The sequence below is a fragment of the Brachybacterium sp. GCM10030268 genome (assembly GCF_042666305.1).
Taxonomy (GTDB): domain Bacteria; phylum Actinomycetota; class Actinomycetes; order Actinomycetales; family Dermabacteraceae; genus Brachybacterium.
In genome coordinates this window covers 226511-283067 of record NZ_JBHTCW010000004.1, presented here as the reverse complement: position 1 = coordinate 283067, position 56557 = coordinate 226511, and the positions used below count along the sequence as shown (strand labels likewise).

At 71.8% G+C, this 56557-nt stretch carries 51 protein-coding genes and 2 tRNA genes (2 of these 53 cut by a window edge); 34 read left to right on the top strand and 19 right to left on the bottom strand.

What is annotated here, in order from left to right:
• From ACFQRD_RS08815 to ACFQRD_RS08775, 9 genes are all read left to right on the top strand, one after another.
• Window positions 1-821 carry the 3' portion of a VanZ family protein gene (locus ACFQRD_RS08815; RefSeq protein WP_377803779.1) on the top strand. The gene continues 316 nt to the left of window position 1, outside the view, so the window shows 821 of its 1137 coding nt (coding positions 317-1137); its start codon lies beyond the left edge, outside the window; it ends in the stop codon at window positions 819-821.
• 336 nt (window positions 822-1157) lie between these two features.
• Window positions 1158-2144 (top strand): beta-ketoacyl-ACP synthase III, encoded by a 987-nt coding sequence (locus tag ACFQRD_RS08810; protein ID WP_377018415.1) that lies wholly within the window; start codon window positions 1158-1160, stop codon window positions 2142-2144.
• 115 nt (window positions 2145-2259) lie between these two features.
• Window positions 2260-2772 (top strand): DUF456 domain-containing protein, encoded by a 513-nt coding sequence (locus ACFQRD_RS08805; protein WP_377018414.1) that lies wholly within the window; start codon window positions 2260-2262, stop codon window positions 2770-2772.
• Window positions 2769-5069: an ABC transporter ATP-binding protein gene (locus ACFQRD_RS08800; protein WP_377803778.1), complete on the top strand. Its 2301-nt coding sequence runs from the start codon at window positions 2769-2771 to the stop codon at window positions 5067-5069. The genes ACFQRD_RS08805 and ACFQRD_RS08800 overlap by 4 nt, the downstream gene beginning before the upstream one ends.
• A complete protein-coding gene (locus tag ACFQRD_RS08795; protein WP_377803777.1) occupies window positions 5066-6958 on the top strand; it encodes an ABC transporter ATP-binding protein in 1893 nt (630 codons plus the stop codon). The genes ACFQRD_RS08800 and ACFQRD_RS08795 overlap by 4 nt, the downstream gene beginning before the upstream one ends.
• A 22-nt stretch (window positions 6959-6980) precedes the next feature.
• Window positions 6981-7385 carry a hypothetical protein gene (locus ACFQRD_RS08790; protein WP_377803776.1) on the top strand — a complete coding sequence of 135 codons (405 nt, stop codon included), beginning with the start codon at window positions 6981-6983 and terminating at the stop codon, window positions 7383-7385.
• 29 nt (window positions 7386-7414) lie between these two features.
• Complete coding sequence (locus ACFQRD_RS08785; protein WP_377803775.1) at window positions 7415-8338, top strand: class I SAM-dependent methyltransferase; 924 nt, start codon at window positions 7415-7417, stop codon at window positions 8336-8338.
• 95 nt (window positions 8339-8433) lie between these two features.
• Window positions 8434-9138 (top strand): hypothetical protein, encoded by a 705-nt coding sequence (locus ACFQRD_RS08780; protein ID WP_377803774.1) that lies wholly within the window; start codon window positions 8434-8436, stop codon window positions 9136-9138.
• Between the two features lie 143 nt (window positions 9139-9281).
• A complete protein-coding gene (locus tag ACFQRD_RS08775) occupies window positions 9282-9680 on the top strand; it encodes a hypothetical protein (protein ID WP_377803773.1) in 399 nt (132 codons plus the stop codon).
• Between the two features lie 91 nt (window positions 9681-9771).
• Here ACFQRD_RS08775 and ACFQRD_RS08770 read toward each other — a convergent pair whose 3' ends face one another.
• Complete coding sequence (locus ACFQRD_RS08770; RefSeq protein ID WP_377803772.1) at window positions 9772-10449, bottom strand: DUF6318 family protein; 678 nt, start codon at window positions 10447-10449, stop codon at window positions 9772-9774.
• A gap of 140 nt (window positions 10450-10589) precedes the next feature.
• On the opposite strand from ACFQRD_RS08770, the gene ACFQRD_RS08765 reads away from it, so the two are divergent.
• The 7 genes from ACFQRD_RS08765 (at window position 10590) to ACFQRD_RS08735 (ending at window position 17621) form a co-directional block, all read left to right on the top strand.
• Window positions 10590-11525: a PfkB family carbohydrate kinase gene (locus ACFQRD_RS08765; protein ID WP_377803771.1), complete on the top strand. Its 936-nt coding sequence runs from the start codon at window positions 10590-10592 to the stop codon at window positions 11523-11525.
• A gap of 272 nt (window positions 11526-11797) precedes the next feature.
• A complete protein-coding gene (locus ACFQRD_RS08760; RefSeq protein ID WP_377803770.1) occupies window positions 11798-12628 on the top strand; it encodes a DUF2306 domain-containing protein in 831 nt (276 codons plus the stop codon).
• A gap of 5 nt (window positions 12629-12633) precedes the next feature.
• A complete protein-coding gene (locus tag ACFQRD_RS08755; protein ID WP_377803769.1) occupies window positions 12634-13980 on the top strand; it encodes a sensor histidine kinase in 1347 nt (448 codons plus the stop codon).
• Window positions 13977-14693: a response regulator gene (locus ACFQRD_RS08750; RefSeq protein ID WP_377803768.1), complete on the top strand. Its 717-nt coding sequence runs from the start codon at window positions 13977-13979 to the stop codon at window positions 14691-14693. The genes ACFQRD_RS08755 and ACFQRD_RS08750 overlap by 4 nt, the downstream gene beginning before the upstream one ends.
• A 158-nt stretch (window positions 14694-14851) precedes the next feature.
• Complete coding sequence (locus tag ACFQRD_RS08745; RefSeq protein ID WP_377803767.1) at window positions 14852-15784, top strand: ABC transporter substrate-binding protein; 933 nt, start codon at window positions 14852-14854, stop codon at window positions 15782-15784.
• Window positions 15781-16764 carry an amino acid ABC transporter permease gene (locus ACFQRD_RS08740; protein ID WP_377018401.1) on the top strand — a complete coding sequence of 328 codons (984 nt, stop codon included), beginning with the start codon at window positions 15781-15783 and terminating at the stop codon, window positions 16762-16764. Before ACFQRD_RS08745 ends, ACFQRD_RS08740 begins: the two co-directional genes overlap by 4 nt.
• The gene (locus ACFQRD_RS08735; protein ID WP_377803766.1) at window positions 16764-17621 is read left to right on the top strand and encodes an amino acid ABC transporter ATP-binding protein; all 858 of its coding nucleotides are present in this window, start codon (window positions 16764-16766) and stop codon (window positions 17619-17621) included. The genes ACFQRD_RS08740 and ACFQRD_RS08735 overlap by 1 nt, the downstream gene beginning before the upstream one ends.
• A 188-nt stretch (window positions 17622-17809) precedes the next feature.
• On the opposite strand, the gene ACFQRD_RS08730 is transcribed toward ACFQRD_RS08735, so the two are convergent.
• Window positions 17810-18208 (bottom strand): endonuclease domain-containing protein, encoded by a 399-nt coding sequence (locus ACFQRD_RS08730; RefSeq protein ID WP_377803765.1) that lies wholly within the window; start codon window positions 18206-18208, stop codon window positions 17810-17812.
• A gap of 902 nt (window positions 18209-19110) precedes the next feature.
• Complete coding sequence (locus ACFQRD_RS08725; RefSeq protein WP_377803764.1) at window positions 19111-21375, bottom strand: HAD-IB family hydrolase; 2265 nt, start codon at window positions 21373-21375, stop codon at window positions 19111-19113.
• 161 nt (window positions 21376-21536) lie between these two features.
• Here ACFQRD_RS08725 and ACFQRD_RS08720 point away from each other — a divergent pair, with 161 nt between their 5' ends.
• From ACFQRD_RS08720 to ACFQRD_RS08690, 7 genes are all read left to right on the top strand, one after another.
• Window positions 21537-22313, top strand: a complete 777-nt coding sequence (locus ACFQRD_RS08720; RefSeq protein WP_377793180.1) for an SDR family NAD(P)-dependent oxidoreductase — start codon at window positions 21537-21539, stop codon at window positions 22311-22313.
• Window positions 22314-22316: 3 nt separating this feature from the next.
• Window positions 22317-23237, top strand: coding sequence for a lysophospholipid acyltransferase family protein (locus ACFQRD_RS08715; protein WP_377803763.1), 921 nt, complete (start codon window positions 22317-22319; stop codon window positions 23235-23237).
• A complete protein-coding gene (locus ACFQRD_RS08710) occupies window positions 23234-24940 on the top strand; it encodes an FAD-binding oxidoreductase (protein ID WP_377803762.1) in 1707 nt (568 codons plus the stop codon). Before ACFQRD_RS08715 ends, ACFQRD_RS08710 begins: the two co-directional genes overlap by 4 nt.
• Window positions 24941-24942: 2 nt before the next feature.
• Window positions 24943-25566, top strand: coding sequence for a histidine phosphatase family protein (locus ACFQRD_RS08705; protein WP_377803761.1), 624 nt, complete (start codon window positions 24943-24945; stop codon window positions 25564-25566).
• Complete coding sequence (locus tag ACFQRD_RS08700) at window positions 25563-25979, top strand: hypothetical protein (protein ID WP_377018393.1); 417 nt, start codon at window positions 25563-25565, stop codon at window positions 25977-25979. Before ACFQRD_RS08705 ends, ACFQRD_RS08700 begins: the two co-directional genes overlap by 4 nt.
• A 248-nt stretch (window positions 25980-26227) precedes the next feature.
• Window positions 26228-26992 carry a ThuA domain-containing protein gene (locus ACFQRD_RS08695; protein ID WP_377018392.1) on the top strand — a complete coding sequence of 255 codons (765 nt, stop codon included), beginning with the start codon at window positions 26228-26230 and terminating at the stop codon, window positions 26990-26992.
• Window positions 26982-28199, top strand: a complete 1218-nt coding sequence (locus tag ACFQRD_RS08690) for a Gfo/Idh/MocA family protein (RefSeq protein WP_377803760.1) — start codon at window positions 26982-26984, stop codon at window positions 28197-28199. Before ACFQRD_RS08695 ends, ACFQRD_RS08690 begins: the two co-directional genes overlap by 11 nt.
• Window positions 28200-28230: 31 nt before the next feature.
• Here ACFQRD_RS08690 and ACFQRD_RS08685 read toward each other — a convergent pair whose 3' ends face one another.
• Window positions 28231-29364 carry a cation diffusion facilitator family transporter gene (locus ACFQRD_RS08685; RefSeq protein WP_377018390.1) on the bottom strand — a complete coding sequence of 378 codons (1134 nt, stop codon included), beginning with the start codon at window positions 29362-29364 and terminating at the stop codon, window positions 28231-28233.
• Window positions 29365-29454: 90 nt separating this feature from the next.
• On the opposite strand from ACFQRD_RS08685, the gene ACFQRD_RS08680 reads away from it, so the two are divergent.
• A complete protein-coding gene (locus ACFQRD_RS08680; protein ID WP_377803759.1) occupies window positions 29455-29802 on the top strand; it encodes an ArsR/SmtB family transcription factor in 348 nt (115 codons plus the stop codon).
• A gap of 87 nt (window positions 29803-29889) precedes the next feature.
• On the opposite strand, the gene ACFQRD_RS08675 is transcribed toward ACFQRD_RS08680, so the two are convergent.
• The 3 genes from ACFQRD_RS08675 to ACFQRD_RS08665 all read right to left on the bottom strand — a co-directional run bounded on the left by ACFQRD_RS08675 (window position 29890) and on the right by ACFQRD_RS08665 (window position 31831).
• Window positions 29890-29962, bottom strand: a tRNA-Arg gene (locus ACFQRD_RS08675).
• Between the two features lie 109 nt (window positions 29963-30071).
• Window positions 30072-30995 (bottom strand): LppM family (lipo)protein, encoded by a 924-nt coding sequence (locus ACFQRD_RS08670; RefSeq protein ID WP_377803757.1) that lies wholly within the window; start codon window positions 30993-30995, stop codon window positions 30072-30074.
• A gap of 191 nt (window positions 30996-31186) precedes the next feature.
• Entirely contained in the window at window positions 31187-31831 is a 645-nt protein-coding gene (locus ACFQRD_RS08665; protein WP_377803756.1) for a cell division protein CrgA, read from the bottom strand.
• Between the two features lie 115 nt (window positions 31832-31946).
• Between ACFQRD_RS08665 and ACFQRD_RS08660 the strand changes: the two genes are divergently transcribed.
• The 3 genes from ACFQRD_RS08660 to ACFQRD_RS08650 are packed head-to-tail and all read left to right on the top strand — an operon-like array spanning window position 31947 to window position 33798.
• Complete coding sequence (locus ACFQRD_RS08660) at window positions 31947-32753, top strand: DUF881 domain-containing protein (RefSeq protein WP_377803755.1); 807 nt, start codon at window positions 31947-31949, stop codon at window positions 32751-32753.
• The gene (locus ACFQRD_RS08655; protein WP_377803754.1) at window positions 32753-33604 is read left to right on the top strand and encodes a class E sortase; all 852 of its coding nucleotides are present in this window, start codon (window positions 32753-32755) and stop codon (window positions 33602-33604) included. The genes ACFQRD_RS08660 and ACFQRD_RS08655 overlap by 1 nt, the downstream gene beginning before the upstream one ends.
• Window positions 33604-33798, top strand: a complete 195-nt coding sequence (locus tag ACFQRD_RS08650) for a hypothetical protein (RefSeq protein WP_377018384.1) — start codon at window positions 33604-33606, stop codon at window positions 33796-33798. The genes ACFQRD_RS08655 and ACFQRD_RS08650 overlap by 1 nt, the downstream gene beginning before the upstream one ends.
• 17 nt (window positions 33799-33815) lie before the next feature.
• On the opposite strand, the gene ACFQRD_RS08645 is transcribed toward ACFQRD_RS08650, so the two are convergent.
• The 9 genes from ACFQRD_RS08645 to ACFQRD_RS08605 form a co-directional block, all read right to left on the bottom strand.
• Window positions 33816-34496 (bottom strand): anthranilate synthase component II, encoded by a 681-nt coding sequence (locus ACFQRD_RS08645; RefSeq protein ID WP_377803753.1) that lies wholly within the window; start codon window positions 34494-34496, stop codon window positions 33816-33818.
• Entirely contained in the window at window positions 34465-36693 is a 2229-nt protein-coding gene (gene pknB / locus ACFQRD_RS08640; protein ID WP_377803752.1) for a Stk1 family PASTA domain-containing Ser/Thr kinase, read from the bottom strand. The genes ACFQRD_RS08645 and pknB overlap by 32 nt, the downstream gene beginning before the upstream one ends.
• Window positions 36690-38162, bottom strand: a complete 1473-nt coding sequence (locus ACFQRD_RS08635) for a serine/threonine-protein kinase (protein WP_377803751.1) — start codon at window positions 38160-38162, stop codon at window positions 36690-36692. The genes pknB and ACFQRD_RS08635 overlap by 4 nt, the downstream gene beginning before the upstream one ends.
• Window positions 38159-39604, bottom strand: a complete 1446-nt coding sequence (locus ACFQRD_RS08630) for a peptidoglycan D,D-transpeptidase FtsI family protein (RefSeq protein WP_377803750.1) — start codon at window positions 39602-39604, stop codon at window positions 38159-38161. The genes ACFQRD_RS08635 and ACFQRD_RS08630 overlap by 4 nt, the downstream gene beginning before the upstream one ends.
• Window positions 39601-41013 carry an FtsW/RodA/SpoVE family cell cycle protein gene (locus tag ACFQRD_RS08625; protein ID WP_377018379.1) on the bottom strand — a complete coding sequence of 471 codons (1413 nt, stop codon included), beginning with the start codon at window positions 41011-41013 and terminating at the stop codon, window positions 39601-39603. Before ACFQRD_RS08625 ends, ACFQRD_RS08630 begins: the two co-directional genes overlap by 4 nt.
• Window positions 41013-42344 carry a PP2C family protein-serine/threonine phosphatase gene (locus ACFQRD_RS08620; RefSeq protein ID WP_377018378.1) on the bottom strand — a complete coding sequence of 444 codons (1332 nt, stop codon included), beginning with the start codon at window positions 42342-42344 and terminating at the stop codon, window positions 41013-41015. Before ACFQRD_RS08620 ends, ACFQRD_RS08625 begins: the two co-directional genes overlap by 1 nt.
• Window positions 42341-42868 carry an FHA domain-containing protein gene (locus ACFQRD_RS08615; RefSeq protein ID WP_377018377.1) on the bottom strand — a complete coding sequence of 176 codons (528 nt, stop codon included), beginning with the start codon at window positions 42866-42868 and terminating at the stop codon, window positions 42341-42343. Before ACFQRD_RS08615 ends, ACFQRD_RS08620 begins: the two co-directional genes overlap by 4 nt.
• A 15-nt stretch (window positions 42869-42883) precedes the next feature.
• The gene (locus ACFQRD_RS08610; RefSeq protein WP_377018376.1) at window positions 42884-43597 is read right to left on the bottom strand and encodes an FhaA domain-containing protein; all 714 of its coding nucleotides are present in this window, start codon (window positions 43595-43597) and stop codon (window positions 42884-42886) included.
• Window positions 43598-43753: 156 nt separating this feature from the next.
• On the bottom strand, window positions 43754-44500 hold the full coding sequence (locus ACFQRD_RS08605; RefSeq protein WP_377803749.1) for a peptidoglycan-binding protein: 747 nt from the start codon (window positions 44498-44500) through the stop codon (window positions 43754-43756).
• Window positions 44501-44829: 329 nt separating this feature from the next.
• Here ACFQRD_RS08605 and ACFQRD_RS08600 point away from each other — a divergent pair, with 329 nt between their 5' ends.
• From ACFQRD_RS08600 to ACFQRD_RS08575, 6 genes are all read left to right on the top strand, one after another.
• Entirely contained in the window at window positions 44830-45633 is an 804-nt protein-coding gene (locus ACFQRD_RS08600) for a serine hydrolase domain-containing protein (RefSeq protein ID WP_377803843.1), read from the top strand.
• Window positions 45630-46445, top strand: a complete 816-nt coding sequence (locus ACFQRD_RS08595) for a serine hydrolase domain-containing protein (protein WP_377018374.1) — start codon at window positions 45630-45632, stop codon at window positions 46443-46445. The genes ACFQRD_RS08600 and ACFQRD_RS08595 overlap by 4 nt, the downstream gene beginning before the upstream one ends.
• Before the next feature lie 140 nt (window positions 46446-46585).
• Window positions 46586-49759: an alpha-mannosidase gene (locus tag ACFQRD_RS08590; protein WP_377018373.1), complete on the top strand. Its 3174-nt coding sequence runs from the start codon at window positions 46586-46588 to the stop codon at window positions 49757-49759.
• A gap of 330 nt (window positions 49760-50089) precedes the next feature.
• Window positions 50090-51238, top strand: coding sequence for an NAD-dependent epimerase/dehydratase family protein (locus ACFQRD_RS08585; protein ID WP_377018372.1), 1149 nt, complete (start codon window positions 50090-50092; stop codon window positions 51236-51238).
• Between the two features lie 10 nt (window positions 51239-51248).
• Entirely contained in the window at window positions 51249-52367 is a 1119-nt protein-coding gene (locus ACFQRD_RS08580; protein WP_377018371.1) for a glycosyltransferase family 4 protein, read from the top strand.
• Window positions 52364-52993, top strand: a complete 630-nt coding sequence (locus ACFQRD_RS08575) for a GNAT family N-acetyltransferase (protein WP_377018370.1) — start codon at window positions 52364-52366, stop codon at window positions 52991-52993. Before ACFQRD_RS08580 ends, ACFQRD_RS08575 begins: the two co-directional genes overlap by 4 nt.
• Window positions 52994-53020: 27 nt before the next feature.
• On the opposite strand, the gene ACFQRD_RS08570 is transcribed toward ACFQRD_RS08575, so the two are convergent.
• On the bottom strand, window positions 53021-53680 hold the full coding sequence (locus ACFQRD_RS08570) for a pentapeptide repeat-containing protein (RefSeq protein ID WP_377018369.1): 660 nt from the start codon (window positions 53678-53680) through the stop codon (window positions 53021-53023).
• 59 nt (window positions 53681-53739) lie between these two features.
• Window positions 53740-53813 (bottom strand) — tRNA-Met (locus ACFQRD_RS08565).
• A 271-nt stretch (window positions 53814-54084) separates the two neighbouring features.
• On the opposite strand from ACFQRD_RS08565, the gene ACFQRD_RS08560 reads away from it, so the two are divergent.
• Window positions 54085-55821, top strand: a complete 1737-nt coding sequence (locus tag ACFQRD_RS08560) for an HNH endonuclease (RefSeq protein WP_377018368.1) — start codon at window positions 54085-54087, stop codon at window positions 55819-55821.
• 30 nt (window positions 55822-55851) lie between these two features.
• Here the strand turns inward: ACFQRD_RS08560 and hemL are convergent, their stop codons facing one another.
• On the bottom strand, window positions 55852-56557 hold the 3' portion of the coding sequence (hemL, locus tag ACFQRD_RS08555; protein WP_377793167.1) for a glutamate-1-semialdehyde 2,1-aminomutase. Its footprint extends 608 nt past the window's final position; 706 of the gene's 1314 nt are visible here — the last part of the coding sequence; its start codon lies off the right edge, out of view; it ends in the stop codon at window positions 55852-55854.

Sequence of the window (56557 nt, the reverse complement as noted above, 5' to 3'; positions counted from 1 at the left end):
CGATCGCCCAGCCCATCCTGAACATCGTCCTGTTCATCCCCCTGGGCGTGCTGATCCGCGTGATGGCCGGCCGCGGCATCCTCACCGCCACCCTCACCGGTGTCGCCGCCTCGCTGCTGATCGAGACCACCCAGTACACCGGGCTGTGGGGCCTGTTCGACTGCGCCTACCGCGTGGCCGACGTCGACGACCTGCTGACCAACACCGCCGGAGCGCTGATCGGCGCACTCCTCGCCCCGGTGGTGGCCGGCTGGATCCCCGAACCCACCGCGCTCGCGACGCTGCCGCCGCGACCCGTGACCCGGCTGCGCCGCCTGCTGGGGATGGCGATCGACGCTGCGGTGATCTCGGCCCTGCCCGGGCTGCTGCTGACGGCCGGACTGCTGACCTACGTCGTGGTCTGGACCCTGGCCAGTGATGGGGGAGAGGTGCCCAATCCGCCCGGCCATGCGGCGGTGCTGCCGCTGGCCTCCCTCCTCATCGGAGCGCTGCTGAGCGTGGTGCTGCCGGCGCTGATCGGCAGCGGCGCCTCGCCCGGGCAGCGGATGGTGGGGATCGTGCCGGTCTTCGACGGCCGACGGGGCAGCGCGGGCCGGCGGCTGACGCGCGCCCTGTCCGTGGCCGGCCTGTACGCGGCCCTGGCCCCGATCGGCGACGTACTCGAGGGTCTCGAGGTGCCCGTCCTGCCCGTGCTGCTGCGCCTCGCCTCGGGCGGCCTCGTCCTCGCCGCGATCGCGATCGTGCTCTTCGTCGACCGGCGGGGACTCTCAGGCCTGATCAGCGGGGCCGACCTGGTCGACCGCCGCGCCGCCCGCCACTGACGACGCGGGGCACCCCGTCGGCGCCCAGCGCTGTCGGCACCCAGCACTGCCGCCACCCCTTGCCGCCGCCACCGCTGCCGCCACGCTGTCCGCTCCCTCACCCGTCGGCCGCGTGCCGAGCCGGCAGCGGTAAGGTGCTCGGCGCGCTCGCCGCACCGACCACACCGCTCCTGCTCACCCCACACCCCGGATCCCAGAGCCCACCGGGCCCGACCCACCCGCGTCCCGGCTGCCCCGGCGCATCCGGGACCTGCTCAACGGGGCCGGCCGGAGAGGCGCGAGGATGTCGATCCCCGGCGGGCGGCACATCTCGACACCAGAAAGCAGACCTTGCCGATGAGCCAGCCGGATACCCCCGCACCCTTCCACTCCCCGACCCCCGCTGCCGGGTCACGGATCATAGGGACCGGCCACTATCGCCCCGCCCGGATCCTCACCAACCATGACCTCGAGCAGCTGGTCGAGACCAGCGACGAGTGGATCCGCCAGCGCACCGGCATCGAATCGCGGCGGATCGCCGGCGAGGACGAGACGGTCGCGAGCATGGCCACCGAGGCCGCCCGCGCAGCCCTCGCGGACGCCGGCATCGACGCCTCCGAGATCACCCAGGTCCTCGTCGCGACCTGCTCGAACGATGAGCACTCACCCAGCGCCGCCGGCCGCGTGGCCGAGGCCCTGGGCCTGCCGGCCCCGGCCGCGTTCGACGTCGGCGCCGCCTGCTCCGGCTTCAGCCACGCCCTGGCCCTGGCCGATCAGTCGATCCGGGCCGGGGCCTCCACCACGACCCTGGTGATCGGGGCGGAGAAGCTCTCGACCTACACCGACTACACCGACCGCACCACCTGCATCCTCACCGCCGACGGGGCCGGCGCCGTGGTGCTGCGCGCGAGCGAGCGGCCCGCCGTCGCGCCCGTGGTGTGGGGGACGGTCCCCGACCTCGCCGATGCCGTGACGATCACCGGCCCCGGGCCGTACTTCGCCCAGCAGGGACGTGCGGTTCTCGGCTGGGCCCTGCGCGAGGCCCCTGCCATCTGCCACCGGATCGTGGAGGCCGCCGGGGTGACCATGGCCGATATCGACGTCTTCGTCCCCCACCAGGCGAACCTGCGGATGATCGAACCGCTCGCGAAGTCCCTCGGGCTGCGTGAGGACGCGGTGATCGCCGACGACGTCATCACCAGCGGCAACACCTCCGCGGCGACGATCCCGCTGGCGATCTCCCGGATGCGCGAGGCGGGCCGGATCCGCGCCGGGGCGACCGCCCTGCTGATCGGGTTCGGCGGCGGGTTCTCCTGGGCCGGCCAGGTGGTGCGACTGCCCTGAGGGCCCGACGGGCGGACGAGCGGCGGCGGGACGGCGCCGATAGGATGGTCACGGCCCGGCGCACCGCTTTCCCAGCGGTGCCGCGCCCCCACCCTCGACACTCCCCGGAGGACCCGTGGTCGACTCCCTGACCATCCAGATCATCGTGACCGTGCTGGTCTGCCTCGCCTACATCGTGGGCCTGGTGGGGATCGTCGTCCCCGTCCTGCCCGGCACGATCACCATCGTGATCGCCACGCTGATCTGGGCGATCGTCACCGGCGGCTGGATCCCGTGGATCGCCTTCGCGATCATCCTGGTCCTCGGGGCGATCGGCATGACCACCAGCTACGTGCTCACCGGGCGGCGCCTGCACCAGCACGAGGTGCCGATGTGGCCGATCTACGTCGGCATCGCCTCCGGCATCGTCGGCCTGTTCGTGATCCCCCTGCTGGGCCTGCCGATCGGCTTCGTGATCGGCCTGTACGTCTCGGAGTCGCTGCGCCTGCAGGACTGGAGGAAGGGCCTCGGATCCGCCTGGGTCGCCGTCAAGGCCCTGGGCATCGGGATCATCATCGAGTTCACCCTCGCCATGCTGGCCACCATCGTCTTCGCCATCGCCGTCGTGGGCCACTTCGTCTCCGTATGACCAGCACCGACGCCTCCGCCACGAACCGATCCGCCCACGAGGGCCCGGGCGCGACCCGCTCCGGCCACCCCCGCCGCGGCAACCACCCGCACGACGACCGCACGGGCAGCTCCCGGCCCGCAGGCACCGCGCCGCCCGCCGCACCCGCACCCCAGCACCCCGCCGTGCTCATCCCCGGCATGAAGCGCCTGCTCACCGGTGCCTGGGAGAAGCGCAAGTGGTTCATCCCCGCCGTCCTCGGGGCGCTGCTGTTCTCGGTGCTGCAGATCGCGACCTCCGCGATCATCGGCCGCGTCACCGAGGAGGTCATCGTGCCCTCCTTCCAGCGCGGCGAGCCCGTCATCCCCGTCGTCCTCGGCGGCGGTCTGGCCATCCTCGGCATCGGCGTCGCCCGCGCCGTCTCCGTCATGACCCGCCGCATCTTCGCCGCCGCCACGCAGTTCGACCTGTTCGGCCTCTACCGCCGGCGACTGGCCGCCGTGTACGCGAAGGTGCCGCTGCTGTGGCACCGCCGCCAGTCCACCGGCACCCTGCTCTCGGCGATGTACGCCGACATCGAGGCCACCTTCTTCGCGATGGCGCCGTTCCCCTTCGCCCTGGCCACGATCGCCATGCTGGTCTACGCGACCGTGGTCGTCGCCCGGATCGACCCGGTGATCCTGCTGGTCATGCTCGCCCTGATCGTCCTGCTGATCGTGGCGAACGTGCTGCTGCAGCGGTTCGCGACCCCCTTGGCGATGCGCTCCCAGCAGCTGCGCGCCGAGGTCGCGGAGATCGCCCACGAGTCCTTCGACGGCGCCAACGTCGTCAAGTCCCTGGGGCGGGAGGACGTCGAGCAGGAGCGCTTCGACCACTCCGCCGAGCAGCTGCGCCGCACCGGCATCCGCTTCGGTTACGTGCGCGGCTGGTTCGATCCCCTGATCGACGCCCTGCCCAACCTCGGGATCCTCGCCGTGGCCGTGCTCGGCGCCTGGCGCATCGGGGACGGGCACCTCACCACGGGCCAGCTGGTCGAGGTCTCCTACCTGTTCACGCTGATGGCGCTGCCGATCCGCTCCTTCGGCTGGGTCCTCGGCGACCTCTCGCGCACCGTCGTCGGCGGCGGCCGCGTCCAGCAGATCCTGGACGTGAGCGAGCAGCGCACCTACGGCCCCGACCCGCTGCCCGACGGGCCCGGCGTGTTCGAGGTCGACCGTGTCTCCTTCGTCTACCGCGACGACCCCTCCCAGGTGATCCTGGGCCGCGACGTACGCCCCGAGGACCAGCAGCTGCGCGAATCCCGGGCCCTTGACCAGGTCTCCCTGCGCGCCGACCCGTCGGCCGGCACCCGCGTGCTCGCCGTCGTCGGGGCCACCGGCTCGGGCAAGTCGACCCTCGCGCTGCTGGCGGCCCGCCTCGTCGACCCCACCGAGGGCAGCATCCGCCTCGACGGGGCGGACCTGCGCTCGCTGACGGCCGACGCACTGACCGCCGACGTCGCCCTGGTCCTCCAGCAGGCCTTCATCTTCGATGCGAGCGTGCGCGAGAACGTCACCCTCGGCGAGGACATCGACGAGGACACCGTGCGCTGGGCGCTGCGCGTCGCCCAGGCGGAGGGCTTCGTCGACGCCCTCAGCGACGGCCTGGACACCGAGCTCGGCGAGCGCGGCGGCTCCCTCTCCGGAGGGCAGCGCCAGCGCATCGCCCTGGCCCGCGCGCTCGCCCGCCGCCCCCGGCTGCTGATCCTCGACGACGCCACCTCCGCCTGCGACCCCAGCGTCGAGCTGGCCATCCTCGACGGGATCCGCCGCGAGATGACCTCCTCGACCCTGCTGTCGATCGCGTACCGCAAGTCCACGATCTCCCTGGCCGATCAGGTGGTCTTCCTCGACCACGGCCGCGTCGTGGCCACCGGCACCCACGAGGAGCTGCGCTCGACGAGCCCCGGGTACCGGGCCCTGGTCGACGCGTACGACGAGGCCGCGATCTCCCACAACCTGCTCGAATCCAAGGGGCCCCAGCCCAGCGACGGGCCGGACCCGAGCATCGCCGTGCCCGCCGAGCGCGCCCGCACCGTGGCCGATGCCGTCGAGCGTCACGGCGCCGGCCGCTACCGGCGCGAGGACGTCACCTCCGAGTGCGAGGAACCGGACACGAGCACGGGGGCGACGCCCGCCCTCGGCGCCGGCGAGGACCGCACCGCCCTCGGCACCGGCGAGGACCGCACCGCTCACGGCGCGGGCGAGGACCCCACCGTCCACGGCGCGGGCGAGGACCCCGCCGCACGCCCCGCCCGTGAGCAGGAGGAGGGACGATGACCGCCGCACCCGCCGCCCGCGCCGCTCAGAACTCCTCGGAGCTGGGCACCGAGACCACCACCGATGAGTCCGCCCTCCACACCATCCGCCGCGGTCTCTCCCTGACCCCGCAGCTGCTGCGCGGACTGTGGATCACTCTGCTGCTGGCCGTGGTCGCCACCGCCGGCAAGGTGGTGGTGCCCATCGCGGTCCAGTCCATCCTCGACCGCGGCATCATCGCCCCCGAGCAGCCCGACGTCGCGTTCGTCGCCGGCGCCGCCGGACTGGCCGCACTGCTGCTGCTGATCACCGCGGGCTGCAACGTCATCATGAACCGGCGCCTGTTCCGCCTGGCCGAGACGTCGCTGGCGACCTTGCGCAAACGCGCCTTCCGCCACATCCACGACCTCTCGCTGCTGACCCAGGGCACCGAGCAGCGCGGCGCCCTGGTCTCCCGCGTGACCAGTGACGTCGACACCGTCAGCCAGTTCATGAGCTTCGGCGGCATGATGCTGCTGGTGATGAGCATGCAGCTGGTGCTGGCCACCGGCGTGATGGTCTTCTACTCCTGGCCGCTCGCGCTGGCCGTGTGGCTGTGCTACCTGCCGATCCTGTTCATCATGAGCAAACTGCAGCGCCGCATCCGCGCCCGCTTCCAGACCGTCCGTCTCAAGGTCGGGCAGATGCTCGGGACCGTCTCCGAGGCCCTCGTCGGCTCCGCGACCGTGCGCGCCTACGGCATCGAGAACCGCACCCGCGACGACCAGTTCGACCGGATCGACCAGGTGCGCAACGCCCAGTTCGCCGTGCTGCGGCCGCAATCGGCCTCGATGTTCCTCTCGGAGACGGCCGACGGTCTGGCCACCGGCGTCGTCGTCGTGGTCGGCGTGCTGCTGGGTACCCAGGCCCTCGGTGCGAACCTGCCCGGCGCGGACCTCACCGCCGGCGGCGTGATCGCGTTCGTCTTCCTGGTCTCCCTGTTCAGCCAGCCCGTGCGGATGGGCATCGAGATGCTCTCGGAGGCCCAGAACGCGGTGGCCGGCTGGCGGCGCGTGCTCGGCGTGCTCGACACCCCGGCCGACGTCGCCGACCCCGGCGGTGCCATGGACCCCCACACCGGCCGGCGCCTGGAACCGACCGACGGGGCGACAGCGCTGCCCGAGGGTCTGCTGGACATCGAGGTGCGCGACCTCCACTACCGCTACCCCTCCGGCCCGGAGGTGCTCCACGGCATCAGCGTCGACATCCCCGCCCGCAGCCGGATCGCGATCGTGGGGGAGACCGGCAGCGGCAAGACCACCTTCGCCAAGCTGCTGACCCGCATGATGGACGCCACCAGCGGTGAGCTCACGATCGGCGGTGTGCCCCTGCACCTGATCACCTATGCCTCGCTGCGCAAGCGCGTGGTGATGGTCCCGCAGGAAGGGTTCCTGTTCGACACGACCGTCGCCGGCAACCTGGCCTACGGCAAGCCCGACGCCACCGCCGACGAGATGCGCCGCGCGCTGGACGAACTGGGACTCGGCGGCTGGGCCGACGACCTGCCCGAGGGCCTGGACACGCCCGTCGGCCAGCGCGGCGAGTCGCTCAGCGCGGGGGAGCGGCAGCTGGTGGCCCTGGCCCGCGCCTACCTCGTCGACCCCGACGTGATCGTGCTGGACGAGGCGACCAGTGCGGTCGATCCCGCGGCCGACGTGCGCCTGCAGCAGGCCATCGACGGCCTCGCCCGTGGTCGCACCACCATCACCATCGCCCACCGGCTCTCCACCGCCGAGCGCGCGGACCGGATCATGGTGCTCGATGAGGGGCACCTGGTCGAGCACGGCACCCACGACGAGCTGGTGAGCCTTCCGGACGGGATCTACGCCGGCCTGCATCGCTCCTGGGTGGCGCACCGCCAGGCGCGGTGAGCGCGGCAGGAGAGGACAGGATATGAGTTCCGGGCGGTCGCAGAGGCCTTCGGCATCGGCTGCGGGCGGGCGCCGCCGCGCCATCGTCGCCGTGCTCTCCATCGCCCTCGGCGTGCTCGGCGCCGTGGCGGCAGGTCTTGTCACCGCGTACGTCATCGCCTCCGCCCGGATCACCTACTACCTGCCGCCGGCGCCCGGCAGCACGGAGCCGTCGACGCACCACGACGTCCACGAGCCGATGCTGATGCTGGCTCCGGTCGGCGGGCTCGGCCTCGCTCTCTCGATCATCGCGATCGCCCTGGGTGCGTGGGGGCTCGCACGCCGGCGGGGCGCGCGGGCCTGGACTCTCGCTGTGCCCTGCGCGGCGCTGCTGATCGTGCTCATCGTGCTGGTGATCGTCGGCAGCATGACCATGCCGGTCTACTGAGCGTGCCCGCCGGCCCTAAGATCCTCGGCGTGGCCGATCCGCTTCACCCGCCGATCCCTCCGGTCTCCTCGCGTGAGGAGCCCCGGTTCGCCAGCGCGGCGCGCAAGCGGGCGCTGGCCGCCGCCTTCGAGGAGCAGGGCGGGGAGTACGACCGGCTGCGTCCCGGCTATCCCGATCTGGTGCTCGAGGCGATGCTCGCGCCGGTGCCACGCCCGATGAGCGGAACCCCCGCCCGGGCGATCGATCTGGGCGCGGGCACCGGGAAGCTGTCGTGGGCGCTCGTCGCTCGGGGCCTGGACGTCATCGCGGTGGACACCAGTCGCGCCATGCTCGAGACCGCGCTGCGCCGGGGGCCGTCGGCCGGCTCCGGGCCTCCGCGGCCAGGCGCGGCCTCGCCGACCCTCCCGGCCGGCCACGACGTCGAGCGGGTGCCATCAGCCGCGCCCGCACCCGACCTCACCACGCACCTCGCCCCGGCGGAGGCCACCGGCCTCCCCGACACATCGGCCGACCTGGTCACCGTCGCCCAGGCCTGGCACTGGTTCGACGCCCGCGCCGCCTCCGCCGAGGTCGCGCGGCTGCTCGCACCCGGCGGGGTGCTGGCGCTGGTGTGGAACACGCTCGACGTGCGGATCCCGTGGGTCCACCGCCTCTCGCGGATCATGCACGCCGGGGACATCCATCGCGAGGACTTCCGTCCGACCGTCAGCCCCGAGCTCGCGCTCGTCGAGCGCAGCGTGCACGAGTGGGAGGACCCGATGCCCACCCACGACGTCATCGACCTCGCCCGCACCCGCAGCTACGTCATCACCGCTCCCGAGGAGCGCCGCGCGAAGGTGCTCGCGAACCTCGACTGGTACCTCCACGACCATCTCGGCCATGAGCGCGGCGCCGTCATCGGCGTCCCGTACCGCACCGACCTGTTCCTCTACCGGAGCGGGAGCGTGTCGTGACGCGAGGGCGGCCTTGGGAAGCGGAACGCCTTCTGCGGCTCCGTCCGTTGCGACAGCTAGTGTCGATGTCCGAGCCTGGCACGGGAGGGGTGGAGATGAGCGGAGAAGCTGGCTTCCGCGCCGCCCGCCGTCACGCCGGCGAACTCGGCAGGCCTCTCGAGGTCTACGCGGACCGTCCCGGCACCGTCGTCGTCGGCGCAATCGTGTTCGTCTGGCTCATCTTCACGGGGCTCACGCTGATCAACCCGGCGGAATCCCCCCTGCTCATCGCGGCACCCGGCATCATCTTCGCGCTGCTCGCAGCGGGCATCCTGGTGCTGATCAGCGGCGAGCGGCTGATCGTGTGCGAGCGAGGACTGCTGGTCGGGAGCGTCGCGCCGGGGATGCGCCCCTACATCGTGCGCTACGAACAGATCGTCCCGGGCAGCCTGGTCCCCGTCACCGGAGCCGGCCGCTACGGTCGCGAGACCGGGACGGGCGGTTTCCCACAGTCGACGGTCCGGCGTTCGGCCTGGAACCGGCAGGGCATCCACTTCGTCGGTCCGTCGGCCCAGGCAGCCCGCCGGCGCCCGGCCTTGATCGCGGTCCTGCAGGATCCACCGCCGCGTTCCGTCGACGGCCGCTGGGTCTGGTTCGCCGGCACCGGGCGCACGTCCCCGGAAACCCTCACCGCGCGGATCGCACAGGCCGCCGGCGCATCCGGAGCCCAGCAGCTTGCCCGGGCGACGGCCTCGGCTCCGGCGCGCAAGCTCAGCGGCGACCCGGCGGAGGCCGCTGCCCATCTCCCCGGGCTGCGGTAGCCCAGGATCTCTGCCGACGGCCGGTGGCGCTTCGCGGACAGGGGACTGCGATGGCCGGCCCCGCGGCTGCCAGGTTCGAGAACAGCAGAGCACCGGCCGGCTCCGCGCCACGTCTGCCACGTCGCCGTGGGAAGGTGAAGCCCATGAACGCCCGTCCGCGCACTCGCACCCGTCGCACGGTCCTCGACCGCGTCTCCGTGGTCCTGGGCGCTCTGTGCCTGATCGCGGCGGTGCTCTCGGGGATCAGCATCGTGGCCTCGAGCCACGTCGGCCCCGACGGCCCGGAGTCACCGTTCGTCGTGGGTTCCTGGGATCTGCGGCGCTCGACCCCGTTCCTCGGGGTTCCGGTGGCAGCGTTCCTCGGTGCGTGGGCCGTGAGCCGAGGCGCGGGCCTTGGGGTTCCTGGCCGCCCGCACGGTCGTGCCACCGGCGCTGCGCACGCGAGCCGTCTTCACGTCGGCCTCGCGCTGGTCGGTCTCGTGATCGCGCTACGGATGGCGATGTACGCCGACGGGTTCGGCTTCTTCGGCCTCACCTTCTGATCGGGGGACCGCCCTGACGAGCGCGCGCTCCGCCCCGATTCCCTCGTGAGCTCCGCACCGGGACCGGCGGGTGCGCGGCCGCCCGTGTCGCTCAGCCGCCGACGCCCGCGCCGCCGGCGTCGCTGGCCCCGCCCGCGTCGCTGGCGCCCGTGCCCTCGGGGGCGATGCTCATATCGGTCACGCGCCAGCGCTCGCCGTCCCAGGCGATCTGGGCCACGAGCTGGCCGGAGACCTCGGGCAGCTCGTTGGCCTGGAGGTTGGGATCGTCGACCAGGATGCTTGCCTCCTGGGTGAAGTCCGCGACGACCTCGCCGCTCGCGGGCGGGTCGCCCTTGCCCTCGAACGTCGTCGAATGCACCGCGAAATCGCCATCGACCAGGTAGCCGTCCTGCTCGGCGAGCAGCTGGGCGTTGTCCAGGAAGGACATGCAGACCTGGCACTGCGGGTCGATGGAGCTCTCCCACACGGAGACGTCACCGGTGGTCATCATGTAGGTGTACGACTCGAGCAGGTAGATCACCGTCTCCTGCGCACCCTCATCGGTCTGCTCGGTCAGGCCCGCGGGTTCCTCGGGGCGGGGCACCTCGGGCCGCGGCGGCTGGTCGGCGGGGTCCGCCGTCGGCCGGTTGTCCGGGTTCTCGACCGCGGTCGGGTCGGCCTGCTCACCGCCGTCGTTGCCCAGCAGCTGGCCGATCCCGATCACGCCGATCGGGACCACGAGCACGAGGGCCAGGACGACGATGATGATGCGTTGGACAGGTCGGTTCACGCGGGCCACGGTAGACGACGCGGCTCCGTGGGCACTGGATCATCCCGTGATCACCGCGCGGTGGCCGGACCGAGCTCACCGCCACCCACCATTCGGTCCGAGGTGCGGCGCAGGAGCCGAGCCGGTGGTAGGCAGTGGACATGGTCGACAACCACCGCGCGCACAGCGATCCGGCACACGCCTCGGCGGCCGGCGGCGTCCTCGTCGTCGGCCAGATCGGTCGCGACCTGGTGATCTCGACCGACCGCGTTCCCGACCCCGGGGCGAGCGTGGACGTCGCCGAGCGCCTCGAGATGTGGGGCGGCAAGGGCGCGAACCAGGCCGTCGGCATGCGCCAGCTCGGCACGCCGGTGGGGCTGCTCGGCGTGGTCGGTGAGGACGAGGTGGGCGAGCGGCTGCTCGCCTCGGCCCGCGCAGACGATATCGATGTCCGCGTCGTGGTGCGTCGTGGTACCAGCGCCCTGCTGGTCGACGTGGTCGATGCCGAGGGCCGGCGTCGCCTCTTCGAGCACGTCCCGGCCGAAGCGCTGCTGACCGGGGGTGACGTGTACAGCGCCCGGGAGGCAGTGGCACGGGCCGACACGGTGTGCCTGCAGCTGCAGCAGCCTGAACCGGCTCTGCTGGAGGCGGCGCGGCTCGGGACCGCGACCGGCGCCGACCTCGTGCTGGATGGCGCCCCGCAGACGCCCAAGGTGCGTGCACTGGTCGGGCAGGCCCGCGTGGTCCGCGCCAACGCCCACGAAGGCGAGCTGCTGACGGGGATCGCACTGGAGAGCGAAGAGGCGGCACTCTCCGCGGCACGCGGGGTGCTCGATGAAGGTGTCGAGGTGGTGGCCTTCGGCGTTGCCGACGCCGGTGACCTGGTCGTCTGGGACGAGGGGCACCGCTTCCTGCCCCACGGCCCCCAGCGCGTCCTCGACCCGACCGGGGCGGGCGATGCCTTTCTTGCCGGGCTCGTCACGGGCCTGCGCAACGGAGCGGCCCCGGCGCAGGCGGGCGAGCTCGCCGCTGCGTGCGCGGCCTCGACGGTTCAGCGGTTGGGAGGACGGCCGGACCTGTCCGCGCTGCGACCGTGACGTCGTTCCGGTAACGGCCCTCGTCGGCCGTATCCGAGCCCATACACTCCAAGAATGACTCCGGGCCCGCCTCGCCGCCGCGCAGCAGCCCCTCTCCCTGCAGCAGCCCCTCGCTGTGCAGCAGCCTTTCGCTGTGCCGCGGCACCGCACCGCGCACCGGCCCCGGCCCCTCCTCGGCCTGCGCCCCCGGATGCACGAGCAGCGGCGGTTCTCGTCCAAGTTCGGCCACATGGCCGAAGCGGGCAGGGCCCGTGCCGGGGGAGCGTGGCCGCATGGACACCACGCCGCCCCTGCCCGACGCGACTCCTGCCGACGCAACGCCCACGGCCGACCCGATCCCCACGCCCGCTGCCCGCACGCCCCGCGATGGGCCCCGAAAGTCCAGGCGGCCGCGGATCCCGCGCCGTGAGTGGCTGCTCGGCGCCGGCCTCGCCCTGCTCGCGGCCATCCCCTCCATCGCCGGCGCCGTGAAGCTCGAAGGCCTGGCCACCGGCGTGCCCGCGACCCCCGAGACGGCGCGCTTCGTCGAGATGCCCACGCCCGTCGCGATCCACATCGTCGCGGCCATCGTCTATTCGTACGTCGGCATCGGCCAGTTCCTGCCCACCGTGCGCCGCCGCAACCTCGGCCTCCATCGCGCGATGGGCCGGTATGTCCTGGTCCCGGCCGGATTCGCCGTCGCGCTGACGGGCCTGTGGATGAACGTGGCCTATGAGTTCCCGGCGATCGACGGTGTGGGTCTGCTGATCTCCCGCTACGTGGTGGGGATCGGCATGGCCGTGGCGCTGGTGCTCGCGCTGGTCGCGATCGGCCGACGGGACGTTCCGACCCACGCGGCCTGGATGATCCGCGCCTACGCCCTCGCCCTCGGCGCCGGCACCCAGGTGCTGACCTCCGCCCCGCCGATGATCCTGTTCGGCCCGCCCGACGAGCTCGGCCGGCTGCTGCAGATGGACGCCGGGTGGCTGATCAACATCGTGGTCGCCGAGCTCGTGATCGCCCGCTGGATCCGCCCGCGCCGCCGGCCCTCGACGACCTCCGGCCACCGCACGAAGACGTCCCGCCGTGCCGGCACGGCCCGCCCCAAAGCCGCGCAGGCGTGAGCGCGATGCCCCCGTCCGTGCCCTCGACATCGGCCTCATCGGCCGCGGATCCGCCGGATCCGGGCGCCTCGAGCGCGGGCTTCTCGAATCCGAACCCCACAGGCCCGGCCCCGTCACCGCGTCGCGCTCTCCCGCCCTGGGCGGACGGGCTGGTCACGACACCCGCCGCCGGTCCCCGACCCCGCGACGCCCTGCTGCTGATCCCGTTTACTCTCATCGCCCTGGCCGAGGGCATGCTGCGCACAGACTTCCCTCTGCCCGCGCTCACCACGGCCGCGGCGATCGCCATGATCGCCGGACTGCCGTGGCGTCGCCGCCATCCGCTGCTGGTACTGACCTGGATCACCCTGCTCGGCGCTGCACTGGGCATCGTGCAGGCCGCGTCCGGGCACGTCGCGGTCGGCATGGGAGCGATGGTCGTGCTGCTCACCGTGCCGTACGCACTGTTCCGTCACGGAACTGCTCGCATGCGCGTCGTCGGCGGGACACTGCTGGCCGCCGGGCAGGCGCTGACCCTGCTGCAGAGCCGCGCCGCGCTCGCCGACGTCGTCGTGGGGATCGCCGTGCTCGGCGCCACCGCGCTGAGCGGTGCGCTGGTGCGCGAGCGCGTCCAGGCCCGCGCCCGAGAGATCGAGATGGCACGCTCGCGGGAGCGTGAGGCCCTCGCGCGGGACCTGCACGACACCGTCGCCCACCACGTCACCACGATCGCAATCCGCGCCCAGGTCGCCTCCGCCATGCCGGAGAATCGCAGCCAGGTCGCCGAATCCCTCGCCGTCATCGAACGCGAGGCGCAGAACGTGCTCGCCGAGACCCGCGCCCTGGTTCGCGCGCTCCGGGAGCCGACGGGTGGTTCCGGGGCCACGGGGAGCGCGGCCGCCGGGGCTGCCGCCTCCGATCCCATGCCCGCCGACGTCGACCTGCCCGAGACGGAGCTGGCCCCCGCCGCCGGCCTCGCCCAGCTCGAGGCGCTCGCCGATCCCGGCCCGCCGCAGGTCACCGTGCGGATCACCGGCACCGACCAGCTCGCGGGCGAGATGCCGCAGATCGTGCAGTCGACCCTGTTCCGCATCGCCCAGGAGGGCGTGACCAACGCCCGGCGCCACGCCCGCGGCGCCCGCGCGATCGACGTGAGAGTGAGCGTCCGCGACGCCCGCACAGTGCTGGAGGTGCGGGACGACGGCCCCCGGGACGTGGCCCCGCACCGGGCCGACGGATCCGGTGGCGGTCACGGTCTGCTGGGGATGACCGAGCGCGTCACCCTGCTCGGCGGCACCCTCGAGGCCGGCCCCGTCCCCGACGGCGGATGGCTGCTGCGCGCCCAGGTCCCCACCACTCCGGAGGCGGCATGACCAGTCCTGATGACGCGTCAGGAGCCGACGCACCGAGTCCGGCCGGCTCGCCCCGCCCGCTGACAGTCCTGATCGCCGACGACCAGGAGCCGGTCCGCACCGGGCTGCGCCTGCTGCTGGGCACCCGGCCCGGCATCGACGTGATCGGGGAGGCGGCCGACGGGATCGAGGCTGTGACCATGGCCCAGCAGCTGCGCCCGGACGTGTGCCTGGTGGACATCCGCATGCCCGGGCTCAACGGGATCGAGGTGACCAGGAAGCTCTCCGGGCCCGCCGTCTCCGACCCGCTCGCCATCGTCGTGATCACCACGTTCGACCTCGACGAATACGTCCACGGCGCCCTGCGCGCCGGGGCACGCGGATTCCTGCTCAAGGACGCCGGCCCCGAACTGCTGGGCGAGGCGGTGCGGGCCGCCGCGGCCGGGGACGCCCTGATCGCGCCGAAGATCACCGCCCGGATGCTGGGGGAGTTCTCCCGTCGGCCCGTCGCCCCACCCCGCGCCCCGACCGACCCGCTCTCCCCGCGCGAGGAGGAAGTCCTCGCCCTGCTCGCCGCCGGCCGCACCAACACCGAGATCGGCGCCCAGATGCACCTGTCCCTGGGGACCGTGAAGACCCACATCGGCGGGATCCTCACCAAGCTCGGCGTGCGCAACCGGGTCGAGGCCGCGATGCGGGCGCACGAGACCGGGCGCGTGCGTGCCGAGGACTGATCATCCGCGCGACGGGGCACGGGCACGGGCACGGGGCACGGGGCACGGGGCGCGGGCACGGGGTCCGGGGCAGGGGCGCGAGCCGCGCCCGCATGCCGCATCGGTGAGCCATACGACAACGATTGGTTTTCATGCAGTGGCATGAATAGTATTCACGGGTGACTTCCACTCGTCCCCGTCGGCGCAGCCTGCTGCGTGCCGCGCCGCTCGCACTCGCCGTCGGCGCCCTGACCCCTGCGCTGGCCTCCTGCACCCGCGCCTCCGAGCGCCTGGACGCCGAAGCGAACGCGGTGCCCGAGGTGGACCTCTCGGAGATCACCGAGGTCCCGGAGCTCGCCGAGCTGGTCCCGGCCGACATCCGCGAGCGCGGCGAACTGATCAACGGCGCCGCCCTGAACTACGCGCCCGGCGAGTTCGTCGGCTCCACCGGCGAGGCCGTCGGCTACGACATCGACATCCTCGCCGCGATCGGCAGGGTGCTGGGCCTGGCCACACGTACCGAGGCCGCGGTGTTCGCACAGATCATCCCCGCCGTCGGCTCGAGCTACGACGTGGGCATCTCCAGCTTCACGATCAACGAGGAGCGCCTGGCGACGGTCACCATGGTCTCCTACTTCCAGGCGGGGATCTCCTACGCGGTCAAGGCCGGCAACCCCTTCGACATCCACCCCGACGACCTCTGCGGCAAGCGGGTCGCGGTGCAGGTCGGCACATATCAGGAAGAGCTCTCGAACGAGCGCTCCCAGCAGTGCCGGGAGGCGGGGGAGCGTGGCTACGACCTGCTGGCCTACGCCTCCAACTCCGACGCCGCGACCAACGTCGCCGGCGGCAAGGGCGACATCCTCATGGCCGACTCCCCGGTGACCGCCTACGCCATCGCCCGTTCCCGCGGGAACCTCGAGGCGATCGGCGAGATCGAGGAATCCGCCCTGAACGGCATCGTCGTCTCCCCGGACCAGCCCGAGCTGGCCGAGGCGATCCGCGCCGCCGTCCAGCACCTCATCGACTCCGGCCACATGCAGCGCATCCTCGCCGCATGGGGCAACGAATCCGGCATGATCCCGACCGCGGAAGTGAACCCCCAGCCGTGACCAGCACCGAGACCGCCCCCACGCCCGCGCCCGCCGGCCCGGACGGCTTCACCCCGATCCGTGCCAAGGCCGCCCCGCGCCCGGGCACCTGGATCTCCGCGATCATCGTCGCCCTGCTGGCCCTGGGCCTGCTCACCTTCCTGGTGCGCAACCCGGTGCTGGAATGGGGCACCGTCGCCACGTACCTCTTCGACATCAAGGTCGTCCAGGGCGTCGGCTGGACGCTGCTGCTGACGGTGCTGTCGATGGTCCTCGGCACGATCGTCGCCCTGCTGGCCGCGGTGATGCGCCGCAGCGACAACCCGGTCCTGCGCGGCGTCTCGTGGGTCTACATCTTCGTCTTCCGCGGCATCCCGGTGTACACCCAGCTGGTGTTCTGGGGCCTGTTCACCGTGATCGTGCCCAAGATCGCCGTCGGCGTGCCCTTCGGGCCGGAGCTGCTGAGCTTCTCCACCCGTGACCTGCTGACCGCGTTCTGGATGGCGGTGATCGGCCTGGGCCTGAACGAGGGCGCCTACCTCGCCGAGATCATCCGATCCGGCCTGAACAGCGTGGACCGTGGCCAGAGCGAGGCCTCCAAGGCGCTGGGCATGAGCAACGGGACGATCCTGCGGCGCATCATCGTGCCCCAGGCCATGCGGGTGATCGTCCCGCCGCTGGGCAACGAGACCATCGGCATGCTCAAGACCACCTCGCTGGTGCTCGCCGTGCCGTTCACGCTGGATCTGACCTTCGCCACCAACGGCATCGCCAACAAGCTGTTCACCCCGATCCCGCTGCTGATCGTCGCAGCTCTGTGGTACCTGGCGATCACCAGTGTGCTCATGGTCGGCCAGTACTACCTCGAGAAGTACTTCGGTCGCGGCTTCGACGACCGCACCCCGGCCGCTCCTCGCCGCGGTTCGACCGCCTCGCGCCAGGCGGCGGTCAACCGCGCCGGCACCACCCCGCACGACCCGCTCCCGGAGGTGGAGCTGTGATGACCCAGAACCCCGCTGCTTCCGGCCCTCCGGAGCCCGCACCGTCGGACCCCGCCGCCCCGTCCCACCCCACCGGCGCGCCGGACGCCCCGCCGGTGATCGAGGTCGAGGGCCTGCACAAGGCCTTCGGCGACCTCCACGTCCTCAAGGACTGCGACCTCACGGTGCGCTCCGGTGAGGTCGCGGTGCTCGTCGGCCCGTCGGGCTCCGGCAAGTCCACGCTGCTGCGCTGCCTGAACCAGCTCGAGGACGCCACCGCCGGCACCGTCCGCATCGAGGGCGAGCTGCAGGGCTACGCCGAGCAGCCGCTGCCCGACGGCAGGCTGCAGAGGCTCTCGCCCAAGCAGATCGCCGCCCAGCGCTCCCGCATCGGCATGGTCTTCCAGCGCTTCCACCTCTTCCCGCACCTCACCGCGCTGGGCAACGTCATGGAGGCACCCGTGCAGGTGCGCGGCATGTCCAAGGCCGAGGCGGAGAAGAAGGCGCGCGAGCTGCTGGCCCGGGTGGGGCTGGCCGACCGCGCCGACCACTACCCCTCGGAGCTCTCCGGCGGCCAGCAGCAGCGGGTCGCGATCGCGCGCGCCCTGGCCATGGACCCCGAGCTGATGCTCTTCGACGAGCCCACCAGCGCCCTGGATCCCGAACTGGTCTCCGAGGTGCTCGCCGTGCTCAAGGATCTGGCGGCCGACGGGATGACCATGGTCGTCGTGACCCACGAGATGGGCTTCGCCCGTGAAGTGGCAGACCAGGTCGTGTTCATGGACGAGGGCCGCATCATCGAGCGCGGCACCCCCGAGCAGGTCATCGACCATCCCCGCTCCGAGCGACTGCAGGGATTCCTCGCCTCGGTGCTCTGAGCCGTTCCGCGCAGCAATCAGCCGCGGCACTGCAGCTGCGCCCCGCCGCTCGGCAACTCTTGCATTCCGCCGCTCCGCAACTTTCACCCGCCGCTCCGCAACTTTGTGGACGCCAGCGCCGAGTCACCGCACTCAGAGGGGTCGAGGATGCGCAGACGTCCAACTAGTTGCGGCCTAACCGTCCCGGTTCAGGTCAGCTGAGCAACCTTGCGTCGCCCCAGTGGGCCCACCTGCTCGATGGTCTCCAGGAGAGCCTTCAGCGTGTGCTCCCACGTCCGCCAGGTCTGGGCGTAGCTGAGGCGGATCAGCTGCAGACCGTGCCGCCGGACCGCGAGGTCTCGCTGCCGGTCCGCCTCGAAGGCTTCGGGGGAGCTGTGATGGGCGCGTCCGTCGATCTCCAAGAACACCCCGGCGACGTAGGCGTCGACGTATCCCGCGCCCTCGACGAAGACCTGCTGCTCGACATGGAACCCGCGCCGTCGGAGAGCACGCACCACACGGGTCTCCGAGCCCGAGTCGCTCGCGGTGGAGATTCTTCCGACGCGCGAACGAGGCCGGGTGGGCAGCTCGTCGAGGAGCCTCTGCACCGCGGCCGGCTCCTGCAGCCCGCGTTCGATCGCTGACTCCAGGAGGATCGCTGCCGATTCGCCGTCCAGGCAACGGACGACGTGCTGGAGAGCAAGAGGGAGGGATGCGACCGGGTCCGGCTCGGGCCACGCGCGAAGCCCGGCACTGTGATCGACAGCCCACGGCGGGCACGCGACGCATCGCCGGTTCCGGTACACGTGGAGTCGGCGGGCGTCGGCGCCCGCTCGGTGAGGCGTCCACAGGCCGTGCATCTCCACCGCGTCGAGACAGGTCAGGCGGTAGCCCGCGGAGAGCGCGCGAACCAGGCGGGACTCTGCGTCGGGGTGTGCGTACCACCCGGGGGCTATGCGCCGGAGGGACGTGTTACCCGCTCTCGCGCGAAGCTGGGAGCTGGAGAACCCTGCATCCAACAGCTGCCGACGGCTGATCACCGAGGTGCTTCGCGGAGGAAGGCGAAGGGTTCCGCGCACCTGACCGCGAGGCCGACCGGGCGGGTGCGCACCGGCGGGGACGACGAGGTCGCTGGCCGTGTGCATGGGCCGAGCCTGCCCGGGGACGGCCGGGTGTCGCCACCACGGACTCCCGGCTGGGGATGGCGGATCGATGGGGAGGAACCGTCCAGGGCACAGATCCGCCACGAGGGTCGGGGGAGTCGGCGACTGGTTCCTCACGGGCGGGGCCGGCGCAACTTCCTGGACGCCGGCGCGTGGTTCCTCACGGGCGGGGCCGGCGCAACTTCCTGGACGCCGGTGCCGAGTCACGCGGCCTCAGCTCGTCCAGCTCGCGCTGGCGTCCATAAAGTTGCGCGTCCCCACGGGCCGCGGCACCCACCCGGCACCCCCGGCACCCACCCGGCCCGGGCCTGGTGAGGCGGGGCCCTGTGCCGGCCGGTGGGCGCGGCTCACCACTCCAGGATCTGCCACCGCTTCTTCTTGGCCACGGCGTACAGCCCCAGGTCGGGCGAGATGGCGGTGGGGGTGCCCATCAGGTCCAGCCAGGCCGCGTCGGCGTGGGAGTCGCCGTAGCCGTAGGAGGCGGACAGGTCCGCGTCGTGGGAGGCGGCGTACTTGCGCAGCCAGTTCCCGCGGGCCTCGTCCACCAGCGGGGGAGTGGCCAGGAAGCCGGTCATGACCCCGGCGGCGTCCTCGTCCATGTGGGTGGCGACGACCTCGTCGAACAGGTCCGCCAGCGGCTCGACCAGCACGTCCAGCGCGCCGCTGACCAGCACGGTGCGGTGCCCGGCAGCCCGGTGGCGCTCGATCACCTCAAGGGCCTCGGAGCGGATCGAGGCACGGATGCGCCGGCCGGCCTCGCCTCGCATGAGCTCGCGCAGCTCATCGGCGCGGTAGCCCTTGTAGCGGCGGTTGACCAGGCGGATCAGCTCGGAGCGGTCGCGCTGCTCGGCGCGCAGGTAGCCCGGCACGGCGGCCAGCAGGCCACCGATCTCGGCGGGCCACACCCGGCGCGGGCGCGTCGCCCGGACCACGGCGAAGTACTGCTGGACGATGTTGGTGGCCAGCACGGTGCCGTCGAGATCGAACACGGCCAGCGCGTTCGGGTTCTGCGCCAGCTCCGGCGTGGGGCGGGAGGCTCGCTTGCGCTGCGCGGACTTCGCCCGGGAGTACGCCTTGGTCAGCTCGGTGACCGCCGGCAGGTGCTGCTGCTGGAAGTATTCGCGCCAGGAGATCTCCGTGACGTCGAAGTCGTGCTCGGCGAGGAACTCCGCCGGCAGCTCCTCCCGCAGTGCACGGGTGTTGGCGTCGTCGAAGACCATCTCGGTCTTGGTGTACTGCCGGTACAGCTCGATGTACTTGCGCAGCATGGTCAGCCCGGAGGTGGCCTTGTGCAGGTCGGAGGTCCACTGCCGGGTTCGCTTGGTCGCGGGCAGGTAGGCGACCGCGGTGGCTCCGGCCTTGGCGACGATCTCCTTGGCCCGGAAGCGCTGCTCGACCATCTCGACCGCCGGGAAGTTCCACTCCGGGATCTGGACGGGCTGGCCGTTGTCGTCCTCCAGCGGGTGCTCGAGGAAGTACTCCCGCACCGCGCTGACCATCTCGTGGAAGGCCAGCGGATTGGTCGCGCCGGAGACCACCTGGAAGTAGGCGTCATCGCCGCGGCGGGAGACGTCCTGGGTGGCCAGCGCGACGATCACGTTGACCACGAAGTCGACGGGGATGATGTCCAGGACGGAGTCGGCCAGGCCCGGGAACTCCGGCAGCGAGCCGCGGCCGTAGGCCATGATCAGCGGGTCGGCGACCTTGTAGCCGTCGATCCAGCCGGGGTAGGGCCGACGCATCGCGGATTCGATGATCGAGGGGCGCACGAAGGAGACGCGGTGGCCGGCGTCGGCCCACAGCTCCTCGGCGACCTGCTCGGCCATGGCCTTGGTGAAGGTGTAGATGTCGGTCCAGCCCACGGACTGGGCGCGGGTGCGGCCGAAGTCGATCAGGCGCTGATCGACCCAGTCGCGGCGGGCCTCCTCGGTGGCGGAGGCGACGGCCTTGGGGCCCATCCTCCCGTCGCGCAGCTTCGCGGTGCGCATCTGGGAGCGCAGCGTCTCGGGCCGGCGCGACTCCGCCTCGACCCGGGAGCGTGCCTCGATGGCGGCCTGGTACTCATCGCGCCAGTTCACGTCGGCCCCGAGCCGACCCTCCTGGCGCAGCCCCTTGGAGATGCCGCCGACGTAGGCGGTCGAGACGTGGATGACGTGCGGGTCCTGTCCCGACTCCAGCAGTGCCTCGTAGAGGTTGCGGGCGCCGCCGACGTTGGTGCGGAAGGCCTCGTCGATCGGCGGGTCGAAGGAGACGGAGGAGGCCGAGTGGATGACGACGTCCAGCGGCTCCTCGATCACGGGCATGTCGGTCAGGTCACCCTCGAGCACGCCGACGCGCGCGTCGAAGACGGCCTTGGCCTCGTCCTTGCCGATCTTCTCGACCCAGGAGGCGAACACGGGCTTGCGCAGCAGCTGCTCGAGGCGCTTGCGCCCGTCGACCGAGCCCTTGGGGCGGATCACGGCGGTCACGTGCGTGTCCTGGGTGGTCTCGAGCAGCGAGCGCAGCACCGCCTGCCCCAGGAAGCCGGTCACGCCGGTCAGCAGGATCCGTCGGCCCCCGCTGGTGGATCCGCCGGAGGCGGACTGGTCGGCGGGCGTGGTGCTGTTCGACATGGATTCCCTTTGTGGACGGGTACGGCAGGAGCTGACGAGGAGCCGGGGAGCGAGAACGGAGGTGGAGGGCGGATCCGGGCGGCGGCTCACGCGCCTCGGGGTCGCCTCGCGAGGGGTCGTCCCAGCGCTGGTCAGGGCGGCGCTAGTGTATCGTAGCCGCCATGCATAGGGCCCTGATCACCGGCGGCACCGCGGGCATCGGGGCCGCTTTCGCCAGAGCATTCGCCACTCGTGGAGCCTCTCTCGTGCTGGTCGCACGGGATGCCGAGCGGCTCGACGAGGCCGCCCAGAAGCTGCGCGATGACTACGGGGTCGAGGTCGAGACGCTGGTCGCCGATCTCGCCGACCGCGAGGCGCAGCAGCGTGTCGCGGACCGTCTGGAGACCGGCACGGATCCGGTCGACGTGCTCGTGAACAATGCGGGCTTCTCGGTGCGGGCGAGCCTGCTCGATGAGGACCTCACGCCCCACGACCTCGGCTTCGAGGTGATGATCCGCGCGGTCCTCAAGCTCGGCGGCGCCGCAGGACGCGGCATGCGCGAACGCGGCCAGGGCTGGATCATCAACGTCTCCTCCGTCAGCGGCCTGGTCACGCAGAACAACTACTCCGCGATCAAAGCCTGGGTGAGCAACTACTCCGAGTCCCTCGGCGTGCAGCTGGCCGGCACCGGCGTGCAGGTGACCGCGCTGATGCCGGGCTGGGTGCGCACCGAGTTCCACTCCCGCGCCGGCATCAAGGGCTCCTCGATCCCCGGGGTGCTGTGGCTCAGCGCCGATCGCCTGGTCGAGGACTGCCTGCGCGACGTCGCCCGCGGCAAGCCCGTGTCCGTGCCCAGCAAGCGCTGGAAGCTGATCGCCGGCATCCTGCGCACCACGCCGCGCGGTGTCGTCGCCCGGCTCAGCGCCGTGCTCAGCCACCGCCGCAGCCGGGAGCGCTGACGTATGACCCCCACGACCTCCGCCGGCGGTCCGGCCGACGACGAACCCACTGCCGCCACGCCCGAGCCCGGCACGCCGCCCAGCGGCACGCCCGGTCCCGGCAAGCCCACCCCGAAGGCGGCCGACGGAGCCTCCCGCTCCCAGCGCCTGCTGCAATCCCTCTCGGCCCGCTCCCGCGGCCAGGGCTGGGAGAAGCCCGAAGGGGACCTGGCCAAGTACCGCTCGCGCTGGCGCGCCGGCATCCGCTTCGTCCTCCAGCGCATCTTCTTCCGCAGCGTGGTCGGGGCGAACCTCACCACCACCGCTGTCGTCCACCGCCGGGTGCGCACCGTGCGCGGACCGTTCGTCCTGGTCGCCAACCACTCCAGCCACATCGACGCCCCGATGCTCGCCGCCGGCCTGCCCTGGGCGCAGGCGAGGTTCCTGTCCACCGGGGTCGCCGCGGACTACTTCTTCACCGTCTGGTACCGCCGCTGGTTCGTGCGCTGGATGTTCAACGCCTTCCCGATCGATCGCGGCGGCAGCCGGAAGTACTCCGGCTACTCCCGGCGCCTGCTGCGCTCCGGGGTGCCGATCCTGGTCTTCCCCGAGGGCAGCCGGCAGAAGACCGGCAGGATGGGCGAGTTCAAACCGGGTGGGGCGGCGCTCGCGATCGGCGTCGGCGTCCCGGTGATCCCCGCCGCGATCATCGGCGCCTATGAGGCGATGCCCAAGGGCCGCAGCTGGCCGAAGAAGGGCCGCCCGCCGGTGGCCGTCGTCTTCGGCGAGCCGATGATCTCCCACGAGGACGAGTCCGCCGTGGAGTTCTCGGCCCGCATCCGCGCCTGCGTCAAAGACCTGTACGACCAGCATTACGACGAAGTTCTGGGCAACGGGGCCAGTGAGGCTGGCGGCACCGCCCCGGACGAGGAGGAACCCGCATGAGCGCACCCCTGAGCGCCCGCGAGGTCAAGCGCCACAAGTGGTGGGGCTGGGGCCTGGACGACGTCACCTTCAACTGGCGCAACAAACCAGGGTTCGCTCCGCTGGCGAAGGAGAAGATCGGCCTGGACCTGCTCTCCAAGCCGGATCCCGTCGCCCCCGATCTCTCCGAGCACCAGGTGCCCGCCTCCCGCTTGGGCGCCGCCCAGCGCGACGGCCTGGCGGCGATCGTCGGCCCCGAGAACCTGCTGGACGATGACGAGTTCCGGGTCCTGCACTCCTTCGGCCGCTCCCTGCCCGACCTCTTCCGCGCGCGGGCCGGGGACTTCACCCGCCTCGCCGACGCCGTGGTCTACCCCGGCAGCGAGGAGGAGATCGCCGCGATCCTGCGCCTGGTGATCGAGCACGACCTGGTGCTGATCCCCTACGGCGGCGGCTCGTGCATCTCCGGCTCCATCACGCCCGACGAGGCGGAGCAGCGCCCCATCCTCACCATGAACCTCGGCCGGTTGCGCGAGGTCGTCGAGATCGACGACACCTCGGGCCTGGCCCGCGTCCAGGCCGGCGCCTACGGGCCCGACCTCGAGGAGCAGCTGAACGCGCTGGGCTGGACCATGGGTCACTTCCCGGACTCCTTCACCTACTCCACCGTCGGCGGCTGGGCGGCGACCCGCTCCTCGGGCATGCAGTCCGACCGCTACGGCGACATCGAGCAGATGGTGCGCGGGCTGCGGATGGTCCACCCCGACGGCGTGGCCGTGACCAAGGCGATCCCGGGCCGCGACGCCGGGCCCAGCGTGCACGAGATGATCCTGGGCAGCGAGGGCCGCCTGGGCGTCATCTCCGAGTGCACCGTCCAGGTCCACCGCACCGCGCCGGTGCGGCAGGTGATCGCCTACATGTACCCCGACTGGGAGCACGGCATCCGCGGCATGCACGCGATCGCGCGCTCAGAGGTCAAGCCCACGTTCACCCGTCTCTCCGATGGCCCCGAGACCCGCTTCAGCCTGGCCCTGGTCAAGGAGCCCACCTCCACCAAGAGCAAGCTGATGGGCAAGGCCCAGGACGGGCTGTTCGCCTTCCTGCGCTCCAAGGGCTGGGACACCACCGAGGGGATGTGCATCTCCTACGTCTGCTTCGAGGGCACCAAGGAGCGCGTCGAGCGCGAGAAGGCGATGGTCAAGAAGATCGTCTCCCGCAACGGCGGCATCACCCTCGGCGCCGGGCCCGGCGCGGTCTACGACCAGAAGAAGTTCGACACCCCCTACCTGCGCGACTTCCTGCTGAACTACCAGGTCTTCGGCGACGTGTGCGAGACCGGCGCCAGCTGGTCGAACCTCAACGAGGTCCACGCCACCGTCTACGACGCCTTCCACGGGGTGCGACAGGCGGCCGACGGGCCCGGCTTCATGTTCTGCCACATGTCGCACAGCTACCACGGCGGCGCCTGCCTCTACTTCACCTTCGCCTTCCCCTACGCCAGCGACGAGACCGCGCTGGCGGAGTACTACGACGCCAAGAACGCCGTCCAGCAGGCGTTCGTGGACCTCGGCTCCGGCGTCTCCCACCACCACGGCGTGGGCACCGAGCACCAGCCCTGGATGGTCCAGGACATCGGCGAGGTCGGCGCCCGCATGGTCCGCGGCCTGTTCGCGGACAACGACCCCGGCCGCAACCTCAACCCCGGCAAGGTCCTCGCCCCCTGACCATGAGCGACATCTGGGTGCTGCGGCACGGCGAGTCCACGGCCAATGTCGAGGGGCTGATCGTCTCCGCGCCCGGCCCCAGGGCACTGGTCGAGGTGGGGCTCACCGAGCTCGGCCGGGAGCAGGCCCGCCGCGCCGCGGCCGATGCCGCCGCCCACGGGCTCGGGCCCGCCACGATCGTGGTCTCCAGTGACTTCGCCCGGGCCCGCCAGACCGCCGAGGAGTTCGCCGCCGGGATCGGGGCGGCGGCGCCCCGGCTGGATCAGCGCCTGCGTGAGCGCAGCTTCGGGACGCATGACGAGGGGCCGGTCAGCTCCTACGACCTGGTGTGGGCCGTGGATCGCGGTCGCGGGGAGCACGAGCACGAGGTCGAGCCGGTCCGCGCGGTCGCCGATCGGGTCGATGCGGTGCTGCGCGATGCGGACCGGTGGGCCGCCGAGGCCCCCGTGGTGCTGGTCGCCCACGGCGACGTCCTCCAGATCGCCCTCGCGCTCGGCAGTGCCGAGGACCCCCACGACCACCGCGACGTCCCCCACCTCGGCAACGCTGAGCTGCGCCGCATCGGCCCGGCCCGGCTCGCGGACGCGTCCGGTGCCCGCAGCGCGCTCCGCCCCGGGACCCCATGAAGACGCCGTCGGGCAGGAACCCAGCCGAGACGGGCCCTTCGGACCAGGTCGTCTACGTGGTCCGCGGAGACCACGACGACACGCGCGAGAGCGTCGAGAGTTTCTTCCGTGAGCACGGCTGGAGCCCGCGCGAACGCGGACCCGGCCGGGTCGACTACGAGCGCGGCAGCCGCCGGCGGACCATCCTGCTCGGCGCCCTGGCAGGCCGGAGGTTCTTCCTCACCGCCCAGATCGAGATCCGCGAGCGCGACCACACCACCGACGTCCGCTACCGGTGGGGCGCCGGGGCCGGTCTCGCGCTCGGCGGCACCGTCGGCCGTGATCGTGCGGCCCGCGCGCACCGGGAGACGGCCGCCGCGCTGGAGAAGCATCTCGAGGCCGACGGCCGGCTGGTGAGCACGCGCGAGATCTGAGGCGGATCGGGGCCGAACGAAGAAGAGGCTCCCTCGCCATTGAGGGAACCTGCGTCGACCATAGTCGGCTTCCGGTGAGTAACAGGTCACATCCGGGTCACGGTTGTCGGCACGTATGGACGCCGGGACGGCGCGCGGTATCCCTTCCGGCGAGTCGCGGACAGGACTGCGTCGGCGCCGGGCCGCGTGCCTACGATGGATCGGCCGCCCGCACGGGTGCGGCCACAGCCAGACAACAAGGGACTGACATGACACTGCGCATCGCCGTCTTCGGCGAGAACCGGCACGAGAAGGTCGATCCGAAGGTTCAGGAGATCTACCCGGAGGGTATGCACACCGTCATCGCCGACGGCCTGCGCGAGCATCTCGCGGCCGACGGCGTCGAGGCAGAGGTGCGCATCGCCCTGCTCGACGACATCGAGGACTCCCTCTCCGAGGAGGCCCTGGCCGAGACCGACGTTCTCACCTGGTGGGGCCACATGGCCCACGGCGACGTCCCCGACGAGGTCGCCGCCCGGGTGGCGCGTCGCGTGCACGAGGGCATGGGTCTGATCCCGCTGCACTCGGCGCACTACTCCAAGCCCTTCAAGCTGCTCATGGGCACCACCTGCAACCTGCTGTGGCGCAACGAGGCCGAGGAGGAGCGGGTCTGGACCGTGAGCGGCTCCCACCCCATCGCCCGCGGCGTCCCGCACCCGATCCTGGTGCCCGAGCAGGAGACCTACGGCGAGATGTTCGACATCCCCGCGCCCGATGAGCTGGTCTTCGTCTCCTCCTTCACCGGGGGCGAGGTGTTCCGCTCGGGCTGCGTGTTCCGACGCGGCAAGGGCAAGGTCTTCTACTTCAGCCCCGGCGACCAGGAGTACCCCGTCTACTTCCAGCGCGACATCCAGCGCGTGCTGGCCAACGCCGTGACCTGGGCCCGCCCCGAGCATCACGACCAGGCTCCGGTGAAGATCGCCAACGCGCCGCGCGACTGGTTCCGCGGCGAGGAGGTCACCCATGTCATCTGACGTCCTCAGCGTCCCCGGCACGGACACCTCGGCGGCTCCCGTCCTCGACCCCGAGCTGACCGGCTTCCCACGGCTCCCGGCCGACCGCCCCGCCCGCGTGGTCGTGGTCGGCGCAGGCGGCATGGGCAGCTGGTGGGCCCGCGAGATCGTCGCCAGCCCGGTCGCCGAGCTCGTCGGCGTGGCGGATCTCGTCGAGGGTGCTCCGCAGCGCGTCATCGAGCAGTCCGGCATCGCCGATCCGTCGGCGGTGGGCACCGGGGCCGACGGCACCGATCTGGCCCTGGAGGTCGGCGCAGACCTGATCGTGAACCCGACCGTCCCGGTCGCGCACCATCCCGTGACCGTCAAGGCGCTGCACGCCGGGATCCCCGTCCTCGGCGAGAAGCCGGTCACCGAGACGCTGCCGGAGGCCCTCAGCCTGCTCGCCCACGCCGAGCTGACCGGGGTGCCGTTCATGGTCTCCCAGTCCCGGCGGTTCTTCCGCCAGGTCCGGCAGCTGCGCAGCTTCGTCGCCGCCCACGGGCCGACGGTTCTGACCAGCGCCTTCTTCTCCCTGTTCACGGAGATGGAGGGGTATCGGCGCACCCAGCTGCATCCGCTGCTGCGGGACATGGGCATCCATGCCTTCGACACCGCCCGCTACATCATGGACGCGGACCCGGTCGCGGTCACCGCCCGGGGCGCGCAGCCGGAGTGGAGCGTGTACTCCCACGACGCCACCGTGACGGCGACGTTCGAGATGTCCGACGGCTCCCTGTTCGTCTACAACGGCACCTGGAACGCCCGGGGCCTGCCGACGTACTGGAACAGCGAGTGGCGGATCGGGGCACAGCTCGGCTCGGCCACCTGGGACGGCAAGGGAGCGCCGGTGCTGGGCACCGACGACGACGAGGCCACCGCACGCCTGCAGGCCGAGGTCGACTCGGAGACGGGGGAGGAGCCGGACCAGATCGCGGCCTCCCTGATCGAGTTCGTCAGCGCACTGCAGGAGGGCCGCACCCCGATGTGCGAGGTCCACGAGAACCTGCTGAGCTTCGCCATGGTGGAGGCGGCCGTCGCCTCCGTCGACCGGGGCGAGCGGGTCGAGATCGACGACCTGCTCGAACTGGCCCGCACCGACGCGATCGCCGCGGAGACCCACCCCGAGGCCCGGGACCTGATGCAGTCCTGGGGTTCGGTGCGCGAGGTGCTCGCCGCCGCACGCTGAGGCATCCCGCGCGATCCAGGAGCCCGGCCGGTCACGTGGTGGCGGCCGGGCTCCGGCGCGTTTGGTGCTCTGTGCTCGTGCTCCCGTCGGCCGCGCCCGGGTGGGCGGTGCCCTGGCGGGCAGGAAGCACCCGGACCCGTGCGCGTTCGAGGTGGGGGAGCCGGAGGCGCAGCTGCTCCTCGACGGACGCGGCGAGCGCCTCCGCCTCCTGCAGACCGAGGGACGGGCGCGCGGTCACGGCGAGCTCCGCCTCCAGGCGGTGCCCGATCCAGCGGGCGCGCGCCTCGCCGACCGCGATCACTCCACTGACCTCACCGGCCGCGGATTCCACGGTCTCCAGGGTTCTCGGGTCGATCCCGTCCATCAGTCGCTGCAGCACCGTGCGCATCGAGCCGATCAGCACCGCGACGACGACAGCGGCGATCACCAGGCCGATCAGGGGATCGATCCAGGGCAGCCCGCACCAGGCGCCCATCACCCCGATCACCACGGCGAGCGAGGTGAGGGCATCGGTGCGGGCATGCTGGCCCTCGGCGATCAGCGCCGCGGAGCCGATCCGCCGGCCCGCGCGGATGCGGTAGATCGCGACCACCTCGTTGCCGGCCGCGCCGATCAGCGCGGCCGCCAGCACCCAGCCGAGGTGGGTGAGATCGCGGGCCGAGGTCAGGGCACGGACCGATTCCCCGACGATGAGCACGGCGGAGAGGGCGATCATGGCCCCGATCAGCAGGCCGACCAGGTCCTCTGCGCGCCGGAACCCGTAGCTGTAGCGGCGGGTCGGGGCGCGCCGTCCCAGCCGGAAGGCGAGGATCAGCGGGATCGTCGTGGCGAGATGGCCGAGGTTGTGCACGGTGTCCGCCAGCAGTGCGACGGACCCGCTGAGCGCAACGATGGCGATCTGCAGCAGCGCCGTGGCGCCCATGCCGGCCAGCGAGATCCACGCCGCGCGGATGCCGATGGAGCTGGCCTCCTCCGCGGTGCGGATGGCCTCGCCGTGGTCGTGGCTGTGCGGAATGAGCGCGTGCTGCAGGCGGCTCCGCAGCCCACCGGAGCCGCCCTCGTGGCCGTCACCGTGACTGTGAGCCCCACCGTGGTCGTGAGCGTGGCCGTGAGCATGGGCGTGCTCATGATCGTGACGGGCCTTGCGATCGCGACTCTGCACCATCTGGAGAATGTATCTGCGTATACATGCAGATAGCAAGATGTGTCCCGGCAGGCGCCGTGGACCAGAGCTCCCACCCCATAAGGTAGGGCCATGCATGACGAGCCCGTGCGCCGCGTTCCCGACGACGAGCATGCGCAGATCGCCGTCGGCACCTTCCGGATGCTCTCCGATCCCACTCGGGTGAAGATCCTCTGGGCCCTGTTCCACGAGGAGTCCAGCGTCAATGCTCTGGCCGACGCGGTGGGTGCCAGCCCGGCTGCGATCAGCCAGCATCTGGCGAAGCTGCGCCTTGCCGGGCTGGCCCAGAGCCGCAGGGAGGGGACGTTCGCCTTCTACAGCGCGTCGGACACCCATGTGCGGCGGCTGCTGGCCGAGTCGCTCTCGCACGCCGAGCACGTCACCGGTGTGGCCGAGGGGGAGGACCCGCACGGCTACTGAGCCGCGCCGGGACCGCCCAGCTCGCCCGCCGACGCGAAACGGCCCTGATCAGCGAATTCTCGCTGGTCAGGGCCGTTTTTCCTGAAGTGCGCCCGGAGGGATTCGAACCCCCAACCTTCTGATCCGTAGTCAGATGCTCTATCCGTTAAGCTACGGGCGCCTGCCGGTGAAACCGACCTGGTCGAGTCTAGTACCCCGGCCAGATCGGCGCCAATCGTGCGCCCATGAGCCTGCTCACACGGTGCACGGCCGGCCCGGCCGCCCGGCGATCACCAGCTCGGAGCCTGCGGCGGCTGCGGAGGCCGGTTGTCGCCCTGCGGGTTCTGCGGATCGCTTCCCGGGTAGCCATAGCCCTGGTTCGGCTGGCCCCACGGCTGGCCCTGGCCGCCCTGCGGAGGCGCGGGCGGCGGCGAGGCCTGGCCCCACGGCTGGCCCTGGCCGCCCTGCGGAGCTGCTGCGGGCGCCTGGGACCCCGGGCCGCCGAAGGCCGCCGGAACGCTCGCACCACCGGAGCCGCCACCCTTCTTGCGCCGCGACCGGATCACGAAGAACGCCACGGCCGCGAGCACGAGCAGCAGGAGGAAGCCCAGCACGAGCGCGATGACGATGACGATCCACCAGGGGAACCCGCCGGCTTCTGCCGTGATGTCCACGCCCTCGGAGAACTCGCTGACGTCCGTGTAGGTGACGGTGTTGCCGTCGATCGTGCCGCCGCGGGACTCGAGCACCTTGCCCGGGAAGGCGAAGGTGGCCCGGAAGTCGAATTCGTTGATCTGGTCGCCGTAGGCGAACTCGAGATCCTCCTGGCTGAGGGACTCACCGTCGGTCCCCAGGTCCATCGTGAGGTGGAACTGGCCGTCCTCCTCGGTCAGCTCCATGCCCTCGGCGAACTGTGCGCGCTCCAGGACGCCCGAGGCGCGGCAGCCCCAGTACCCGTCCTCTTCGTACGGAGTGACCTCGGCCTGGCCGAAGGTGGCTTCGCCCTCCTGCTGCGAGTCGCTGCACATCTCCTCGGCGCTGGTGTACTCACCTTCGATGAGCTCCGACTCGATCCCGAAGTCGACGGACACGTTCATCGTGTCGACGTCCTGGATCTCGTAGTCGGCGTGCAGACGCCCGCATCCGGCGAGGAGCAGGACGAACGGCAGGACGAAGACGGCGATCAGCCGGCGCCGCGCCGAGATGGTGTTCATGGTTCCCCCGTCGGATCATGGGCCCCAGCTGCCTATCGGCCCCTGGAGGTGGTCGGTCGAGGTCAGACTACCCGGGCGCGACCCGCCGCGCGGTGGGGAGAACTCCCCATCGCGCGCGGGTCCGGCAGTGCTCTGTGCGGCGGAGCTGTGTCCGGCGGAGCTCTGTGCGGCGAACCTCTGTCCGGCGGAGCCTATTTCCAGAACATCAGCATGCCGCCGCCGACGAGCATCACGCCGAAGCCGGCCGCGAGGTTCCAGTCGCCGATCGGCAGCGGCAGCTGGCCGCTGGAGAGGTAGTACGTGACCAGGTAGAGCAGGCCCAGGATCAGGAACACCACCGCGGCGGGCGCCAGCCACGGGGGATTCGGCGCCTCCGCGGCGACCCGGCGCCGCGTGGTGCGAGCGGTCTCCGCCGCCGCGGCCTTCTTCGCCGACGGAGTGCGCGTGGCGTCCTTCGCCTTCTCGGTGGCCTCGCTGCCCGCGCTCGTACTCTTGCCGCCGGAGCGCTTGTCCTTCGTCGCCACCGGATCCTTCGCCCCCGCGGCGCGTGAGCGCTTCACGGGGTCCTTGCCGCTGGCGCTCTCGGAGGCCGTGGCCTCCGAGGCATCGCCTGCGTCTGCGTCTGCGTCTGTCCCGGCGTGGTCTGCGCCGCTGCCGGCAGCGCTGTCGCCGTCGGCCGCGTCGGACGTGGCCGTGCCGTCGGCCTCGGCCGCATCCGTCCCGCTGCCGTCGGAGCCGAGCTCGTCGAGGTCGTCCGACCCGGGCGCGACGGGCGTGTCCCCAGCTTTCGCCTTCGACGTCGCGCGCGCGGACGACTTCTTCCTGCTCCTGGCCATGAAACGGTGCTCCCTCGAGGCGGCCGATCGCGCGGCGGTGCCGCACGGGCCCGCGGACGCGGACCTTGGCCTAGGGTAATGGTCGTCGACTGAGGGCGCGAAGCGAGGAGTGACCATGGCGGAAGATCCCGCGAGCCGCGCTGACGGCGCCGACCCCGTCGAGTCGGCCGAGCATCCCACTCCCGCCCCCGGCCCCGCCGGGCCTGCGGCCCCGTCGTCGCGTCGGGTCCGGGGCCGGATCGGGGTCGTGGCCGTGATGATCCTGTGCGGTCTCCTGTTCGCCACCACCGGCCGACTGGCCGGCGGCAGCTCGCTGCGTGACGAGAGCGGCGACGTCGCCGGGGTGCTGCAGGAGCGCGGGCGGACGATCGAGGAGCTCACCGAGGACGCGGAGGCCAAGCGCGCGGAGATCGAGGAGCTGACGCAGGAGGGCGGGAACGCCGCGGCCGACGAGCGCACCACGGAGGTCTCCGACGCCGTCGGGCTCAGCGAGGTCAGCGGGCCCGCCCTGCGCATCACCCTGACCGACGCGCCCAACAGCGCGCTGGGTTCCGTCCCGGACGTCGAGCCCGATGATCTCGTGGTCCACCAGCAGGACATGGAGTCCTACATCAACGCGCTGTGGGCCGGCGGCGCGGAGGCGATGATGCTGCAGGACCAGCGCGTGATCAACGGCAGTGCCTTCCGCTGCGCCGGCAACACGCTGCTGCTGGAAGGCCGCGTCTACTCCCCGCCCTTCGTGGTCACCGTCATCGGCCCCACCGAGGAGATGCTCGCAGCGCTCGATGAGGCGCAGGGGGTCTCGGTGTACCGTGAATGGGTGGACTACGTGGGTCTGGGGGAGCGCATCGAGACGCTGGACTCGCAGACCCTGCCCGCCTTCTCGGGGTCCCTCACGCTCGACGTCGCGCAGGCCGCGTGATGGCCCGACGATCCAGGCACCGCGCGCGGCCGCAGCAGCGCGGCTCGGGCGTCGTCGGCGGCGTGATCGGTGCCCTGGGGGAGCTGCTGCTGACGGCGGGCGCGCTGCTGCTGCTGTTCCTGGTGTGGCAGCTGTGGTGGACCGACGTCATGGCCGATCGGGAGCAGTCCGGCATCATCGCCGGTCTCGACTCCGAGTGGGGTCAGGTCGACCAGGAGCGCATCGCCCCCGCCCAGGAGGGGCCGCCCCCGGTGCCCGAGATCCCCGGCGAGAACATGGTGTGGGGAACCATGCACGTGCCCGCCTTCGATCGCGAGCGCTTCCCGCTGGCCGAGGGCGTGAGCCTCGAGGACGTCCTCAACGTCAAGGGCGTGGGCCACTATCTCGAGACCGCACTGCCCGGCCAGGTCGGGAACTTCTCCGTGGCCGGGCACCGCAACACCTACGGCCGGCCGTTCGAGGACATCGCCCGGCTCGAGGCGGGCGATCCGATCGTCGTCGAGACCGCCGAGGCGTTCTACGTCTACGAGGTCACCGAGTCGCTGATCGTGATGCCCCAGGACGTCGAGGTGATCGCCCCGAACCCGGCGGATCCCGAGGCCGAGCCCACCGAGCGGATGCTGACCCTGACGGCCTGCCACCCGATGTACTCGGCGCGCGAGCGCTACATCGTCCACGCCGAGTTCGCGTACTGGACCGACCGTGCCGACGGGATCCCGGAGGCCCTTGCCGCGCAGGGCGGGGCGTCCGACGGGGCCGGCGCAGCGGAGAGAGCGACCGACGGGAGTGACGAGGAGGACGCGACCGCGGCGGCCGTCACCCTCCCCGTGGCGCGCGAGGAGGAGAGCTGATGTACGCCTGGCTGTTCCGGCACCTGCCCGGCCCCCGCTGGGCGCGCATCGTGATCACCGTGCTGCTGCTGGCTGCGATCGTGGTGGCCCTGTTCGGGTGGGTCTTCCCCGCGATCGCGCCCTACGTGCCGCTGAACGACGGACTCGTCGGCTCCCGCGGAGCCCCCGGCCAGACCGGTGCGCCGGCCGTCTGACCCGTGCCGCCGCGTGCTCAGCCGGCGGTCATGAGGGGCTTCAGCCCCGCGGAGCGCTCGGCGGCGTCGATGCCGTCGCACAGCTCGAGGAACCGCGCCAGCATCAGGTGCCCGTTCTCGGTGAGCACGGACTCGGGGTGGAACTGGACGCCGTGCAGCGGGAGCTCGCGGTGGACCAGGCCCATCACCATGCCATCGGCGGTGCGGGCGGTGATCTCGAGGACCTCGGGGATCGTCTCGGGCACGACGGTCAGCGAGTGATAGCGGGTCGCCGTCATCGGCGAGGGGGCCCCGGCGAAGACGCTGCGCCCCTCATGGGTGAGGTCGCTGGTGCGCCCGTGCATGAGCTGCGGGGCATGGCCGACGGTGGCCCCGAAGTACTGACCCAGCGCCTGATGGCCCAGGCACACCCCGAGCATCGGCACGGATCCCTCGGCGCAGGCGCCGATCACCTCGAGGGTGCGGCCGGCCGTGGTCGGGTTGCCGGGACCGGGGGAGATGAGCACCCCGTCGAATCCGGAGAGGTCGACGGCGCCCGCCTCGTCGGCGGGGACCTCGTCGTTGCGCACCACGACGGTCCGGGCGCCCATCTGCTGGAGGTACCCGACGATCGTGTAGACGAAGCTGTCGTAGTTGTCGATGACCAGCACGCGAGCCGGAGAGGTATCAGTCGCCACCGTTTCCTCCTCCGACGGCATCGTCGACGTTGCCGCCGCCGTTTCCGCCGCCGCCATTGCCGTTGCCGCCACCGTTGCCGTTGCCGCCACCGTTGCCGCCACCGTTGCCGTTCCCGCCGCCGGTCTCCTCGCTCGGCGTCTCGCTCGGCGTCTCGCTGGGCGTCTCGCTCGGGGTGTCGCTGGGCGACGGGCTCGGTGAGTCGCTGGGGGTCGGCGAGGGCGTGGCCTCCGGCCCGTCGGAGACCACGATGGTCACGGTCGAGCCGCGCTCGGCGTCCTCGTTGGCCTCGGGGTCGGTGCGGATCACCCGTCCCTCCTCCACGCTGTCGGAGTTCTCCCGCTCCGTGACGGTGCCGAAGTCCTCGTCGGCCAGGATCTGCTGGGCTTCCTCGAGCGTGCGGCCGGTGACGTTGGGCACCGCCACGGGGCCGGGCGCCGCGGCCACCACCAGGTCGACCCGGGAGCCGTACGGCGCGGTCCCGCTCTCGGCGGTGGGCGTCTGGGTCAGCACCGTTCCCGGGTCCGCCTCGGCGTCCTCCCGCTCGGAGGAGGCGACCTCGAAGCCGCGCGCCTCCAGGGACTCCTGGGCCTGCTCCAGGGCGACGCCCTCGACGTTGGGGATCTCGACGTCGCCCGAGGCGACGGTCAGCTGCACGACGGTGCCGCGCTCGGCGCTGGTGCCGCCTTGCGGATCGGACCGCAGCACGGTGCCGCGCTCCTTCGCCGCATCCTCCTCGCCGGCGACCTCGGAGTCGAGCCCGGCGTCCTCGAGGGCCTGTTCGGCCTCCTCGCGGCTCATGTCCGTGACGTCGGGGACCTCCACCGCCTCCGGACCGGCGGAGACGGTCACCGCCACGGTGGAGCCGACCTCGACCTCCTCGCCCTCCGGCGGATCGGTCTCGATGACGGTCCCGGCCTCCACGTCCTGGGAGGCGACCTGGCTGAACTCGGCCTCGAGCCCGGCCTCGTCGAGGATCGTGCGGGCCTCGTCCTCGGTCTCCCCGGCCACGGCCGGCACCGCCACCGTCTCCGGCTCGGAGGGTCCGAAGGGATTGAAGTAGACCAGCGCGGCGGCGATCAGGGCGAGGACGGCGAGCAGGACCAGGATGATCAGCCACCAGGGGCGCTTGCGCTTCGGCTCCTCCTCGACCTCCGCGGGGGAGTGGGGCGTGAGCCCGGTGGGCTCAGCGGGCGTGCCGCTGCTCCAGTCCGCGGCCCGCGTGGTCGTGGCCGCTCCCGCTCCGGCGGCCGCGCCGGCAGCGCTCATCGCCGGCAGCGCCTCGGTGGCGTCGTCGACCGGGCCCAGCACGGTGGTGGCCTCGGCGTCGGACCCTGCCGGGACGGCCCCGGCGACCAGTGCCGGGGCGCGGCCGGAGACGGCGGCGGCGATGTCGCGGGAGAACGCGACGGCGCTGGGGTAGCGCTTCTCGCGGTCCTTGGCCAGGCCCGTGAGGATCACGGCATCCAGCGCGGGCGTGATCGCGGGGTTGTAGGCCGACGGGGGCTGAGGCTCCTCGCGCACGTGCTGGTAGGCGATGGAGACCGGGGTGTCGCCGGTGAACGGCGGGCGCCCGGTGAGCATCTCGTACATCACGCACGCGGCGGAGTAGATGTCCGAGCGGGCATCGACCAGCTGGCCGCGGGCCTGCTCCGGCGAGAGGTACTGGGCGGTGCCCATCACGGCCTGGGTGGCCGTCATCGCGCTGGTGGCGTCGGCGACCGCACGGGCGATGCCGAAGTCCATGACCTTGACCGCGCCCGAGTCGGTGATCATCACGTTGCCCGGCTTGATGTCGCGGTGGACGATCCCGGCCCGGTGGGAGTACTCCAGGGCGCTGAGCAGCGCGGCCATGACCTCCCCGGCCTGATGGGCGTCCATCGGGGGGTCGACGTGCTCGCGCAGCGTTGTGCCGTGGACGTACTCCATCACGATGTAGGGGATGGTGACGTCGGCGCCGGTGACCGTGCTCTGGTGCTCCTCGCCGGTGTCGTACACGGCGACGATCGAGGGATGGTTCAGCGAGGCGGCGCTGTGCGCCTCACGGCGGAACCGTTCCTGGAAGTTCGAATCCCGGGCCAGGTCGGATCGCAGCACCTTGACGGCGACCGTGCGGTGCAGGCGGGTGTCCTCCGCCAGGAACACCTCGGCCATGCCGCCTGTCCCGAGGATGCGCCCCAGCACGTAGCGGCCTCCCAGGACCACGTTCTCTTCGCTCACTCCACACCTGTCCTCGTGCCGTGGCCGACACCGACCGATCCGTTCATCGTACGTGCTGACACCGTCTCCCCGGGCCCGACCTGGTCGAACCGGTCGAACTGGTCGACGGGGCCGAGCCCCGTCGCGCCCAGGGGCAACCATCCCATTCCTCCGGCGACCGCGACCGCGATGACCACCACCACGAGGATCACCAGGATCAGCCCGGGCAGGGACAGTGGCCCGATCCGTCGGCCCGTCGAGGTGCCCCGCACGGTCCGGGCCGAGGCGGCGGTGTCCACCCCGGGCGGCGTCCCGTCCCGGGACGACCGGTCTGCGGTCCGCTCCCGCGACGAGGTGCGCGGCGCCGGTGACGGGGACGCCGCGGAGCGCGCGGACCCGTCAGAGACAGCCGACGCAGCGGAACCGGCCGACGCAGCAGAGCGCGCCGAGGTCGCCGACGCGCCGGAGCGGTGCCGGACCCCTCGGCCCCGGCCCGACAGCGGCAGCGGCATCGCGGCGGTCCGGGTCCCCGTCGGCGAGGCGCCCGGCCCGGTGCGCGGACGCTCCCCGGTGCCGCCCTCGCCGCGCACGGCGTTCTCACCGGTCCAGTCGTGGTCCTCGACCCGGGTGACCGGGATCGCGCCGGTGGTGAAGCGCGGCTCCACGCCGCGCTGGATGGCCTCCAGGATCCGGGCCACCGCCGCCGCCGAACGGGGGCGGTTGGCCGGGGCCTTGGCCAGCGTCATCATCACCAGGCGCCGCAGGTCCTCGTTGATCGACTCGGGCAGCTCCGGGGGCTGCTGCTTGACCTGGGCCATGGCGATCTCGACCTGGCTGGAGCCGGTGAAGGGCCGGTGGCCGGCGAGCATCTCGTAGGCCACGATCCCCAGGGCGTAGATGTCCGAGAGGGAGGTGGCCTGCTTGCCCATCGCCTGCTCGGGGGAGAGGTACTGGGCGGTGCCCATCACCAGGCCGGTCTTGGTCAGCCGGGCCTGGTCCTTGCTGCGGGCGATCCCGAAGTCGGTGATCTTCATCGACCAGCCGTTGTCCTCGTCGACCAGCACGTTCTCCGGCTTCACGTCGCGGTGGACGACCCCTTTGGAGTGGGCGGCATCCAGCGCGCGGGCGAGCTCGATGAGGATCGAGATGACCCGCTTCTCGGGCAGCCCGCCGGGGTTCTCCTCGATGATGTCCGACAGCGGCCGGCCGGGGCAGAGCTCCATGACGATGTAGGCGCGCCCGTCCAGCTCGCCGTAGTCGTACAGGGCGGCGATCGCGTCGTGCGAGAGGGCGGCGGTGTGGCGGGCCTCGGCGCGGAAGCGCTTGAGGAAGCCCTCGTCCCCGGCGTACTCCTCGCGCAGCACCTTGACGGCCACCTTGCGATCGAGCTCCTGGTCCTGGCCCTTCCAGACCTGTCCCATGCCGCCGGTGGCGATGAGCGAGGTCAGCTCGTAGCGCCCTTCGAGCACGAGTCCTGGTTCGGTCCTCATGGATCGATCACCGCCTCCATCACGTCCTGGGCGATCGGTGCCGCCGTCTGCGACCCGTATCCGCCCTCCTCGACCACGACCGAGAGCGCCACCTTCTGCTCGTCGGTCTGCCCGTAGCCCACGAACCAGGAGTGGGCCGCGCGGTCCTGGCCCCACTGCGCGGTGCCGGTCTTGCCGCCGACCTCCACGCCGTCGACGGCCGCGGCCGTCCCGGTCCCGTCCTCGACGACGCCGACCATCATCTGGCGCATCTGGGCGGCGTTGGCGGCGCTGACCGGCTGGCCGAGCTCGTCCGGGGTCAGCTCGGCCACCGTGGAGAGGTCGCTGGTGCGCACGGCCCGGACCAGCTGCGGCTGCATCACCACCCCGTCGTTGGCGAAGGTGCCGGCGACCATGGCCATCTGCAGCGGCGTCACCCGGGTCTCGAACTGCCCGATCGACGTGGTGGCGAGCTGGGCGGGATCCAGATCGGTGCCGATCGAGGACGGCGTGACCGACAGCGGGATCTCCAGGCGCTGACCGAAGCCGAACTCCTCGGCGGTGCTGCGCAGCTGGTCCTCGCCGACCTTCTGCCCGAGCAACGCGAAGGAGGTGTTGCAGGACTGGCGCAGGGCGTCGGCCAGGGTGGACTCCTCACCGGGCCCGCAGGGCTCGGTGCCGCCGCCGGCATGGTTGTTCATCACCGACGACGAGTTCGGCAGCTGGTACGTCCCCGGCCCCGGGATCACCGAGTCCGCGGTGGCCGTGCCGGATTCGAGGGCGGCCGCGGCGACGACGAGCTTGAACGCCGAGCCGGGCGGGTAGAGGTCCCCGCCGATGGCGCGGTTGGTCAGCGGGCGCTGGGGATCCTCGTTCAGCTCCGTCCAGGCGTCCTGGACCGCCCCGATGTTGTGGGAGGCCAGTCGGTTGGGGTCGTAGCTGGGGGAGGAGACCATGGCCAGGATCGCCCCGGTCTCCGGGTCCAGCGCGACCACGGAGCCGCGGCGGCCGTCCAGCGCCTCCCACGCGGCCTCCTGGGCGCCGGAGTCCAGCGTCAGCTCGACCGTCGCCCCCCGGCCCTGCTTGCCCGAGAGGATGTCGGAGATGCGGTGGTAGAACAGCGCATCGGCCTCACCGGACAGCGTGTCGTTCAGGGCCCGCTCGATGCCGGAGAAGCCGTAGACCACCGAGTAGTAGCCCGTGACCGGGGCGTACATGGCTCCGGGGTCGTAGCCGCGCAGGTACCCGTAGGTGTCCCCGGACTCCTGTGAGCTCGCGATCACCTCGCCGTCGACCACGATCGGGCCGCGGTGGCGGCCGTACTCGTTGTAGCGGGTGCGGTCGTTCTCGCCGTGGGCGTTCAGCCGGTCCTGGGCGACGACCTGGAAATAGGTGGTGGAGGTGAACAGCAGCACGAACAGCACGCTGATCACCAGCCACACATGGCGCAGGGGCCTGTTCACGCCATCACCTCCCCGCCGGTGCCGTGCGGGACCGGCCGTGCGGTCTCGCCGCCGGTGCCGTTCGCCCCGGGCACGTTGCGGGCGGCGGGCCGGCGGGCGGCGTCCGAGAGCCGCACCAGGATGCCCGCGACGATCCAGTTGCACACCAGCGAGCTGCCGCCGGCGGCCAGGAACGGCAGCGTGAGGCCGGTCAGGGGGATCACCCGGGTGAGGCCGCCGACGACGACGAACACCTGCAGGGCGAGGACGAAGCCGAGACCGCCGGCCAGCAGGGTCCCGAACCCGTCGGAGATGCCGACGGCGGCGCGCACGGCGCGCTGGACCAGCAGCAGGTACAGCAGCAGCAGGGCGAAGGCGCCGACCAGCCCCAGCTCCTCCGCGAAGGAGGCGAAGATGAAGTCGGACTCGGCGAAGGGCACCACGTCGGGCCGTCCCTCACCCAGGCCGGCGCCGGTGATCCCGCCGTTGGCGAGCCCGAACAGGCCCTGACCGATCTGCTCGCAGGTGCTGAAGTTCGCGCTGGAGAGCGGGTCCAGCCAGCAGGTGATGCGCGTCTTGACGTGGCCCATCTGGGTGGCCGCGAAGATGGCCGGCGGCAGGAACAGCACGGCCCCGATCACCAGCCAGCTCAGACGGTCCGTGGCCACGTACAGCATCACCACGAACAGGCCGAAGAACATCAGCGAGGTGCCCAGGTCGGTCTGGAACACGAGCACCGCCATCGCGAAACCCCAGGCCACCAGGATCGGGCCGAAGTCGGACCAGCGGGGCAGGTGGATGCCGAGCACCTTGGGCCCGGCCAGGGCGAGGGTGTCGCGGCGGGAGACCAGGTAGCCGGCGAAGAAGATCGCGAAGGCGATCTTGGCCAGCTCGGCAGGCTGGAAGCTGTAGCTGCCGATCGAGATCCAGATCTGGGAGCCGTAGCGCGCGGAGCCGATCACCGGCAGCAGGGGCAGCAGCAGCAGCACGGCACCGGTGACCGCGGAGATCCATGAGTAGCGGCGCAGGTGGCGGTGATCGCGCAGGAGCACGAGCACGCCCACGCACAGCATCACCCCGATCGCGGCCCACAGCATCTGCCGGTCGGCGCTGCCGGAAGAGCGCACCGAGTAGATCTCATGGGCGGCGTGGACGCTCTCGATCACCGCGATGCCCAGCAGGTTCAGCAGCACCACCACGGGCAGGATCACCGGGTCCGCGTACGGTGCGCGCCACATGACCGCGATCTGCAGCGCCCCGGCGAGCACCACGGCGCCGATGGCGTACTGCGGCAGGTTCGCCGGCAGCTCCTCGTAGCGCCCCAGACCCACCAGGGCGTAGGCGCCCAGGCCGATCACGACCGCGAACGCCAGCAGCGCGGCCTGGGTCAGCCGGCGCGGGCGAGCGGTGTAGGACACGATGGTGGCCACTAGGTCTCCTCACCCGGGCCGGGGCTCGCGCCGCCGCCGGTGCTCCCGCCGATCCCTCCGCCGTCGGAGGGGCCTCCACCGTCGGAGGGGGCGGGAGAGCTGGGAGGCGGCCGGTTCGCGGCGGCGACCTGCTCGAGGCGGTCGATGATCGCCTCGGCCGAGTCCCGGTCGCTCGCCGAGATCGTGTTCTCGACCTGCTGACGGGTCGCCTCGGGAAGATCGTCCAGGGCCACGTCGGTGACCTCCACCGGGTCGGACATCGAGATCGGGCCGAGATCCTGGGACAGGCCCTGGTAGAGGACCACGTCGGTGCCGTCGGTGCCCACGTAGTACTGCCGCTGGGACCAGGCGTACCCCGCCCACAGCACACCGCCCAGCAGCGCGACCAGCAGCACCATCGCCACCAGCGCGGGCCAGGGGCTGCGCCGCGGCGGCTCGTCCTCGGAGAAGTCCTCGTCCTCGTAGGGGACCTCCGGCTCCTCGCGGGTCAGTGCGGCCGCCTTCGCGGCGGGGCCGGAGGCGGCGGTGGGCTGATTGCGGTTGCGCGCCGCCGAGCCCACGATCTGCGGGGCGGAGGACGGGGCCTCCTCACCGCGGGGCAGCTCGTCGAGATCGATGACGTCGGCGACGATGCAGGTGATGTTGTCGGGGCCGCCGCCCTTCAGGGCCAGCTGGACCAGCTCGTCGGCGCACTCGCCGGGATCGGCGAACTCCTTGAGGGTGGCGTCGATCGTGTCCAGCGAGACCAGGCCCGACAGGCCGTCCGAGCACAGCATCCAGCGGTCGCCCGGATGGGCCGGGCGCAGCGACAGATCCAGCTCGGGGTCGGCGTCGACGTCGCCGAGCACGCGCATCAGCACCGAGCGCTGAGGATGGCGCTCGGCCTCCTCCTCGGTCAGCCGGCCCTCGTCCAGCAGGCGCTGGACGAAGGTGTGGTCCTTGGTGACCTGGGTGGTCTCCTCCTCGCGCAGCAGGTAGGCGCGGGAGTCGCCGATATGGGCGAGGGCGAACTTGCCCTCGGCGCGCAGCAGGGCGGTGATGGTGGTGCCCAGGCCCCGCAGCTGCGGCTCGTCGCGCGCCCGGCGCAGGATCTCCTGGTTGGCATCGAGCACGGACTCCTCGAGGGTCGCGACGATGTCCGAGGCGGGCGTGTCCGAGTCGAGCCCGGCCAGCCGCCCGATGGCGACGGAGGAGGCGACGTCGCCGCCGGCGTGGCCGCCCATGCCGTCGGCGACCACCAGCAGGTGACTGCCCGCGTAGCCGGAGTCCTGGTTGTTGGACCGCACGAGGCCGACGTCGGAGCGGGCGGCGTACCGCAGGGCGATGCTCATCGCGGACCTCGTCTCAGCTCGATCTCGGTGCGGCCGATCCGCACCTGAGCACCGGGCCTGAACGGTACGGATCCTTCGATGCGCCGGCCGGAGACCAGGGTGCCGTTGGTGGAGCCCAGATCCTCCACCATCCACTCGCCCTCGCGCTGGAAGACGCGGGCGTGGCGGTTCGAGGCGTAGTCGTCATCGAGCACGAGGGTGCACTCGGGGGCACGTCCGATCAGGATCGGGGTGGAACCCAGCGTGAGCGAGGTCCCGCGCAGGGGACCGGCGGTGACGACCATCGCGGTGGCCGTGACCTCCGGGTCGGTGCGCAGCGCGGACGGGTCGGCGTCGGACCGCGAGGAGTTCCCGCCGGGAGCGGTGGAGGCAGGGCGCTGCTCACGGCGCGGATCGCGGCTGGAGCGGGTCACGACCGTGGTCCCGAACAGGTCGTTGCGCAGCACCAGCACCGCGATGATCACGAACACCCACAGCGCCAGGACGAAGCCCAGGCGGAGGGCGACGAGGGTCAGTTCGCTCATGTGATCGTCACCCGGTCACCAGCTGACCGGGCCGGCGGCCGGGAGCAGCACGGTCAGGCGGGTGCGGCCGATCTTGATCAGCGAACGGTCCTGCAGGGTGACCGGCGTGCGGATCCGCTCGCCGTCGACGAAGGTGCCGTTGGTCGAGCCGAGGTCGGTCGCCACCAGCGCGCCCTCGCCGTCGGTGCGCAGCTCCAGGTGATGGCGGGAGACCCCGGTGTCCTCGAGGATGATGTCCGCGTCGCCGCCGCGGCCGATCACCGTCACCGGCCCCGTCAGCAGGTACTGCTGGCCGTCGATCTCGACGATGGGGCTGGATCCTGCCCCGGAGCGGGCGGCGCCGGTGGCGGGGGCCACGCTGCCGCGCTCGGTGCGGGACTCGGTCTCGAAACGGCCGGGGCGGACCTCGTCGTCGCGCTCCAGGCCCACCACGACGCCGCCGGCGAACATGTAGCGCTGCTTCTCGGCGTGCTCCATGAGCAGTCGCTGCAGCTCGTCGATCAGGGTGTCCTGCCAGGAGGCGAAGCGGTCGAAGTCCTGGGAATGGAGATAGATCGTGTACACGTTCGGCGCCAGGGTCCGGGTGCGGTCGAGCACCTGGATCTGGTCGTCGCACTCGCGCTTGAGCCCCTGCGCGAGGTCGAGGGGTTTCAGCTGCCCGCGCCCCGGCGAGAACACGCTCGTCACGCCGCGGTCGAGGCCGCGCTCGATCCGATCCAAGATCCCCACGGTGGTCCTTCGCTGTCGCTGTCCCTGCACCCCGCCGGCCGACGGGGCTGTTCGCCCTCCCGATCGTAGCGCGTGGCCAGGTCATCGACCCGCCGACGGAGCGGTGGGGCAGCAAGGGATTCGTGCAGGAACCGTAAAGGACTCCCGGCGGGCAGGTCAGGCGTGGACGTGGACGCGACGGCCCTCGACCATCCAGCCGCGCGACCACAGCATGTCGGTGGCGGCGGTGGAGATGCGGCAGCAGCCGTGGGAGGCCGGGTAGGTCGGGATCGACGTGGATCCGTGGATGGCCCAGCCGCGGTCGTAGTACCCGGGGCGGTACAGGTCCCCCAGCGAGCCGGACTGCCAGCCGTCGGGGTAGAAGGAGTACATCTCAAAGTCGCCCTCCGGCGTGGTCGCCGTCTTCCAGCGCCCGTCGGAGTAGTACTCCTCGCCGCTGCCGGTGGAGGTGTTCAGGATGTACCGCAGGTCGCTGTCCCAGGTGGCGGTGATCAGCTGCGTGCTGAGATCGACCTCGAAGCTGTACCCCTCGGTCTGCTCCCGGCTCGGCTGGACGCCGTCCGCGATCGCGCCGTACGTGTCCGGGCCGACGATGCCGTCCGTGGCCAGGCCTCCCGCCTTCTGCAGGGCGAACACGGCCTGCTCGGTGATGTGCCCGAAGCTGCCGTCGGCCTCGCCGCACCAGTAGTTCAGCGAAGTCAGGTCCTCCTGCAGGGCCGTCACGTCCGAGCTGCGGTCCCCCTTGCGCAGCGTCGGGGCCGCGGCGGCGGGGCCGGCGCCCACGGCGAGCCCGGCGCCCAGCGTGCCCACCCCGAGCAGCAGGGTGCGGCGGGTCGGTGTCCTGGAACGGCCGGGCGCGGCCGGGCCGCTTGCTCGTGCACTGCTTCTGGTGATGATCGACATGATCTCTTCCCCTCTGTTCTCCCCTGACGGACTGATTTTCTGGGCACCTGTACGAGATGTGGGCTTCATCCTGCACGGGTCAAGGAAGTGCAAACAAGGGGAAAAGTCGACTGGTCTCCGAGATTCTTGTGAGGGTTCTGTGACGCCGCAGGTCGGCACCTGGTTTCCAGTGGGTCAGCAGCGCGGGCCGGTCCGTCGGGCCCGCGGCGGACGGGCCCTCGTGCCATATTTGAGGCGTGGAGACCGTGAGCCAGCCCCCGCCCGACCAGCCCCGCCGGCCTGACCGGTCCGGCCAGGCCCGCCGGCCCGACCATGCCCGCCCGCCCGAGATCCCGGTCGACGTCGATTTCGAGCACGCCCTGGGCGTCACCGACGCCGGCGCCACCGTGCACACCCAGGGCGATGCCGAGCGGGTGTGGGATCTGGCCAGCGTCTCCAAGCCGCTCGCCGCGCTCGGCGTGCTGATCGCCGTCGAGCGCGGGCTCGTGGGCCTCGACGAGCCCGCGGGACCCGAGGGCGCCACCGTCCGCCACCTGCTGGCGCACACCGCCGGCTATGCCTTCGACGGGGAGTCGACGGTCGCCGCGCCCGGCACCCGCCGCATCTACTCCAACACCGGCTTCGAGGTCCTCGCCGCCCACGTCGAGCAGTCCACCGGGTACGAGTACGAGGACTGGATGGAGCAGACCGTCGTCCAGGGGCTCTCACTGCGCGACGTCGAGGTCACCGGCTCCCCGGCGGCCGGATACCGCGGCAGCATCCGGGACCTGCTGGCCGTCGGCCGGGAGCTGCTCGAGCCCACCCTGATCTCGCGGGAGCTGTGGCGCGAGGCGAGCGCCGTCCAGTTCCCGGGGCTGGCCGGCATCCTGCCCGGCTACGGGCGCCAGAAGCCCAACGACTGGGGCCTGGGGTTCGAGATCCGGGACGGCAAGGATCCGCACTGGACCGGCGCCGGCGCCGCCCCCGAGACCTTCGGGCACTTCGGCCAGTCCGGCTCCTTCCTGTGGGTCGACCCGACGCGCTCCCTGGCCGCCGCCTTCCTCGGCGCCGAGCCCTTCGGCTCCCGGCACGTGGAGATCTGGCCCGGCCTCAGCGACGAGATCCTCGCCCGCTTCGGCGACTCCGCGCGATGAGCGCCCTCGATCTGCTGGAGGACTTCGGCTTCGAGGCCGCTGCGATCGTGCTCGGGCCCGACGGGGTGCGTGAGCAGCGCGGCGACCTCGACCTGCCGCGCCGCTGGCGCTCGGTGACCAAGACCCTCACCGGGTACGCGAGCGCGATCGCGCTGCAGGAGGGGTACGTCGGCCTCGACGACGAGGTGGGCCCGCCCGGCGCGACGCTGCGCCACCTGCTGGCCCACGCCTCGGGGTACTTCTACGAGTCCGACGGGACGCTGCAGGCACCCGGGCAGCGTCGCCACTACTCCAACTTCGGCATCGACGAGGCCGCCCGCCACATCGAGCGTGCCACGGGCTGTGACTTCGGGGACTGGGTGGGGGAGAAGGTCGCGCGCCCGCTGGGGATGAGCCGCCTGGAATGGGGCGGCTCGGCCTCCGTCGGCGCCCGCGGCCCCCTGAGCGACCTGGCGCGCTTCGCCGCGGAGGTGCTGCGCCCGACGCTGCTGGAGCCGGAGTGGTTCACCGCCGCGACCACCCCGTCGTTCCCGGAGCTGGTGGGCATCATGCCGGGCTTCGGCAAGCAGAGCCCGAACCCCTTCGGGCTGGGGTTCGAGGTGCGCGGGGCCAAGTCGCCGCACTGGACGGGGACCGCCAACAGCGAGGAGACCGTCGGGCACTTCGGGATGCGGGGCACCGCGTTCTGGGTGGACCATGCGGCCGATCTCGCCCTCGTGGTCGGCACCTCCCACGACTTCTGCGACGCCCACCGCGAGGTGATGCCGCGCCTGGCCGACGCCGTCCTGGCCGCCCACGCCCGGCGAGCCTGAGCCCGCGGACGTGACGCACGGCTCATGCGGTCGCTAAGCTCGGCCATCGGCGGCGGCTCGGCCCGCCGCCCCGCGAACCCGTCTGCCGGCACCGCCCGGCCCCATCAGCTGGCGCCGAGCGCGCCCTGAGGAGCACCTTCATGTTCGACGACAGGGAACTCACCGAGGCCAGGATCCGCCGCGTCACCCGCGACCACCTCGTTCCCGGCATCTACCAGGAGACCGCCCCGGTCCGGATCACCGCCCACCGCCTCCCCGGCGAGCCGGTGCCCCCGCACGAGGCCATCGGCGCGGATGCGGCGGAGGACTCGCCCTACGCGCCGATCGAGATCGGCGCGCCGCTGGGCCGTCCCTGGTCGACCACCTGGCTGCACATCACCGGCACCGTCCCCGCGGAGTGGGCCGACGACGACGCCTCCGCGCCCGAGCTCCTCGTCGACCTCGCCTTCACCGGCATGCCCGGATTCCAGGCCGAGGCGCTCGCCTTCACCCCCGACGGGGTCCCGCTGAAGGCCATCAACCCCTTCAACCGGTACCTGCCCCTGGCCGCCGGCCAGGAGGTCGACCTCTACCTCGAGTGCGCCGCGAATCCCACCGTCTCGGGCGGATGGTCGTTCGCCCCCACCCCGCTCGGTGACCTCGCGACCATCCCCGAGGAGGAGCTGTACTCGATCTCCCAGCTCCACCTCGCCCGCCGCGACACCCGGATCTGGGAGCTCGTCGAGGACGTCCGCGCCCTCAGCGGGCTGATGGCCGAGCTGCCGGAGACCAGCCAGCGCCGCCACGAGATCCTGCGCGCCCTCGAGGCCGCCTGCGACATCGTCGACCCGGACGACCTGCCCGGCACCGCCGAGGCCGCCCGGGACGTGCTGAGCCCCGCGCTGCAGCGACCGGCCGGCTCCTCGGCGCTGACCGTGCTGGCCACCGGCCACGCCCACATCGACTCCGCCTGGCTGTGGCCCGTGCGCGAGACCGTCCGCAAGGTCGCCCGCACCTTCTCCAACGTCGCCACGCTGCTCGAGCAGGACCCGGACCTCACCTTCTCCGCCTCCTCCGCCCAGCAGTACCAGTGGCTGAAGGACCGCTACCCCGAGCTGTTCGCCCGGATCACCGAGCACGTCGCCGAGGGGCGCTTCGTGCCCGTCGGCGGCATGTGGGTCGAGTCGGACACCAACATGCCCGGCTCCGAGGCCATGGCCCGCCAGTTCATCGCCGGCAAGCGGTTCTTCCGGGAGAACTTCGGGGTCGAGACGCGGGAGACGTGGCTGCCGGACTCCTTCGGCTACTCCGCCGCGCTGCCGCAGATCGCCGCGCTCGCCGGCCAGGAGTTCTTCCTGACCCAGAAGGTCAGCTGGAACCAGACCAACACCTTCCCCCACCACACCTTCCGCTGGGAGGGCCTGGACGGCACCAGCGTCTTCACCCACTTCCCGCCGGCCGACACCTACAACGGCGACCTCAGCGGCGCCGAGCTTGCCTACTTCGAGCGGAACTTCAAGGAGAAGGGCCGCGCGAGCATCGGGATGGACCTGTTCGGCCACGGCGACGGGGGCGGCGGACCCACCCGCGAGATGCTGGCCGCCGGCCGCCGGGCCTCCGACCTCGAGGGCTCCCCGCGCGTCGAGTTCGGCACCGCCGAGGACTTCTTCGAGCGCGCGAGGGAGGAGTACCCCGACGCCCCGGTGTGGAACGGGGAGCTCTACCTCGAGCTGCACCGCGGCACCTACTCCGCGCAGCTGGGCACCAAGCAGGGCAACCGCCGCAGCGAGCACGTGCTGCACGAGGCCGAGTTCCTGGCCTCCCTCGCCGCGATCCGCGCCGGGTACGACTACCCGTACGACGAGCTCGAGGCGCTGTGGCACGACACGCTGCTGAACCAGTTCCACGACATCCTCCCCGGCTCCTCGATCGCGTGGGTTCACCGCGAGGCGGAGCAGCAGCACGCCCGGATCGCCGAGCGCGCTGAACGGATCATCGAGCAGTCGCTGTCCGCACTCGGCGCCGGGGACGCGGAGAGCGACGCGAAGGGCACAGGGCCCGAGACGCCCGCTGACGGACCCGATGCGGAGGGCGGCTGCCCCTCCCGGACGCTGCTGAACACTGCGCCCGTCGCCCGCCGCGGCGTTCCCGCCTACTCCGCCGGGACGGTCAGCAACGGCCAGGAAGCGGTGGTCGTCATCCGCGAGGGCGGGACCATCACCATCGAGAACGCCTCGGTGCGCGCGGTGCTGGATCCCTCCGGGGCGATCTCCTCGCTGGTGGACCGCGCGAGCGGCCGCGAGGCCATCGCCCCCGGCAGCCGCGGCGCGCTGCTGCAGCTGCACCGCGACACCCCCAACGCCTGGGACGCCTGGGACATCGACGAGTTCTACCGCCACGTGGTGCGGGACCTCGAGACCCCCACCGACGTCGAGGTCAGCGAGGCCGACGCCGGCGTGCGGGTCTCCTTCACCTACACCACCGCGCTGGCCGACGGGGCCGAGACCTCCGGCGTCACCGGCGCCGGGTCCACCATCGTCAAGACCTACCGGCTGCGCCCGGACGACGAGTCGCTGGAGATCATCCACGACATCGACTGGCGCGAGCGCAAGAAGGCCCTCAAACTCGCCTTCCCCCTCGACGTGCGCGCCGCCCACCTCAGCAGCGAGATCCAGTTCGGCCACCTCGACCGGCCCATCCCCGTGAACACCAGCTGGGACTTCGCCCGCTTCGAGACCTGCGCCCACCGCTGGGTCCACCTCGCCGAGGGCGACTACGGGGTGGCCATCGCCAACGACTCCACCTACGGCCACGACGTGCTGCGCACCGTGCGCGAGGACGACGGCGGGACCACCACCACGACCCGGCTCACCCTGGTGCGCGCCCCGGAGTACCCCGACCCCGGCGCCGACCACGGGACGTACACGCTGCGGGTCGCGGTGCGGCCCGGGGCGGGGATCCGCGAGGCCATCGAGGAGGGGTACCGGATCAACCTGCCCGAGCGCTTCCTCGGCGGCGCCGGTGCGCCGGCCGCCGCCGCGCCGCTGGTCGCCGTCGATTCCCCGAGCGTGCTGATGGAGACGGTGAAGCTGGCCGAGGACCGTTCCGGTGATCTCGTGGTGCGGCTGTACGAGTCCGAGGGCGCCCGTGCGTCGGCGACGGTGAGGCTGGACGGGGCGCTCGGGACGGCCGTCTCGGTCGTCGACCTGCTCGAGCAGCCCTTCGGCGAGGACGCCCCCGCTGTCCGCTCGGCGCTGACGCGCGGTGAGGACGGCAGCGTGGAGCTGGCCTTCCGCCCCTTCGAGATCAAGACGCTGCGGATCGCGCGCGGGTGACTCGCGGCGTTGGCTCGCGCGGGGTGACTCGCGCGGCTGACCCGCGGCGAGCGAGGGCGACCGGGAGGTAGGTCTCCGGCCGTCCGCGGGGCCCGCGTCAGAACTGCCCGGCCAGGGACGCTACAGTGGCGTCCGCCGTGGTGAATCGGGCCGCCGGTCCGTCGTCGGACGCGTTCGTCACGGCCTGTTCCCCGGCTGTTCACCGCGGGCGGCGGCCGTCTTTGAGCGGCCTGCGTCCTCGGCTACGTTTAGAGCCGACTCGCTGTTGCACCATCCGGATGCGGACCCCATCCGCAGGCCGGGACCTGGACCTTTTGGAGGACTCTCGAGATGAAGATCGTCGTCGCCGGTGGAGACGGATTCTGTGGCTGGCCCACTGCCCTGTACCTGTCGCAGAAGGGTCACGACGTCACGATCGTGGACAACCTGGTGCGTCGCGAGATCGACGAGGAGCTGGGATCGAACTCCATGACCCCGATCCTCTCCCTCGAGGAGCGGGTGGCGGCCTGGAAGGAGGTCTCCGGCAAGGACATCGCGGTCCGGATCGCCGACCTCACCGACTACGACGCGGTGACCTCCCTGTTCGAGGACATCCAGCCCGAGTCCTTCGTGCACTTCGCCGAGCACCGCAGCGCCCCGTACTCGATGATCGACCGCGAGCACGCGATCGAGAACCACCGCAACAACGTCGAGGGCACCCTGAACGTCCTGTGGGCCATCAAGGACCACGCCCCGGACTGCCACCTCGTCAAGCTCGGCACGATGGGGGAGTACGGCCAGCCCAACATCGACATCGAGGAGGGCTGGATCGAGATCGAGCACAAGGGCCGCACGGACCGTCTGCCCTTCCCCAAGCAGCCCGGCTCGTTCTACCACCTCACCAAGGTCCACGACAGCGACAACATCATGTTCGCCTGCCGCATCTGGGGCATCCGCGCCACGGACCTGAACCAGGGCGTCGTCTACGGCCTGGAGACCGACGAGACCCGCCTGGACCCGCGCCTGGTCAACCGCTTCGACTACGACGCGGTCTTCGGCACGGCCCTGAACCGCTTCATCATCCAGGCGGCCATCGGCCACGACCTCACCGTCTACGGTAACGGCAGCCAGACCCGCGGCTACCTGGACATCCAGGACACCGTGCGCTGCATCGAGATCGCCTGCGAGAACCCGGCCGACCGCGGCGAGTTCCGCGTCTACAACCAGTTCACCGAGCAGTTCTCGGTCAAGGAGCTGGCCGAGAAGGTCCAGAAGGTCGCCCGCGACCTGGGCCTGGAGGCGAACCTCGCGACCACCGAGAACCCGCGCGTGGAGAAGTACGACCACTACTACAACGCGACCAACACCAACCTGCTGGACCTGGGGCTGGAGCCCCACCTGCTGACCGACGAGCACCTCGTCGAGGTCCTCAAGGTCGCCCAGAACAACACCGACCGGGTCAAGCGCGAGCTGGTCATGCCCACCGTGACCTGGAAGTGACGCGGCGACCGTGAAGATCGCGATCGTCACGGAGACGTTCCTGCCGTCCGTCGACGGCGTGGTCACGCGCCTGCGCCACGCCGTCGAGCGGTTCGTCGACCACGGGCACGAGGTCATGGTCGTCGCCCCGGACCTCGGGGTCACCAAGCACCACGGGGCCCGGGTGGTGGGCATCCGCCCGGTGACGCTGCCGTTCTACAAGCACCGGCGGTTCACCCTGCCCAGCCCCAACGTGGACGGCATCATCCGTGGCTTCCACCCGGACGTGGTCCACGCGGCCCAGCCGATCCTGCTGGCCTCCTCGGGGGCCTACGCCGCCCATCGCCAGCGGATCCCGCTGGTGGCCAGCTACCACACGCACATCCCGCGCTATCTGGATCTGTACCGGGCGTGGTCCTGGGGCAAGCCGGCCGTGTGGTGGCAGATCAAGCGCAACCACGCCCTGGCCGACATCAATCTGGCGACCTCCGAGTCGATGCGGTCCGAGCTCGCCGAGAAGGGCCTGGCGAACCTGCACGTGGTGCGCCGCGGTGTGGACACCCGGACCTTCCATCCCGGCTTCGCCTCCGGGGCGATGCGGGAGCGGCTCACGCAGGGGCATCCGGAGAAGAAGCTGCTGGTGTTCGTCGGCCGTCTGGCCGCGGAGAAGGAGATCCACACGCTGCGGCCGATGATGGAGCGCCGGGACGACGTGGCGCTCGCGATCATCGGCGACGGGCCCTACCGCAGCGAGCTGGAGAACCTCTTCGCCGGCACCTCGACGCTGTTCCCCGGCTTCATGGAGGGCGAGGAGCTCGCCTCGGCCTTCGCCAGCGCCGACGCGTTCGTGTTCCCCTCGGTCACCGAGACCCTGGGGCTGGTGATCCTCGAGGGGATGGCCTCGGGGCTGCCGGTGGTCGCCGCCCGCTCCGGGCCGACGATGGAGCAGGTCACCGACGGCGTCAACGGCCTGCTGTTCGACTCCGGGAACGAGGAGAGCCTCGACGCGGCGCTGAGCCGGCTCTCGGATCCGGGCCTTCGCGGAACCATCCGCGAGGCCGCCCGCGCCGAGGCGGAGAAGTTCTCGTGGGAGAACGCGTCGGACGACCTGCTGCGGTACTACGAGATGGCCATCGAGCAGCACGGGTGAGCGAATCCTCGACCCGGCCGGTGCCCACCACGCCGCTGGCCGCGCTGGAGCCGGTCATGCTGACCGGAGAGCGGGTGCGGCTCGAGCCGCTCGCCGAGGAGCATGCGGACGGCCTGCGCGCGGCGGTGGCCGACGGGGAGATCTGGCGCCTGCCCTATGCGCCGCACATCCCCGCACCCGCCGAGGTCGACGCCTCGGTCGCCTCCCTGCGCGGGGACGTCGACGCCGGCCGCCGCCTCGCCTGGGCGGTGGTACGGCCGGCCGACGGGCGGGTGCTGGGACTGACCACCTTCATGAACCTGGCCCTGGCCGACCGCGGCCTGGAGATCGGCAACACCTACCTGGCGGCCTCCGCCCACCGCACCGGGGTCAACGCCGAGATGAAGCTGCTCCTGCTCACACACGCCTTCGACACGCTCGGGTGTCTCCGCGTCGAGTTCCGCGTCCACCACCTCAACCACGCCTCGCGCCGGGCAGTGGAGCGGCTCGGCGCCCAGCAGGAGGGCATCTTGCGCGCGCATCGGATCCTGCCCGACGGCACGGTTCGCCACACGGTCGTCTACTCGATCCTGGCAGGGGAGTGGCCGGGCGTGCGCGCCGCGCTGAGGCATCGTCTGGGCGGTTGAGGCCGGTCCCGTGCCGCCGGCCGCCGGCTATTCGACCCGCACCCCGAGATGCGCCGCGAAGGCCGGGGCGAGCGCGGTCAGCTGGGCGTCATCGATCGTCGCGCCGGCCATCCCCTCGAGGTTGCTGATCGGGCCCATCTCCAGGCCGCGTAGGTCCACGTCGCGCAGGCGGGCGTGGGCGAGGGCGAGGCTGCCGGCGCGGCAGTTGACGAAGGCGACGCGGGTGGCGGTTACGCCGGTGAGGTCGAGCTCCTCGATCGTGCAGTCCTCGAACAGGACGTCCTCGAGCGTCGAGGAGCGCAGGTTGATCCAGTCGAGCTTGCTGCCGGCGATGCGGGTCGAATGGATGCCCGCGTCGTAGATGTCGAGTGCGCCGATCCGGGAGCCGCTCAGCTCGACCTCGCGCCACGTCGAGCGCGAGGCGTTCAGCACGGGGGCGTTCAGCCGTTCGATCCGGCTCTCGATGAGCCGCGCCGATTGCAGGCTGGTCCCGTGCGCGGTGAGCCCGATGAGCTCGCATTCGGTGAAGGTGGCTCCGGCCAGGGTGCGGCCGCTGATGTCGCCGCCGTCGAGGCGGAGCGCCTCGTAGCTTCCGTGCTCGGCGAGGTCGGCGGCGTCTGCCGGCTCCAGGTCAGGCAGCGCGAGGTGGCTCAGGACGGGGTGCGTGGTCGTCGGTGTCTTCCGCATCGGCGCGAGGCTCCTTCGGGGAGGGGACCTCCAGTGTGCGCGGTCGGGGTGACGCCTCGACGCTCCGGCAGGATTCGAACCTACGACCCACTCCTTATGGGGGAGCTGCTCTTCCGGGCTGAGCTACGGAGCGATGCGCCGGTCTCGGCTGACGGCGCCCCTTCACTGTGCGGCGGTCGAGCTGACGTTGTCGAGTGCGCCGTCATGAACTGTCAAAGGCCGACGCGGAGCGTCAAGGGCGTTCTTGTGGCCGATCACGAAGATGGCCTTCTATACGGCTCGTGCTGGCGCAGGATCCGGTCCGCCTCCGTCCTCACACCGGTGAGGATTCCTCCACAACGGAAGTTCTCCACATTCTCGGCGGACAGCTTCTCCGCCGTACCGCAGCGCTGCACTGTGGACGCATGACTACTTCCGAGCCGGGACAGCCGGGCCGCGATCAGACCGCCGGGGGTTACTCCGAGCGGCTGGTCGAGACCGTGCGCGCAGGTGGTCCTCGGCGGCTCGCGACAGAACTCGGCGACATCGTCTACCTGCTCTCCTCCCTCGCCACGGAACCGGGAGAGATCTTCGAGCCAGGGACGCACCCGGCGACCGAATTCAGGGACGTGATCGGGCGGATCCATGAAGCGACGGGCGCTCTCGACGCTCTCGAAGCCCGCGCCGTGGTGGCCCTGGCGGACTCCCTTAAGCGGGATCGTCACGCCGAAGCTGCCGCCGACGCGGCGAATGAGCCGGGGGCCGCCCCGTCGGACCGCGTGCTCGACAAGCAGGCGGAGCGGACCGCGGCGCGAGAGGTCTCGATGGTCACACGCCGATCCCCGTCGACGTCGGGCCGAACTGTCGCCTCCAGTCGGCGACTGGTGGAGTCCATGCCCAACATCCTCGAGGCGCTCGCGACGGCACAGGTCAGTTCCAAGGCCGCGCAGGCCACCGCCACCTCCGTCGCGCCCCTGTCACCGACGCAGCGGGAGAAGGTGGATGAGCACCTCGGTGAACGGCTGCCGGATCTGGATGCCGCAGGCCCTGAGCGGTGGAAACGCGAGGTCGACGCCGTGATCGAGGAAGCGGATGCCGGTGGCGAGGAGCGCAGACATCTCACGTCGCGCCAGAAGCGATACGTCACCGTGCGTCGGGGCGAGCACGGCATGGCCACCGTCTCGGCCCGCGTCCCCGCGCTGGATGCCGCCAAGATCCGCAAACGGCTCAGCCTCGACGCCGAACGCCAGCGCGCCGACGGGGACAAGCGCGGCCATGCAGCGATCCAGGCCGACTCCTTCGTGGCCACGCTGCTCGGCGACGACGGTGCGATGGAGTCCGACTCGCTGGACATCGGCGTGATGATCACCGACCGCGCTCTGCTGCATCCGCACAGCGGGGACCTGGCTCGCATCGAGGGGTACGGACCTGTTCCCGCCGAGGCGATCCGCGAGGAGCTCAGGACTCTCTTCCGCCCGCCCGGCGAGGGCGCCCGGGATGCCCTCGGCCCGGACGGTCCCGAGCTGCGGGCTGTTCTCCGTCGGCTCTACACCCACCCCACGACGGGCGAACTGGTCGGGGTCGATTCGGTGGCCCGTACCTTCCCCAAGGCCCTGGCGCGATTCGTGCTGTGGCGGGATGCGACCTGTCGTGGGCCGTTCTGCGACGCACCGATCCGCCAGACCGACCACATCACCCCGCACGCCACCGGTGGCCACACCTGCCTCGAGAACGGTCAGGGCCTCTGCGCGCTGTGCAACGGCAAGGAACAGCAGCTGCGCAGCGTCCGACGCGACCCTGGCGCGCCCGGCCACCGTGTCACCTGGACCACCCGCACCGGCACCACTCGCACGACCACGGCCGAGGCCTTGACGCGCCCGATCCCGGATCGCGCTCCCGCCGGGAGCGTCCGCTCCGCGAAGGCGGCAGCGGAGCGAGCGAAGACGGGGAAGACCAGGAAGGCACGGCCGAGGAACGGCCGGCGGCCGAGGCCGAGGCTAAGGCAGAGGCTGAAAGCACCGCGCAGCGATGATCAGCGCACAGACGACCGGCGGACGCAGGGCCCGGGCCGACGGCGGGAGCACGCCCGACGCAGCCCGCATCGGAACCGCCGACGAACACGTATCGGACGCGCCGCCCGCGGTCGCGGGCCCCGTGCCTGAACCCGCCTGCGCCCGCGGTTCCCCCTCAGCTCACACCGCGGCCGCAGCCTTCGCCGCGCCCGGCAGAGCCTCCGCGATGCGGTCCAGCACGTCCTGCGTGTGGGCGGTCGAGACGAACCAGGCCTCGAAGGCCGACGGAGGCAGGTAGACGCCCGCCTCGAGCATGGCGTGGAAGAAACGCGTGAACGCCTCGGTGTCCTGCGCCTTCGCATCCTCGTACGTCGTCACCGGCTCCTCGCGGAAGAACACCGAGAAGAGCGTGCCGGCCGTCTGGATCACGTGCGGCACACCGGCGGCGGTCAGCGCATCGGCCACCAGCTGCTGCAGGGTGCGGGATGCGGCGCCGAGCCTCTCGTAGGCGGCCTCGTCCAGCCCGGCGAAGGTCGCCAGGCCCGCCGCCGTCGCCAGCGGGTTCCCCGACAGCGTGCCGGCCTGGTACACGGGCCCGGCGGGGGAGAGCAGGTCCATCAGGTCCCGGCGCCCGCCGAAGGCACCCACCGGCAGACCGCCTCCGATGACCTTGCCGAACGTCATCAGATCCGGCGCCCAGCCCTCGCCGTCGATCCCGTAGTAGCCCTCGCGGCTCGCGCGGAACCCGGTCAGCACCTCGTCCGTGATCAGCAGAGAGCCCGCCGCGTGCGCGGTCTCGGACAGGAAGCGGTTGAAACCGGACCCGTCGGCCTCCAGCGGCGGGACGACGCCCATGTTCGCCGGCGCCGCCTCGGTGATCACCGCG

What these genes read in the sequence shown, in the direction of transcription:
- ACFQRD_RS08810 (WP_377018415.1), top strand. Translation starts at nt 1,158, where the DNA reads ATGAGCCAGCCGGATACCCCCGCACCCTTCCACTCCCCGACCCCCGCT.
- ACFQRD_RS08800 (WP_377803778.1), top strand. Translation starts at nt 2,769, where the DNA reads ATGACCAGCACCGACGCCTCCGCCACGAACCGATCCGCCCACGAGGGC.
- ACFQRD_RS08795 (WP_377803777.1), top strand. Translation starts at nt 5,066, where the DNA reads ATGACCGCCGCACCCGCCGCCCGCGCCGCTCAGAACTCCTCGGAGCTG.
- ACFQRD_RS08790 (WP_377803776.1), top strand. Translation starts at nt 6,981, where the DNA reads ATGAGTTCCGGGCGGTCGCAGAGGCCTTCGGCATCGGCTGCGGGCGGG.
- ACFQRD_RS08780 (WP_377803774.1), top strand. Translation starts at nt 8,434, where the DNA reads ATGAGCGGAGAAGCTGGCTTCCGCGCCGCCCGCCGTCACGCCGGCGAA.
- ACFQRD_RS08775 (WP_377803773.1), top strand. Translation starts at nt 9,282, where the DNA reads ATGAACGCCCGTCCGCGCACTCGCACCCGTCGCACGGTCCTCGACCGC.
- ACFQRD_RS08765 (WP_377803771.1), top strand. Translation starts at nt 10,590, where the DNA reads ATGGTCGACAACCACCGCGCGCACAGCGATCCGGCACACGCCTCGGCG.
- ACFQRD_RS08760 (WP_377803770.1), top strand. Translation starts at nt 11,798, where the DNA reads ATGGACACCACGCCGCCCCTGCCCGACGCGACTCCTGCCGACGCAACG.
- ACFQRD_RS08755 (WP_377803769.1), top strand. Translation starts at nt 12,634, where the DNA reads ATGCCCCCGTCCGTGCCCTCGACATCGGCCTCATCGGCCGCGGATCCG.
- ACFQRD_RS08750 (WP_377803768.1), top strand. Translation starts at nt 13,977, where the DNA reads ATGACCAGTCCTGATGACGCGTCAGGAGCCGACGCACCGAGTCCGGCC.
- ACFQRD_RS08735 (WP_377803766.1), top strand. Translation starts at nt 16,764, where the DNA reads ATGACCCAGAACCCCGCTGCTTCCGGCCCTCCGGAGCCCGCACCGTCG.
- ACFQRD_RS08725 (WP_377803764.1), bottom strand. Translation starts at nt 21,375, where the DNA reads ATGTCGAACAGCACCACGCCCGCCGACCAGTCCGCCTCCGGCGGATCC.
- ACFQRD_RS08720 (WP_377793180.1), top strand. Translation starts at nt 21,537, where the DNA reads ATGCATAGGGCCCTGATCACCGGCGGCACCGCGGGCATCGGGGCCGCT.
- ACFQRD_RS08715 (WP_377803763.1), top strand. Translation starts at nt 22,317, where the DNA reads ATGACCCCCACGACCTCCGCCGGCGGTCCGGCCGACGACGAACCCACT.
- ACFQRD_RS08710 (WP_377803762.1), top strand. Translation starts at nt 23,234, where the DNA reads ATGAGCGCACCCCTGAGCGCCCGCGAGGTCAAGCGCCACAAGTGGTGG.
- ACFQRD_RS08705 (WP_377803761.1), top strand. Translation starts at nt 24,943, where the DNA reads ATGAGCGACATCTGGGTGCTGCGGCACGGCGAGTCCACGGCCAATGTC.
- ACFQRD_RS08700 (WP_377018393.1), top strand. Translation starts at nt 25,563, where the DNA reads ATGAAGACGCCGTCGGGCAGGAACCCAGCCGAGACGGGCCCTTCGGAC.
- ACFQRD_RS08695 (WP_377018392.1), top strand. Translation starts at nt 26,228, where the DNA reads ATGACACTGCGCATCGCCGTCTTCGGCGAGAACCGGCACGAGAAGGTC.
- ACFQRD_RS08690 (WP_377803760.1), top strand. Translation starts at nt 26,982, where the DNA reads ATGTCATCTGACGTCCTCAGCGTCCCCGGCACGGACACCTCGGCGGCT.
- ACFQRD_RS08685 (WP_377018390.1), bottom strand. Translation starts at nt 29,364, where the DNA reads ATGGTGCAGAGTCGCGATCGCAAGGCCCGTCACGATCATGAGCACGCC.
- ACFQRD_RS08680 (WP_377803759.1), top strand. Translation starts at nt 29,455, where the DNA reads ATGCATGACGAGCCCGTGCGCCGCGTTCCCGACGACGAGCATGCGCAG.
- ACFQRD_RS08670 (WP_377803757.1), bottom strand. Translation starts at nt 30,995, where the DNA reads ATGAACACCATCTCGGCGCGGCGCCGGCTGATCGCCGTCTTCGTCCTG.
- ACFQRD_RS08665 (WP_377803756.1), bottom strand. Translation starts at nt 31,831, where the DNA reads ATGGCCAGGAGCAGGAAGAAGTCGTCCGCGCGCGCGACGTCGAAGGCG.
- ACFQRD_RS08660 (WP_377803755.1), top strand. Translation starts at nt 31,947, where the DNA reads ATGGCGGAAGATCCCGCGAGCCGCGCTGACGGCGCCGACCCCGTCGAG.
- ACFQRD_RS08655 (WP_377803754.1), top strand. Translation starts at nt 32,753, where the DNA reads ATGGCCCGACGATCCAGGCACCGCGCGCGGCCGCAGCAGCGCGGCTCG.
- ACFQRD_RS08650 (WP_377018384.1), top strand. Translation starts at nt 33,604, where the DNA reads ATGTACGCCTGGCTGTTCCGGCACCTGCCCGGCCCCCGCTGGGCGCGC.
- ACFQRD_RS08645 (WP_377803753.1), bottom strand. Translation starts at nt 34,496, where the DNA reads ATGCCGTCGGAGGAGGAAACGGTGGCGACTGATACCTCTCCGGCTCGC.
- ACFQRD_RS08635 (WP_377803751.1), bottom strand. Translation starts at nt 38,162, where the DNA reads ATGAGGACCGAACCAGGACTCGTGCTCGAAGGGCGCTACGAGCTGACC.
- ACFQRD_RS08620 (WP_377018378.1), bottom strand. Translation starts at nt 42,344, where the DNA reads ATGAGCATCGCCCTGCGGTACGCCGCCCGCTCCGACGTCGGCCTCGTG.
- ACFQRD_RS08615 (WP_377018377.1), bottom strand. Translation starts at nt 42,868, where the DNA reads ATGAGCGAACTGACCCTCGTCGCCCTCCGCCTGGGCTTCGTCCTGGCG.
- ACFQRD_RS08605 (WP_377803749.1), bottom strand. Translation starts at nt 44,500, where the DNA reads ATGTCGATCATCACCAGAAGCAGTGCACGAGCAAGCGGCCCGGCCGCG.
- ACFQRD_RS08595 (WP_377018374.1), top strand. Translation starts at nt 45,630, where the DNA reads ATGAGCGCCCTCGATCTGCTGGAGGACTTCGGCTTCGAGGCCGCTGCG.
- ACFQRD_RS08590 (WP_377018373.1), top strand. Translation starts at nt 46,586, where the DNA reads ATGTTCGACGACAGGGAACTCACCGAGGCCAGGATCCGCCGCGTCACC.
- ACFQRD_RS08585 (WP_377018372.1), top strand. Translation starts at nt 50,090, where the DNA reads ATGAAGATCGTCGTCGCCGGTGGAGACGGATTCTGTGGCTGGCCCACT.
- ACFQRD_RS08570 (WP_377018369.1), bottom strand. Translation starts at nt 53,680, where the DNA reads ATGCGGAAGACACCGACGACCACGCACCCCGTCCTGAGCCACCTCGCG.
- ACFQRD_RS08560 (WP_377018368.1), top strand. Translation starts at nt 54,085, where the DNA reads ATGACTACTTCCGAGCCGGGACAGCCGGGCCGCGATCAGACCGCCGGG.